At 43.2% G+C, this 57,195-nt stretch carries 58 protein-coding genes (2 of these 58 running past the window's edge); 28 read left to right on the top strand and 30 right to left on the bottom strand.

Features of this window, described 5'->3' with window-relative positions; translation table 11 throughout:
• From VKA52_RS11855 to VKA52_RS11875, 5 genes are all read right to left on the bottom strand, one after another.
• Positions 1–85 carry the 5' portion of a sensor histidine kinase gene (locus tag VKA52_RS11855; RefSeq protein WP_326315793.1) on the bottom strand. Its footprint begins 956 nt before the window's first position, so the window shows 85 of its 1,041 coding nt (coding positions 1–85); the start codon lies at positions 83–85; its stop codon lies beyond the left edge, outside the window.
• The gene (gene liaF / locus VKA52_RS11860; RefSeq protein ID WP_160910763.1) at positions 82–801 is read right to left on the bottom strand and encodes a cell wall-active antibiotics response protein LiaF; all 720 of its coding nucleotides are present in this window, start codon (positions 799–801) and stop codon (positions 82–84) included. Before liaF ends, VKA52_RS11855 begins: the two co-directional genes overlap by 4 nt.
• A 67-nt stretch (positions 802–868) precedes the next feature.
• On the bottom strand, positions 869–1,510 hold the full coding sequence (locus VKA52_RS11865) for a PspA/IM30 family protein (RefSeq protein ID WP_326315794.1): 642 nt from the start codon (positions 1,508–1,510) through the stop codon (positions 869–871).
• 22 nt (positions 1,511–1,532) lie between these two features.
• The gene (locus tag VKA52_RS11870) at positions 1,533–1,880 is read right to left on the bottom strand and encodes a lmo0954 family membrane protein (RefSeq protein ID WP_160910761.1); all 348 of its coding nucleotides are present in this window, start codon (positions 1,878–1,880) and stop codon (positions 1,533–1,535) included.
• Positions 1,881–2,063: 183 nt separating this feature from the next.
• Positions 2,064–3,164: a M24 family metallopeptidase gene (locus tag VKA52_RS11875; RefSeq protein WP_326315795.1), complete on the bottom strand. Its 1,101-nt coding sequence runs from the start codon at positions 3,162–3,164 to the stop codon at positions 2,064–2,066.
• Positions 3,165–3,346: 182 nt separating this feature from the next.
• Between VKA52_RS11875 and VKA52_RS11880 the strand changes: the two genes are divergently transcribed.
• Complete coding sequence (locus VKA52_RS11880) at positions 3,347–3,748, top strand: hypothetical protein (RefSeq protein WP_326315796.1); 402 nt, start codon at positions 3,347–3,349, stop codon at positions 3,746–3,748.
• Positions 3,749–3,782: 34 nt separating this feature from the next.
• Here VKA52_RS11880 and VKA52_RS11885 read toward each other — a convergent pair whose 3' ends face one another.
• Entirely contained in the window at positions 3,783–4,370 is a 588-nt protein-coding gene (locus VKA52_RS11885) for a biotin transporter BioY (RefSeq protein ID WP_326315797.1), read from the bottom strand.
• A gap of 134 nt (positions 4,371–4,504) precedes the next feature.
• Positions 4,505–5,002: a carboxymuconolactone decarboxylase family protein gene (locus tag VKA52_RS11890; RefSeq protein ID WP_326315798.1), complete on the bottom strand. Its 498-nt coding sequence runs from the start codon at positions 5,000–5,002 to the stop codon at positions 4,505–4,507.
• Between the two features lie 111 nt (positions 5,003–5,113).
• Here VKA52_RS11890 and VKA52_RS11895 point away from each other — a divergent pair, with 111 nt between their 5' ends.
• Entirely contained in the window at positions 5,114–6,562 is a 1,449-nt protein-coding gene (locus tag VKA52_RS11895) for an Eco57I restriction-modification methylase domain-containing protein (protein WP_326315799.1), read from the top strand.
• A 54-nt stretch (positions 6,563–6,616) separates the two neighbouring features.
• On the opposite strand, the gene VKA52_RS11900 is transcribed toward VKA52_RS11895, so the two are convergent.
• Positions 6,617–8,896, bottom strand: a complete 2,280-nt coding sequence (locus tag VKA52_RS11900) for an ATP-dependent DNA helicase (protein WP_326315800.1) — start codon at positions 8,894–8,896, stop codon at positions 6,617–6,619.
• Positions 8,897–9,068: 172 nt separating this feature from the next.
• Here VKA52_RS11900 and VKA52_RS11905 point away from each other — a divergent pair, with 172 nt between their 5' ends.
• The 3 genes from VKA52_RS11905 (at position 9,069) to cysK (ending at position 11,647) form a co-directional block, all read left to right on the top strand.
• Entirely contained in the window at positions 9,069–9,986 is a 918-nt protein-coding gene (locus tag VKA52_RS11905) for an SGNH/GDSL hydrolase family protein (RefSeq protein WP_160910754.1), read from the top strand.
• Positions 9,987–10,003: 17 nt separating this feature from the next.
• Complete coding sequence (locus VKA52_RS11910) at positions 10,004–10,639, top strand: YpmS family protein (protein WP_160910753.1); 636 nt, start codon at positions 10,004–10,006, stop codon at positions 10,637–10,639.
• Between the two features lie 78 nt (positions 10,640–10,717).
• Complete coding sequence (gene cysK, locus VKA52_RS11915; protein ID WP_160910752.1) at positions 10,718–11,647, top strand: cysteine synthase A; 930 nt, start codon at positions 10,718–10,720, stop codon at positions 11,645–11,647.
• A 632-nt stretch (positions 11,648–12,279) separates the two neighbouring features.
• Here cysK and VKA52_RS11920 read toward each other — a convergent pair.
• Positions 12,280–12,891: a trimeric intracellular cation channel family protein gene (locus VKA52_RS11920; protein WP_326315801.1), complete on the bottom strand. Its 612-nt coding sequence runs from the start codon at positions 12,889–12,891 to the stop codon at positions 12,280–12,282.
• Between the two features lie 236 nt (positions 12,892–13,127).
• On the opposite strand from VKA52_RS11920, the gene VKA52_RS11925 reads away from it, so the two are divergent.
• The 4 genes from VKA52_RS11925 (at position 13,128) to VKA52_RS11940 (ending at position 15,630) form a co-directional block, all read left to right on the top strand.
• Complete coding sequence (locus VKA52_RS11925; RefSeq protein ID WP_326315802.1) at positions 13,128–13,664, top strand: helix-turn-helix domain-containing protein; 537 nt, start codon at positions 13,128–13,130, stop codon at positions 13,662–13,664.
• 11 nt (positions 13,665–13,675) lie between these two features.
• Positions 13,676–13,822, top strand: a complete 147-nt coding sequence (gene sda / locus VKA52_RS11930; protein ID WP_202412330.1) for a sporulation histidine kinase inhibitor Sda — start codon at positions 13,676–13,678, stop codon at positions 13,820–13,822.
• 69 nt (positions 13,823–13,891) lie between these two features.
• On the top strand, positions 13,892–14,596 hold the full coding sequence (locus VKA52_RS11935) for a YqjF family protein (protein ID WP_160910749.1): 705 nt from the start codon (positions 13,892–13,894) through the stop codon (positions 14,594–14,596).
• Positions 14,597–14,676: 80 nt separating this feature from the next.
• Positions 14,677–15,630, top strand: a complete 954-nt coding sequence (locus VKA52_RS11940) for a ring-cleaving dioxygenase (RefSeq protein ID WP_326315803.1) — start codon at positions 14,677–14,679, stop codon at positions 15,628–15,630.
• A 47-nt stretch (positions 15,631–15,677) separates the two neighbouring features.
• Here VKA52_RS11940 and VKA52_RS11945 read toward each other — a convergent pair whose 3' ends face one another.
• A complete protein-coding gene (locus VKA52_RS11945) occupies positions 15,678–17,627 on the bottom strand; it encodes an aconitate hydratase (RefSeq protein WP_160910747.1) in 1,950 nt (649 codons plus the stop codon).
• Positions 17,628–17,947: 320 nt separating this feature from the next.
• Between VKA52_RS11945 and VKA52_RS11950 the strand changes: the two genes are divergently transcribed.
• Positions 17,948–19,228 (top strand): helix-turn-helix transcriptional regulator, encoded by a 1,281-nt coding sequence (locus tag VKA52_RS11950; RefSeq protein ID WP_326315804.1) that lies wholly within the window; start codon positions 17,948–17,950, stop codon positions 19,226–19,228.
• Positions 19,225–19,347, top strand: coding sequence for a hypothetical protein (locus VKA52_RS11955; protein WP_326315805.1), 123 nt, complete (start codon positions 19,225–19,227; stop codon positions 19,345–19,347). The genes VKA52_RS11950 and VKA52_RS11955 overlap by 4 nt, the downstream gene beginning before the upstream one ends.
• 179 nt (positions 19,348–19,526) lie before the next feature.
• Here the strand turns inward: VKA52_RS11955 and VKA52_RS11960 are convergent, their stop codons facing one another.
• From VKA52_RS11960 to VKA52_RS11985, 6 genes are all read right to left on the bottom strand, one after another.
• A complete protein-coding gene (locus VKA52_RS11960; RefSeq protein ID WP_326315806.1) occupies positions 19,527–20,933 on the bottom strand; it encodes an MBL fold metallo-hydrolase in 1,407 nt (468 codons plus the stop codon).
• Positions 20,934–21,105: 172 nt separating this feature from the next.
• Positions 21,106–21,624: a DUF6933 domain-containing protein gene (locus tag VKA52_RS11965; protein WP_326315807.1), complete on the bottom strand. Its 519-nt coding sequence runs from the start codon at positions 21,622–21,624 to the stop codon at positions 21,106–21,108.
• Between the two features lie 84 nt (positions 21,625–21,708).
• Positions 21,709–22,422 (bottom strand): trehalose operon repressor, encoded by a 714-nt coding sequence (gene treR / locus VKA52_RS11970; protein ID WP_326315808.1) that lies wholly within the window; start codon positions 22,420–22,422, stop codon positions 21,709–21,711.
• A 15-nt stretch (positions 22,423–22,437) separates the two neighbouring features.
• Entirely contained in the window at positions 22,438–24,123 is a 1,686-nt protein-coding gene (treC, locus tag VKA52_RS11975) for an alpha,alpha-phosphotrehalase (RefSeq protein WP_326315809.1), read from the bottom strand.
• A gap of 24 nt (positions 24,124–24,147) precedes the next feature.
• A complete protein-coding gene (gene treP / locus VKA52_RS11980) occupies positions 24,148–25,557 on the bottom strand; it encodes a PTS system trehalose-specific EIIBC component (RefSeq protein ID WP_160910742.1) in 1,410 nt (469 codons plus the stop codon).
• A 24-nt stretch (positions 25,558–25,581) separates the two neighbouring features.
• Positions 25,582–26,070 (bottom strand): PTS sugar transporter subunit IIA, encoded by a 489-nt coding sequence (locus tag VKA52_RS11985; RefSeq protein WP_326315810.1) that lies wholly within the window; start codon positions 26,068–26,070, stop codon positions 25,582–25,584.
• A gap of 295 nt (positions 26,071–26,365) precedes the next feature.
• On the opposite strand from VKA52_RS11985, the gene VKA52_RS11990 reads away from it, so the two are divergent.
• From VKA52_RS11990 to trhO, 4 genes are all read left to right on the top strand, one after another.
• Positions 26,366–27,553 carry an MFS transporter gene (locus tag VKA52_RS11990; protein ID WP_326315811.1) on the top strand — a complete coding sequence of 396 codons (1,188 nt, stop codon included), beginning with the start codon at positions 26,366–26,368 and terminating at the stop codon, positions 27,551–27,553.
• Positions 27,554–27,612: 59 nt separating this feature from the next.
• Positions 27,613–28,161 carry a cysteine hydrolase family protein gene (locus VKA52_RS11995; protein ID WP_160910739.1) on the top strand — a complete coding sequence of 183 codons (549 nt, stop codon included), beginning with the start codon at positions 27,613–27,615 and terminating at the stop codon, positions 28,159–28,161.
• 189 nt (positions 28,162–28,350) lie between these two features.
• Positions 28,351–29,712 (top strand): MFS transporter, encoded by a 1,362-nt coding sequence (locus VKA52_RS12000; RefSeq protein WP_160910738.1) that lies wholly within the window; start codon positions 28,351–28,353, stop codon positions 29,710–29,712.
• Between the two features lie 86 nt (positions 29,713–29,798).
• Complete coding sequence (trhO, locus tag VKA52_RS12005; protein ID WP_160910737.1) at positions 29,799–30,740, top strand: oxygen-dependent tRNA uridine(34) hydroxylase TrhO; 942 nt, start codon at positions 29,799–29,801, stop codon at positions 30,738–30,740.
• Positions 30,741–30,918: 178 nt separating this feature from the next.
• Here the strand turns inward: trhO and thiD are convergent, their stop codons facing one another.
• Positions 30,919–31,722, bottom strand: coding sequence for a bifunctional hydroxymethylpyrimidine kinase/phosphomethylpyrimidine kinase (gene thiD, locus VKA52_RS12010; protein ID WP_326315812.1), 804 nt, complete (start codon positions 31,720–31,722; stop codon positions 30,919–30,921).
• A 108-nt stretch (positions 31,723–31,830) separates the two neighbouring features.
• On the opposite strand from thiD, the gene VKA52_RS12015 reads away from it, so the two are divergent.
• The 4 genes from VKA52_RS12015 (at position 31,831) to VKA52_RS12030 (ending at position 35,272) form a co-directional block, all read left to right on the top strand.
• Positions 31,831–32,142 carry an MGMT family protein gene (locus VKA52_RS12015; RefSeq protein ID WP_160910735.1) on the top strand — a complete coding sequence of 104 codons (312 nt, stop codon included), beginning with the start codon at positions 31,831–31,833 and terminating at the stop codon, positions 32,140–32,142.
• Between the two features lie 41 nt (positions 32,143–32,183).
• Entirely contained in the window at positions 32,184–33,134 is a 951-nt protein-coding gene (locus VKA52_RS12020; RefSeq protein WP_326315813.1) for a PD-(D/E)XK nuclease family protein, read from the top strand.
• Between the two features lie 81 nt (positions 33,135–33,215).
• On the top strand, positions 33,216–33,851 hold the full coding sequence (locus VKA52_RS12025; RefSeq protein ID WP_326315814.1) for an SDR family oxidoreductase: 636 nt from the start codon (positions 33,216–33,218) through the stop codon (positions 33,849–33,851).
• Positions 33,852–34,000: 149 nt separating this feature from the next.
• Complete coding sequence (locus VKA52_RS12030) at positions 34,001–35,272, top strand: tetratricopeptide repeat protein (RefSeq protein ID WP_326315815.1); 1,272 nt, start codon at positions 34,001–34,003, stop codon at positions 35,270–35,272.
• 33 nt (positions 35,273–35,305) lie between these two features.
• On the opposite strand, the gene VKA52_RS12035 is transcribed toward VKA52_RS12030, so the two are convergent.
• Positions 35,306–36,181 (bottom strand): 5'-3' exonuclease, encoded by an 876-nt coding sequence (locus tag VKA52_RS12035; protein ID WP_326315816.1) that lies wholly within the window; start codon positions 36,179–36,181, stop codon positions 35,306–35,308.
• 196 nt (positions 36,182–36,377) lie between these two features.
• Here VKA52_RS12035 and adh point away from each other — a divergent pair, with 196 nt between their 5' ends.
• Together adh and VKA52_RS12045 are read left to right on the top strand one after the other, a co-directional pair.
• The gene (gene adh, locus VKA52_RS12040; protein ID WP_326315817.1) at positions 36,378–37,898 is read left to right on the top strand and encodes an aldehyde dehydrogenase; all 1,521 of its coding nucleotides are present in this window, start codon (positions 36,378–36,380) and stop codon (positions 37,896–37,898) included.
• A 52-nt stretch (positions 37,899–37,950) separates the two neighbouring features.
• Positions 37,951–38,319, top strand: coding sequence for a DUF779 domain-containing protein (locus tag VKA52_RS12045; protein ID WP_326315818.1), 369 nt, complete (start codon positions 37,951–37,953; stop codon positions 38,317–38,319).
• Positions 38,320–38,474: 155 nt separating this feature from the next.
• On the opposite strand, the gene VKA52_RS12050 is transcribed toward VKA52_RS12045, so the two are convergent.
• Positions 38,475–39,236 (bottom strand): GNAT family N-acetyltransferase, encoded by a 762-nt coding sequence (locus VKA52_RS12050; protein ID WP_160910728.1) that lies wholly within the window; start codon positions 39,234–39,236, stop codon positions 38,475–38,477.
• Positions 39,237–39,337: 101 nt separating this feature from the next.
• Between VKA52_RS12050 and VKA52_RS12055 the strand changes: the two genes are divergently transcribed.
• The gene (locus VKA52_RS12055) at positions 39,338–40,345 is read left to right on the top strand and encodes an NADP-dependent oxidoreductase (protein ID WP_160910727.1); all 1,008 of its coding nucleotides are present in this window, start codon (positions 39,338–39,340) and stop codon (positions 40,343–40,345) included.
• A 72-nt stretch (positions 40,346–40,417) separates the two neighbouring features.
• Here the strand turns inward: VKA52_RS12055 and VKA52_RS12060 are convergent, their stop codons facing one another.
• Positions 40,418–41,242 (bottom strand): STAS domain-containing protein, encoded by an 825-nt coding sequence (locus VKA52_RS12060; RefSeq protein ID WP_326315819.1) that lies wholly within the window; start codon positions 41,240–41,242, stop codon positions 40,418–40,420.
• 111 nt (positions 41,243–41,353) lie between these two features.
• Between VKA52_RS12060 and VKA52_RS12065 the strand changes: the two genes are divergently transcribed.
• Complete coding sequence (locus tag VKA52_RS12065; RefSeq protein ID WP_326315820.1) at positions 41,354–41,515, top strand: hypothetical protein; 162 nt, start codon at positions 41,354–41,356, stop codon at positions 41,513–41,515.
• A 273-nt stretch (positions 41,516–41,788) separates the two neighbouring features.
• Here the strand turns inward: VKA52_RS12065 and VKA52_RS12070 are convergent, their stop codons facing one another.
• From VKA52_RS12070 to VKA52_RS12080, 3 genes are read right to left on the bottom strand one after another with little or no spacing between them, the layout of a single operon-like run.
• Positions 41,789–42,160, bottom strand: coding sequence for a thiol-disulfide oxidoreductase DCC family protein (locus VKA52_RS12070; RefSeq protein ID WP_160910724.1), 372 nt, complete (start codon positions 42,158–42,160; stop codon positions 41,789–41,791).
• Positions 42,161–42,180: 20 nt separating this feature from the next.
• Positions 42,181–43,926 (bottom strand): aminodeoxychorismate synthase component I, encoded by a 1,746-nt coding sequence (gene pabB, locus VKA52_RS12075; RefSeq protein ID WP_326315821.1) that lies wholly within the window; start codon positions 43,924–43,926, stop codon positions 42,181–42,183.
• A complete protein-coding gene (locus tag VKA52_RS12080) occupies positions 43,923–44,528 on the bottom strand; it encodes an anthranilate synthase component II (RefSeq protein WP_326315822.1) in 606 nt (201 codons plus the stop codon). Before VKA52_RS12080 ends, pabB begins: the two co-directional genes overlap by 4 nt.
• 179 nt (positions 44,529–44,707) lie before the next feature.
• On the opposite strand from VKA52_RS12080, the gene VKA52_RS12085 reads away from it, so the two are divergent.
• From VKA52_RS12085 to VKA52_RS12095, 3 genes are all read left to right on the top strand, one after another.
• Positions 44,708–46,063 carry a sensor histidine kinase gene (locus VKA52_RS12085; protein WP_326315823.1) on the top strand — a complete coding sequence of 452 codons (1,356 nt, stop codon included), beginning with the start codon at positions 44,708–44,710 and terminating at the stop codon, positions 46,061–46,063.
• Positions 46,041–46,661 carry a response regulator gene (locus VKA52_RS12090; protein WP_160910720.1) on the top strand — a complete coding sequence of 207 codons (621 nt, stop codon included), beginning with the start codon at positions 46,041–46,043 and terminating at the stop codon, positions 46,659–46,661. Before VKA52_RS12085 ends, VKA52_RS12090 begins: the two co-directional genes overlap by 23 nt.
• 61 nt (positions 46,662–46,722) lie before the next feature.
• Positions 46,723–47,445, top strand: coding sequence for a Bax inhibitor-1/YccA family protein (locus tag VKA52_RS12095; protein WP_326315824.1), 723 nt, complete (start codon positions 46,723–46,725; stop codon positions 47,443–47,445).
• A gap of 100 nt (positions 47,446–47,545) precedes the next feature.
• Here the strand turns inward: VKA52_RS12095 and VKA52_RS12100 are convergent, their stop codons facing one another.
• The 3 genes from VKA52_RS12100 to VKA52_RS12110 form a co-directional block, all read right to left on the bottom strand.
• On the bottom strand, positions 47,546–48,838 hold the full coding sequence (locus tag VKA52_RS12100) for an alpha/beta hydrolase family protein (RefSeq protein WP_326315825.1): 1,293 nt from the start codon (positions 48,836–48,838) through the stop codon (positions 47,546–47,548).
• Positions 48,839–48,975: 137 nt separating this feature from the next.
• A complete protein-coding gene (locus VKA52_RS12105; protein ID WP_160910717.1) occupies positions 48,976–50,148 on the bottom strand; it encodes an MFS transporter in 1,173 nt (390 codons plus the stop codon).
• Positions 50,149–50,310: 162 nt separating this feature from the next.
• Positions 50,311–51,351, bottom strand: coding sequence for an ATP synthase beta subunit C-terminal domain-containing protein (locus VKA52_RS12110; protein ID WP_326315826.1), 1,041 nt, complete (start codon positions 51,349–51,351; stop codon positions 50,311–50,313).
• 151 nt (positions 51,352–51,502) lie between these two features.
• Between VKA52_RS12110 and VKA52_RS12115 the strand changes: the two genes are divergently transcribed.
• Complete coding sequence (locus tag VKA52_RS12115; RefSeq protein WP_326315827.1) at positions 51,503–52,255, top strand: alpha/beta hydrolase family protein; 753 nt, start codon at positions 51,503–51,505, stop codon at positions 52,253–52,255.
• A gap of 93 nt (positions 52,256–52,348) precedes the next feature.
• Here the strand turns inward: VKA52_RS12115 and VKA52_RS12120 are convergent, their stop codons facing one another.
• Both VKA52_RS12120 and VKA52_RS12125 read right to left on the bottom strand, forming a co-directional pair.
• On the bottom strand, positions 52,349–53,740 hold the full coding sequence (locus VKA52_RS12120; protein ID WP_326315828.1) for an amidase: 1,392 nt from the start codon (positions 53,738–53,740) through the stop codon (positions 52,349–52,351).
• Positions 53,741–53,754: 14 nt separating this feature from the next.
• A complete protein-coding gene (locus tag VKA52_RS12125; RefSeq protein ID WP_326315829.1) occupies positions 53,755–55,032 on the bottom strand; it encodes a sensor domain-containing diguanylate cyclase in 1,278 nt (425 codons plus the stop codon).
• A 253-nt stretch (positions 55,033–55,285) separates the two neighbouring features.
• Between VKA52_RS12125 and VKA52_RS12130 the strand changes: the two genes are divergently transcribed.
• Positions 55,286–55,894: a hypothetical protein gene (locus VKA52_RS12130; protein ID WP_326315830.1), complete on the top strand. Its 609-nt coding sequence runs from the start codon at positions 55,286–55,288 to the stop codon at positions 55,892–55,894.
• A gap of 99 nt (positions 55,895–55,993) precedes the next feature.
• Here VKA52_RS12130 and VKA52_RS12135 read toward each other — a convergent pair whose 3' ends face one another.
• Positions 55,994–56,698, bottom strand: coding sequence for a CAP domain-containing protein (locus tag VKA52_RS12135; RefSeq protein ID WP_326315831.1), 705 nt, complete (start codon positions 56,696–56,698; stop codon positions 55,994–55,996).
• Positions 56,699–56,778: 80 nt separating this feature from the next.
• Positions 56,779–57,195: the 3' end of a DEAD/DEAH box helicase gene (locus VKA52_RS12140; RefSeq protein ID WP_326315832.1), read on the bottom strand. It continues 729 nt past the right edge of the window; only the last 417 of its 1,146 coding nucleotides appear in the window; the start codon falls outside the window, past its right edge — the gene reads right to left on this strand; its stop codon occupies positions 56,779–56,781.

Below are 57,195 nucleotides of genomic sequence, written 5' to 3' on the forward strand. Positions count from 1 at the left end.
CATAGAACGTAATGGCCAACAACAGAATGGTGAATCCCATAAAAGTCAGCGTACCTGACAACAATTGTCTCTGCCATACATTCATACGCGCTTCACCTCAAGCTCTCCGGACACCATGGACGTGATAATTTTCACGCGTGGCTTTTGTTTTCGGTATCCTTCGGTTTGATAGGAGAGAACCTGGTTGAGCACGTTCGATTTCTTATATTGGAAGATAGAAGCACGTCCAATGAGAGCACTATGATGAATGCTTACCTCTACTTCATAAGGGATGTAAACGGTGAGATTACCAATCCACTGGCGTATAGAAATGACGGCCTCATCGTGAGGAAGAACCGTTTGGCTCAAATCCACGATTCTGTCTCCGAACCCCCCATGAATGTTGATATCCTTCCATTCATAAGAAGTTTTCGGTGTAGCATCATCTCCAAAAAACTTCTGTCTTAGCAATGGTTCCTGATCAGGCATTTCCTGGTGGTAATCAATGATCTCAGGTTGGATGTGTTCCGGCTTTTCTCTTGATTTGAAGTAATCTCTTAAGAACATGAGAATGAGTGCTATGACGAGGAACCTCACAGCAATCATACTTAATACGGTGAAGATTAAACTGATTAATCCAATCCAGAAAAGGATTTTCCTCCATAGTGGACGATAGTTTTTCCACCCGATATAAATAAGGACTCCGGAGAATACGAGAGAAAACACAAGTCCCCCGTTGAAGAAGACGATTTCTACAACGAGGAGGATCACCCCAATGATTAAAATCGTGTTGATCGTATCAGTCGAAAGCTTTTTAAGCATAAAGGTCATCCCCCTCTCTTGAATCGATAAAGACGCAGAAATCTGCGCCTTTATCATACCATGTTTTCTATTTAGCGGGTACTTCCTCCCGCTTCTCCATTTCTTTTTCCAGGTGGGCCATTTTGCTGTCAAACGTATTATGGTAATAGGCACTGTTCACTTTGTACTCAAGATCCTCGATGTAGCGGTCAATTGCTGAAAATCTGGAATAAGGCTTGTCCGCTGTGTCCTCCATCACACGATTCATGCGGTGATGAGCACGAGCGGTATTTTCACGCCCCATCAATTCCATCCGCTTCAAATGCATGTCCTTCAATTTATGTTTCATTTCTTCATATTTGCGTTCAAGTGCCTCCAGCTGTTCGATGCTGTCTCTTCTCGATGCTTGAAGGCGTTCGGCTCTCGCCTCATATTCCTGCTGCTCTTTGAGGGCGAATTCATACATGTTGGACTCCCCTGCTTTTTCGGCAACTTCAGCCTGGCGCCTGCGCTTGTCTGCCATATCCTGTGCCTTTTGGAACTCACGGGAAAACTCATCTTTCAATCGGTACTGCCGTTCCACAAGCTGTCTAACCTTCTCCGTTTCTTTTTCACTTTCACGCAAATACTGATTCAACATCGCGATCGGATTCTTTTGTTCTTTTTGATCTAACGCCTCATGTAAGTCTGCGGTAATGGAATCTTTCAATCTTGTAAATAAATTAGCCATAAGTGTGTATCTCTCCTTTAGTTTATTTGTTCATTTCTGCCCATTGACGTTCGAAGTTTGTAAAAGGATCGTCGGACTTGGTAGAATGTACCGATCCGCTTTTGCTTGTCCAATTCTTATAGATCCAGTAAAGGGCAAAAGCAGCAGCGACACCAATGACGGCATAGACATTTGAGACGGCTATACTGAGGATGATCAATCCAACAACCACCCATCCGATTTTTCCGGCCGTAGAGTCACTTTTCATGAACTGTTTGAACACTACGTACAACAGCCAGACACTTACACCCAGGAGGATCATCGGTCCTAAATTGACAAGCAATACAGTAAGAGCGACTAATCCAGCCAGGAACAGTAAAAATTTCTTCATCGTTTTTTCCCTCCTTGCTGTTTTCTTGTCTTTATCATATCGAGAATAAAAGGGTGGCGTAATGAGCCAGAGATATATTTTCAACTAAGACCAGAGGCGTATGTGAAGGATACAGTGGAGACACAACACTTGCTTGAGGCTATGAGATACAGAAAAGGCCGCCCAAATAAGGCGGCCTTCCTTTTAGTCTATAATACGCAGTTCTTTCGGGGTTTTCGTCAATGTTACGTATCCGTCTTCTGTAACGAGCACATCATCTTCCAAGCGGACACCGCCCACTTCAGGGTCATAGATTCCAGGCTCTATCGTGTACGTCATCCCCTTTTTCAAGACGCCATCATTCAAATGGCTCATGGAAGGAAATTCGTGTACGTTGATTCCAAGACCGTGACCGATGCGGTGTGGGAACTTGTCTCCGTATCCTGCATCTGTGATGACGTCACGTGCGACTTGATCAAGATCACCGATCCGCGTTCCCGGCTTACTGATGGCAAGCGAAGCGTCCAGGGCTTCCTTTACTTTATTGTAAATCGCCTTTTGTTCTTCACTCACCGAACGGTAAGCAAACGTGCGGGTAATATCGGATGTATATCCTTTCCATACAACGCCAAGGTCAAATAAAACAAAGTCTCCCGGCTTCAAGCAGCGGTCACCAGGGTTTCCATGAGGTTGACCGGATTTTTCACCGAACAGGACCATTGTGGAGAAGGACATTTCCGCAACGCCTTTTTTCTTCAGTTCATATTCAATCTTAGCGAGAACTTCCATTTCGGTAATTCCCTCTTCCAGGGCTTCCACTCCCACACTCACACCGAAATCTGCAAGCTCGGCCGCTTCTTTCATAATGCTGACTTCGTTGTCGTCTTTGACGACACGCATGTTGTTCAATCGCCCTTCGATGTCCTCTACTTTCACATCTTCAAAGAGTTCGAAAAAGGATTCACTACGTCCATAAGAAAGGACTTGTTTCTCTATCCCTACCGTCTTCACATTCGCGATGCCCTTTTCTTTCATACTGTCCGCCATCATCTGCCACGGGTTTTCGTGATCGGCATAACCAATCACTTCCTTCGTCCACCCAGCATCACGGATTTGACCTTTTTCCATCCCTGGCAGGACAGCAATAGGATCCGCTTCAGGAAAAACGAGCAATCCTAAAAGCCTTTCATGAGGATCGGTATGAAATCCGGTTAAATAAAAAAAGTTCTCTGTTGAATTAATAAACGCTGCATCCACGTTTGTATCTTTTAGGTATTGAGAAAATTGTTCCAATCGTTGTTCCAACATTCATCACTCCTCTTTGCTTCTTTTTTCATCATAGCTCAAACGATCGAGCAATCCAAATCACACAAAAGTCCGAAAACGGGAGTGAACGTTTAGCGACACTTTTACCTTTTCCATTCTCATTATGAGGAGCATTCGATATAATGGCGAAAGGTGATGAAAAAATTAGGAGGTGAACGATTATGGACCGTACTCGTTTTTTTGTGCGGGTAGCTGCGATTTACGCATTGATCGGCGCATTTATGGGTTCCCATATGGCCGGCGGAGGAGGACTGCAATTGAGCGCGATTCACGCTCACATCCTCGTTGTTGGATGGCTTTCTCTTTTCGCTTTCGGTGTTTATTATAGAGTGTTCTCCATACCCAAAGATTCTAAGCTGGCGACCGCGCACGTATGGACATCTTTCTTCGGTGTGTTCGGCTTAACCGTGGGTATGTGGCTGTATTATACCCAGCCGCTTCCGGGTTTGAATACATTTAACACAATCTTCTTCATCGTCGGAGGGACCGTTCTTCTTGTCGCTTTCGTCCTATTTGCGATTATGACTTTCGTTCATGGAAGACAAATTTCCGAAAACGCATAAAAAGAGATCCGCTGCTCATAGCGGATCTCTTTTCTTATGCAGCTTGTCTTAGCGGTGTACGCTGCAGCAATGTTTTCTCTAATCGTATCGCAAAATATGCGGCTACAATAGCTAAAGCTATATCTTTAATTAAAAATGGTACCATGCTTGACCAAGCCACAACGAATCCAATGCCTTCCCCTCCAACCCAAAAGTTCAGAGCGAAATAAAAAAGATTGACACCGATAAAATAATTCAACACAATGCCGACAAGAGCTGCGGTGATATAGGTCGGCAGGTTTCGGTTAGACTCCGCGATCTTGCCAACAAAAAAGGCTAAGATTACGTATGAAACAATAAACCCAAAAGTCGGGGATACCAAAACCGAAATCCCCCCAGAAAATCCAGCAAAAATCGGTGCACCTGCCAGCCCTAAAAGAGCGTAAACAAGAACTGAGAATGAACCTAATCTGCTACCCAGAACAAGTCCTGCCAGGATGGCAAAGAATGTTTGAAGGGTAAGCGGTACGCCCATGACCTGTAAAAATGGCATGAAGGCGGTGATATTGGCTCCGATTGCCATGAGAGCAACGAATAAGCTTCCCAAAGTAATGTCGTAAGCCGAGAAACGAGATGACTTCATTACGGTGTCCCCCTACATATAAAATCTCTTTGACTACTATTAAGATACGAAAATTCACCCCATAATGTCAACTTCGTTTTTTGGAAGTTAACAAAAAAAGGAGCGCCATCATAAGCGGCACTCCTTTTTGAGGTTTATAACCCCAACCCCATTGAGAGTTGGTTCGTATAACTTGTATAAGCAACGATCTGATTCAAGGCTGCTATTTTTTGGGCATCATAACCATGCTCTTTCAGCCGTTCCACGTCTTCCTTCGTCACTTTTACTGGTTGATCAATTAAATGCTCCGCATACATAAGCACTACTTTCCATTCTTCATTCATGTCAGATTCCATGTAATTGCTGAGCCAATCCAGTACATCCTCTTTATCTACCAGATCTTCAAGTAATTTGGAGTGACTATCCGTACAGTATTTACACCCATTTTTCATCGATACGAACGTGATGACCGCTTCTCTTAAATCGTCAGGTATATTGGTCTCTTTTATAGCTTTTTGTAATGGAAGAAAAGCTTCATACAACTTTTCGTCATTCGCAAGCAGACGATCGAACAAAGGGGCTGGATGGGGAGCGTGACTTTGAACATTTAGTTCTTTCATTTCTTTTTGTTTGACAGGTTTTATCCATGGCATCTTCACACCACTCCTTATAATTCTTTTTAACTAGTACATAATAACCCATTATATGGTGACTTTTTCCTATAATTGTAGTAGTATAGACTCAAAAAGTAGGAGGGGGAGTATATGTTTTCTCCTCAAAGGAAGATGGGGCAATATACGACCCCGCAAGAAACCGTGCAATATATGACTCAGAAGCTTCTATCAGAACTACCCAAAAAGAGCGGATTGAAGATTCTCGACCCAGCCACCGGAGACGGTATTTTCATCCATACATTGTTGGAAGAAGGATTCTCAGCAAAAAACCTCTATGCCTTGGATATCGACCGGAACATAAAGTCACCACACCCTGACGTTCATTTTTACTATGAAGATTTTTTAAAGGTTAATCAAAATGAACAATATGACGCAATCATAGGTAACCCTCCCTATAAATCTAAACGCCAAAGCCCTTACTTTTCCGAAAACCGAGAAAGAATTCAACGCGAGTTTGGTAAAATCGGCATTCATAACTTATACTCCCTCTTCATTCACAAAAGCATACAATGTCTAAAGCCAGGCGGAGTGATGACAATGATTGTACAAGACTCCTTTCTCACCAACATCTACTACAAAAACTTTCGTGAATTCCTACTTAAAGAAACCGAAATTAAAGAAATCGTGCTTGCTCCCAGACGCCTTTTTCATAAAGGGAAAGCTGATGTACGTACAGCTATCATTACGCTTAAGAAAAGAAACAGCGAAAGACCCGCCTCCGAACAAATGAGGTTGATCGATCGCTTAAAAGTCCAGGACTACGACCATCCACCAGAGGACACGGTCCAGTTTCTATCACAGCAAACATTTTGGCAGATGCCCTCATATAACTTTGCGATCAATGTCCCTGAAGATATCCTGAGGCATTTCGAGGCTTCTTATGAGCCGCTGGGAAGTGTCCTTAAAGGGGGGACAGGCATATCTACCGGCGATGATCAATCTTTCTTGCGAACATTCGAGGAGGGGCCTGTTCCTCCTGACTGGATCCCTTTTTATAAGAATGGCGGGAGAAAAGATGCTTGGTACTATGAACCAAAATACTACATCCATCAGGATTGGCCGGCCTATGTAGAGAGAGAGGGGAACTTCACGGTACGGAACCGGGCCTATTTCTATAAAAGAGGGATTACCTGCTCTTCCATGGGAGTCGACTTCTCAGCTGCCTTACTTCCGGAGGGTTCCTTGTTCGGTGTGAACGCTAACCTTTTTCCAGAACATGAGGGAGATTTATACTATTTTCTCGGGCTGTTAAATAGTAAGTTGATCAAATACATGGTAAGAAAAGTCCTCAACCGCACCAATATGATCACGTCAGGCTACATCAAGAAGATCCCCTACATAGAACCTGATCCTTTCCAAAAGCAGGTAATGATTGAAACAGCGCGGAGTATCGTTGAAAAGAAGAAAGAAGATCCCTCTTTCCCTACCAACGATTGGCAGACTATCGTTGACCAAACCGTGTATGACATTTATGGGATATCGAGTTCCAGTCGTTCAAAAGTCCATGATTTCTGCCATGATATTATGGAGAAGATTTGACTCTTCTCCACCTCCCCTCTCATTTTCCGGCACAATATTTCCTGGGAAATCAAATCATTTAAGAATTCGATAATTTCCCCAATCATCAGGAAGAAGCTGCAAATATTTCCTCGAAAGAAAGCGGTCATCGACAAGTTGGATCGATCCGTGATCTTCTTCTGAACGGATCAACCGTCCACCTGCCTGCAACACCTTGTTCATACCCGGATAAACATAGGCGTAATCATAACCGTTTCTTCCTTTTTGATTAAAGTAATCTTTGATCAATTCCTTTTCAAAACTTCTAGGAGCAAGCCCTATACCTACCACCGCTACACCGTTCAAACGATCTCCACGGAGATCTACACCTTCTGAGAATATTCCTCCCAGCACAGCGAAACCGACGAGTCTCCCACCTTCCTCGAATTGAGCAAGAAAATCTTCTCTTCTTTCTTCATCCATTCCCCGCTCCTGCATGACCGCATCCACAGAAGAGACGTTCTTGAATTCACGATAGACCATTTCCATATAGTGATAGGAGGGGAAAAAGAAAAGGTGATTCCCTTCATGAAGTTCGACCTGATCATTAAGGCGTTTAGTCAGTTCACCAACCGTCTTCTCCCTGCTCTTATACCTCGTAGACAAAGGAGTGATCATTACCTCAATTTGCGAAGAGTCGTAAGGGGAAGGTAAATGTAAGATATAATCGTCTTTGGTTCCCCCAAGCATCTCTTTATAATAAGCAAACGGGGAAAGAGTCGCTGAAAAAAACACTCCTGACCTGAACGTTTTCGTCGTTTCACGCAGGACATGTGATGGATCGAGACAAAACAGCTTCAATACGAAATCTCCCTCTCTCGTACTCTCCCCCAACAAACGATAGTGTTCATCCACATATTCGAGTATTTTCAAAAACCTCTGAGACTGAAAATATACATCCACCAGCCGTTCAGATCTTTCCCCTTCCGTATTCTCTTGCAAAAGCGATTCTGCCTCTGACAGGAAGCGTTCTATGTTTTCTTCCAACTCTCCCGGCACCTGCTCCAGTTGGATGAATTCCTTCGTTGGAGAATAAAAACGCTCTAAATCTTTTCCAATCGCCTCAGCCACTTTAACTAAAAGATCTTCTCCCCCCTCCCATTCAGCCGCAACGCTTTCATAGGATTGCTTGGCAATGGAGGCCGAATACATCTCGCGAGCACGCTCGACAAGGTTATGGCTTTCATCCACGAGCAGCGCTGTTTTTTTCTTTCGATCAGGCATCAGCCGCTTCAATGAAACCCGAGGGTCGAAGATGTAATTGTAGTCACCGATGATCACATCAGACACATCAGTAAGGTCCAGTGAAAATTCAAAAGGGCAAACTTTATGTTTCCTTGCATAGGATTCAATAACCGCACGTGTCATTTGTGTTTCGTGGAGGAGAATATCGACAATGGCCCCATTAATCCTGTCATAGTAACCGTCAGCAAATTCGCAGTAGTCCGGCTGGCATATCGTTTCTTCCTGAAAACAGATTTTATCTTTTGCTGTCAATGTAACCGATCGGAGCTTCAGTCCTGTCTCCCCCATCTTCAGTAAAGCTTCTTCTGCCGTCGCTCTTGTTATTGTCTTTGCCGTTAAATAATAAATTCTCTCCAAACCATCCAACTGTAAGGCTTTAATAGCTGGAAAAAGTGTGGATATCGTCTTTCCAATCCCTGTCGGAGCTTGAGCAAACAGATTTCTCTTTTCCTCCATTGTGCGGTAAACACTTCCTGCCAATTTTCGCTGACCGTCACGATAACTAGGAAATGGAAAGTTCAAATCAGGGACTGTCTTTTCTTTTTGCTCTCGTATGTGAAGAAGAATCCGCGCATATGATGCGTATTCTCTTACTGTTTCTTCCATGAATTGATGCAATTCCTCGTATGTAAACGTACGTAGGATCTGCTTTTTGTCTTTTGTTCTTTTCTGCACATACGTCAACTGCACCTGGATATTGGGAAGCTTTTCTTGTGCTGCATAGATAAAGGCATATCCTTTGGCTTGAGCCCAATAAAGGGGATAAGTGGTATCATCAATTTCATCAAGATCCCTTGAAGTGGATTTGATTTCATCAATCACCGGGCCTTCTTCCGTGTCCAATAATCCATCGCACCGCCCTTGAACCTTAAGGTTTACACCTTCTTGATCAAACTCATATTCCAGGAATACTTCGGATTCGTCCTTTTCTTTATATTTCTTCTGAACTTCTTGATGGATGGCCGTTCCTTCTACAAGCGCTGTATTCGTTTGAAAACGTTCGTCAATACTCCCCGTCCTGTACACATAGGAGACAAGGTCTCGAACGGAAATCGTCATTTGTGTGTCCATCGATTCCCCTCCTGCTTAGCGGTTTTATTTTCTTACCCTCATCTTCTTACACTCTTTTCCGTATGTCTATTGTATAGGACCATGATATAATTGTGGTTAAAACTTTTCATTTCCCATTAGATGGGAAGCACATATAATAGAAGTGAGATTACCCTTCAGGAGGGATTCAGCCTTGAAAAAATGGAGATGGATGGCAGCCGTCGCACTCTCCTTCTTGATCGCCTTTTTTATCATAGCAGCTTTTATATATACCCCGGAAGAAGAACCGTCGACTGAATCGAAAGACTCACAGAACACCGCGGAAACCATCCCCGCTCAAGAAGAACAACGAGAAGCCGAAGAAGATGAACAGGAAAGTGAAGCAGAAGAAGGGAAACTTAGTGAAGGATTACGTGAGGTCTTTACTAGTGTGATTGAAAGTGCCCGGGATGTTTTTATTAAAGATGACCTGGACATCGTAGCAATTGGTGACTCTTTGACACAAGGGGTTGGAGACTCCACGGAAAACGGTGGATATATTGGAATTCTTGAAGAAACATTCAATGCCAACCCGAATACAGAAACCCTGAATATAACAAACTACGGAAAACGTGGAAATCGGACAGACCAGATGCTGGAACGGATGGAAGACGAAGAAATTGCCAATTCCCTGCGAGAAGCGGACTTGATTCTGATTACCATAGGGGCGAACGATGTTATGAAAGTGGTGAAGAATAACTTTACAAACTTGAATTATCAGGACTTTGTTGAGGAACAAGATGGGTATGAAAACCGGATGCGCGACATATTCAGTCGGATCCAGGAATTGAACCCAGATGCACCGGTGTACCTGGTGGGGCTCTATAACCCTTTCAACCAATACTTCACGAACATTCCTGAACTTGGGAAAATTATGGGAGATTGGAATGAGATCAGTCGTCGAGTAACTGACGATTACGAACAAGCCACCTTCATCCCTATCCGGGACCTGTTTGAAGGAAACGAAGAAGAACTCCTTTGGGAAGAAGACCTTTTCCATCCGAACGAAAGAGGTTATAAGAAGATGGCTGAGCGCGTGTTACAATACATTAGAGAAGACATCGAACAATAACAGGTGGAATGTATAAGATGAAACGACTATTGTTGAATAATAAATGGAGAACATCCTTTTGGCTTTTGGCTTTAATTAATATGGGGATTGTCATTTGGCTTGTCGCTTTAGTTTTCTTACCAAGCTCTTATACCATCGTAAATGTGGATCAGGAGAAAGAAAGCCCGGATGCAGAGTTCACCATCGTTTCTACAAAAGAAAATATGGAGCAGCTCGCCAATGAATACCTCTCAGAACTCTCAACCCAGACAGTTTTCGACTATTCGATCTCCTTAGATCGAAACGTTACGTTATCAGGGAACATCAAGGCCTTCGATCAGGTCATCCCGATTAATGTTGAGCTGCATCCTGAAGTGCAGAAAAATGGAGACCTCATTCTAAGACAAGAGAAAATCTCCTTAGGGAAACTCCCTCTCCCAAATAAAAAGGTATTGGAATTTGTGAAAGACAACTACAACTTACCAGAATGGGTCATAGTAAATCCAAATGAAGAAAATATTTATGTTGCTGTCACTCAAATGGACACGGCAAGTAACTTTAATGTGAAGGTCGACCGCTTCAATTTAAATTCCAATCAACTGGCTTTTAAAATTGCCGTACCAAGCAATACTTTCCAATTCGCTCAACGAGTTGTGAACGATCATATGCAGTAATAAGCAAAGCAGATGAATGCACACCTCCTACTATGATAAAATTGGACTATCATTCCCAACGATAAGGAAGTGACAAATATGCGTGTCGTTAACAATATAGCCGATCTCATCGGAGATACACCCTTAGTGAAGCTGAATCGTATTGCTCCTGAAGGCGGAGCCGATATTTATATGAAGCTGGAAAAATACAATCCAAGTGGAAGTGTCAAAGACCGCGCTGCTTTCAATATGATGGAACAGGCTGAGAAGGATGGACACCTTAAAAAAGGGGCAACGATCATTGAACCGACCAGCGGAAATACAGGCATCGGAATTGCAATGAACGCTGCTGCAAGAGGCTACAAAGCCATTCTTGTCATGCCGGATACGATGACTCAAGAACGGATTAACTTATTGAAAGCCTACGGGGCGGAGATCGTTCTCACACCTGGGGATGAAAAAATGCCAGGAGCTATCGCAAAAGCGAAAGAACTGGTTAACGAAATTGAAGGAAGCTTTATGCCTATGCAGTTTGAAAACATGGCTAACCCAGACGCCCACCGTCATACAACGGCTGCAGAAATTATAGAAGCTATGGAGGAACTCGGTAAACCTCTATCCGCTTTCGTATCTACTGCTGGGACAGGCGGTACCATAACAGGTACAGGGGAAGAGCTGAAAAAGCGTTACGAGGATTTGACCATCCATGTAGCAGAACCCGCGGGTTCCCCTGTACTTTCCGGTGGAAAGCCAGGGAAGCATAAGCTTGTAGGGACAAGCCCAGGTTTCGTTCCTTCCATCTTGAATCAGGAAGTGTATGACGAGATTTTCCAAGTGACAGATGAAGATGCCTATGAAATCACTCGCAGGCTTGCTCGTGAAGAGGGCTTGCTCCTAGGCACTTCCTGTGGAGCCGCCTGCTGGGCTGCCATTCAGGTCGCCAAAAAGAAAAAGCCGGGAGAAGTAATCGTATGTATCGCTCCCGACACCGGGGAACGTTATCTCTCAGGAGACTTATTCCGCTACTAAAACAAAGCACTCAGAGTTCCCAAACTCTGAGTGCTTTTTTATATCCTTCTTTCACTATAGCTCTCTTTTCTTGAAGACTCAGTTTCAAGACTTCTGTTGAGTGGATGGGGGCTACGGGGAATAGCTCGCTTTCCGCAGGAGTCTCGCCATTCCCCTCCGCCCCTTTGCCGCATAAGTATCTCGAAACCACTTCCAGGAAAGTGAAGCAACATGTATTCCCCAATCGCATTTGGAATGATAAAGCCTGTTATACAGCGCTTTACCACTATAGATTCAGGGTTTGTGAAAGACACTCATACTGATAAAAGCGGTTCGTTTCTCAATTTTATCGTATGGGGTGGCTGGGAAGCTGCGAGACTCCCGTGGGAGAAAGGAGATCGGCGAGATCCCGCAGGACGTAGTCCGAGGAAGCTCACCATTCCCCCACAGGAAAGTGTTCAAATGCGGAATCGCCCTGGTAGACACGACTGGCCTTTGCTGTTCTGCTTATGACGCGAGTGTCTGGACGATGGAGCTGGACGAGTAGCTTCCCAGCCACCCCTGACTCCCATTATGGCAAACGCCCCCCGAAAACATCTCGAAACTGAATCTTACACAATCCTGCCATTTCACTTAGGATATACTTCAATGCTTTACAGGCGGTATAGGTCTCTGAAACGTAAATGCCAGCCAAGATGGAAGGAGGCGACACGGCAGATGATGACGAGAAGGAAAATCATATAAGTTTGCCAGGCGCTTCCAATATCAATCCACCCCAGCCCTATAAGGAGCCCTGCCATCAATGCCCAAACGGCGTAAATTTCCTGGTGCATGACCATAGGACGCCGCTGAGCAAGGACATCCCTTGTCACCCCTCCCCCGACACCAGTCAGGATAGCAGCGAATATAATTCCTCCAAGAGGAAAATCATTTTCTATTGCAAAAGACGCACCTTGAAGAGCAAAAGCAGACAAGCCGACGGCATCGGGGTATATGTTCCACCGGTCCCAGGTCATGACCCACGTCTTAGGGAAGAAGTAAACAATGGCAATTGTACCGAGAGCTACATAAAAAAGGTAACCTTGTTCCCATACGTGGACGACAGGTACATCCAAGGCAATATTCCTGATGATCCCTCCAGCAAATGGTGTCGCAATACCAAGAATAAAGGTTCCAAAAATATCATACCTCTCATTTAAAGCTACAATCGCTCCACTAAAAGCAAAGGCTGAAACGGCTAGTATGTTCAATATTTCCCAAGTCATTGACTGCCTCCTCCCGATGTTCTTTTTCTGTGTGAATGTTATGTTTATCGCGGACTGATTGATTATAACAAATTCTTACTAGGTAATAGGATTTTTTTTATATTTTTGATAGAATGCCAGGGCAAAAAAGAGAATAGGTGAGGATCTGTTCCATGGCTGTGTTGCAATCTGCCACAAGGAATATCGCTAAGAAAATCGAACTAGTTATATGAAAAAGAAATCGGGATGTGAAAAAAATGAGGAGATGGCTAATCCAATTAAGAAAAGAACAACAATTAACTCAACAGGAAGTCGCATCAGGAGCGCATATTGATCGTGCCTATTATGCTCAAATTGAAAATGGCACGCGCAATCCCAGCATGACAGTCGCTTCTCGTATTGCTTACCATCTACATATTAACCCTTCACTTTTCTTTTCTGAGCAGTTGAGTGACCCCTTCGAAACAGCACTCACAGGGTCCCCGATTACGATTGCTCATTGCGATTTAGAACATCGCTATACTTGGCTTTTTAATAACCATTCTAACTTTATGCTGAAAAAAGTTATTGGGAAAAGGTTGGATGAAATCTTTAAGGATGAAACCTCAACTAAACTATTAGACATAAAGAAAACAGTGGTTTTAGAAAAGAAACCAGTAAGAAAAGTGGTATCATTCAAGCTTTCCGATGGAGCGATTGACTATGATATTTTTTGTAAACCGATCTATGATTCCAATAATAATGTCATAGGAACAGCAAGTGTTTCAATGGAAGGACAGAAACCGTTCCTGTAAGGGGAAAAAACATGATTATCGAAAAGCTCTCTTCATTACTGCTGAAAGATTCACTTCAAAAAGCCTTAGAATTAAAACTGGAAGAGGAGTTTATCTGCTTGTTAAAAGAAGAAATTACTAAGAGAGAGAAACTAAAAAAACTTAACAACAACATATAGAATGACTTCTTCCCCATCACCACATAGAGATGTATGATTCAATGGTAAACCATGACAGAGGTGATACACATGGAACGAAATCATTGGATTATGCATCAAGAGTGGAATGATCTGATTTTCATGCATTGGCCTGTACCTGCAGAAGTATTACGCCCTTTCATTCCGACTGCTTTTACAATCGACGAATACGACAATTCTGCCTGGATTGCCATCGTTCCCTTCCGCATGCAAAATATCCGCTTTCGCGCCCTCCCCTCTCTCCCATTCGGAAATCAACTTCTTGAATTAAATGTCCGTACATACGTGACGTTCAATGGAGAACCAGGAGTTTATTTCATCACTCTGGATGCCGATCATCCGCTTGGAGTATTTATAGCGCGCACGCTGTTTGGACTGCCTTATGTTCATGCAAAAATGAGACTGGACCAAACAGAGACGGGATATCAATTCAGCAGCAGACGCATTCATGGAGGATATCCTGAATCTCATTTTCACGCAAGCTTTCATACGGTATCAGAACCGATCCACGCGCAACCTGGCTCTCTTTTATATTGGTTAACAGAAAGATATGCCTTGTGGGTGATGAAAGGCCATTCTAAGGTTTACAAAGGCCCTATTCTCCATAAAAATTGGAGGCTGCAAAAGGCGGAAGCAGATATTCAAATCAATCAACTGGTAGATTTCCTTCCCCCTTCTGTTATAGAAGCCAAGCCGATTACTTATTTCTCAAAATCCCTGGAAACAAGAATATTCCCTTTTGAAAGAAAAGCGTAAAACAGAAGCTTTGACAGTTTTATGTAATGATTATATAATTATCTTGAATTCAAGATAATTGAACATAAGGAGGAATGACCATGCAACTGAAGGGCATTCATCACGTTTCAGCGATAACCGCCAATGCAAAAAACAATTATGATTTTTATACGAATATTATGGGCATGCGCTTAGTCAAAAAGACAGTAAACCAAGATTCACCATCAATGTACCATCTTTTCTATGCGGATGAGAAAGGGAGCCCGGGCACAGACTTAACTTTTTTCGAAATTCATCGAGCAGGTCACACGTATCCTGGAACACGAAGCATCTCCACTACATCACTTCGTGTAAAAAATGATGAAGCTCTAGAGTATTGGAAGGAACGCTTTGAAGAATATTCCGTTGAACAAGAGGATATAAAAGAAAGACTTGGCCGAAAGACCCTCTCTTTCCGAGACCCTGAAGGACAACGATTGATTCTCATATCTGATGAGAACAATAGCGGAGTGGAAGCCGGCCATCCATGGGAACATTCTTCCGTACCTCAGGAATACGGTGTTATCGGACTTGGACCCATTCATCTTACTGTGAACGAAGCAGCTAAAACAGAAAAAGTCCTTACTGACATCCTGGGTTTTCGAAAAAAAGGATCCTATGAACAATGGGTGGTTTATGAAACCGGTGAAGGAGGAACAGGTGCAGAAGTTCATGTGCAAGAAAAGCCTGATGGACAGCCCGAAAAACCCGGTCGCGGAAGCGTTCACCATGTAGCGTTCCGTGTAAATGATGAAGACGAACTACAGAAATGGCAGGAGGTCATCCAAGCCGCAGGTTATCCTAACTCAGGACTTGTGGATCGCTATTATTTCAAATCCCTTTATTTCCGGGAAGCCAATCACATCCTTTTTGAACTGGCTACAGATGGACCTGGATTCGCTACAGATGAGGAAGAAGATCATCTTGGAGAGAGTCTCTCTCTTCCCCCTTTCCTGGAACACAAGCGTCAGGAAATTGAAGAAAGCCTGACTCCACTGGACACATCACAATCATAAATAGATATATTAAAAACTCCGGCGGGATAAACCCAGCCGGAGTTTTCTTATGATTCTAATCTATTTTTCACCCAGTTGATTAAACCGCCCATTTGCATGATTTCAATCTGCCGATCAGACAGGGCATGCTCAAGCTTGAGAGTTTTATCTTTTCCTTTCACTTCAACTTCCACTTGAGAAGACTGCTTGATCTTATCCCTCAGACCTTTGAACACAAGGACGTCTCCTTGCTCTAAGTCATTGAGGTCGGAAGGATCAGTAAAGGTCAATGGCAATACTCCAAAGTTGGCAAGATTCTGCCAGTGGATACGTGCAAAGTCTTCGACAATAGCAACTTTCAAACCAAGATATTTAGGTGCAAGAGCCGCATGCTCACGACTGGATCCCTGCCCGTAGTTTGCACCGGCGACAACAGCGTGACCACCGTCCTCTCTTGATTCCATTGCTCGATCATAGTACGTTTCATCAACTATTTCGAACGTGAATTTACTGATTTCCGGTAAGTTGCTTCGATAAGGAAGCACCCGTGCACCACCTGCTAGAATTTCATCGGTGGAGATATCGTTCCCCATCTTCAATAAGATCGGTAGTTCCATGTCATCAGGGAGTTCACCCATCTCTGGGATGGAAGCTACATTCGGACCTTTGACTAATTCTACATCCTTCGCTTCCTCAAAAGGTAAAGGTTCATCAAGTAATCGTGTGTCCACCGTTGGTTTTTCCAAATCCTTCACCTTTGGAAAATCGAAGCCTGACTTTCTTGGGTCCGTAATTTTCCCTGTCAGAGCTGAAACGGCAGCCGTTTCAGGACTGGATAAAAATACACTATCCTCTTTTGTCCCTGATCGTCCCGGGAAGTTCCTTGGGGTGGTACGTAAACTGTTCCTGCCCGTCGCTGGTGCCTGCCCCATTCCTATACAACCGTTACAACCGGCCTGGTGCAATCGTCCTCCTGCTTGAAGGAAATTAGCAATATGACCTTCCTGAGACAAGTCGATGAGCATTTGACGTGAAGTAGGATTCAAGTCAAAAGATACCCCATCTGCAATGTGCCGTCCTTCTACAATTTTCGAAGCAATCGCAAAATCCCGATACCCAGGGTTCGCTGACGAACCGATATATGATTGGTAAATCGGTTCTCCTTCTACTTCCTCTACAGGAACAACATTACCCGGGCTGGATGGCTTGGCAACCATTGGCCCCAATGCAGACAGATCGAGCTCATCATGAACATCATACGTCGCATCATCATCTGCAACTAGTTCCATCCACTCATCTTCTCGTCCTTGAAGCTTCATAAAACGCTTCGTTTCTTCGTCTGATGGAAAAACCGTGCCCGTGGCTCCAAGCTCAGCTCCCATGTTTGCAATCACATGACGATCCATGGCTGTCAAGTTTTTCAAACCAGGACCATAATATTCAAAGACATGGTTGACGCCACCTTTCACCCCATGTCTTTTCAGCATTTCTAAAATGGCATCTTTTGCACTGACCCAGTCCGGGAGCTCTCCTGTTACTTTCACTCCCCAAACTTTCGGCATTTTCACGTAAAAAGGTTCACCCGCAATAGCCATAGCTACATCAATTCCGCCAGCACCCATAGCAAGCATTCCCATGCAGCCATTCGCGCATGTATGACTGTCCGAACCTAGTAATGTCTTCCCCGGCTTCGCTAATCGCTGCATATGAACAGGGTGACTCACACCATTTCCCGGCCTGCTGAAATGCAGTCCGAATCGCTTCGCGGCACTCTCAAGGAACAGGTGATCATCCGGATTCTTACTATCTTCCTGGATTAAGTTATGATCCACATATTGCGCGGAAGCTTCCGTTTTCGCCCGATCAATCCCCATCGCTTCCAGTTCGAGCATAACCATAGTACCGGTCGCATCCTGTGTAAGCGTTTGATCAATTTTCAATCCAATTTCCGATCCAGGGTTCATCTCCCCCTCTACCAAGTGATCCTTAATTAACTTTTGTGTGACATTATATCCCACATTTATTCCTCCTTCTCACTTGTAGTTGATGACGGTCCTGATGAAACTTTTTATAAATTTCCTATACCTTTTATACCCTTATTGTTGTATGATTACTCATAGGTTCCAAAAAGTTCCTTTATAAAAATCCATAACAGCCATTAAATGGTAATCTATGAAAGTCCCCCTTCCAAAGTCCCCTTAAAGCCACAAAATTTTCCCGACTTGGGAAACTAGTGAATTTTGTTGAAAATCCCAGAACGAACATGTATTCTAAATATAGATTTGAAAGAGCAAACACTCTGAAAAATCAACAGTTGATCAACTAGGTGTGAGAAAAAATGGAATATGGTAAAGTGCTTCGATTTCATCGCGTGAAGCAGGGTCTAACACAGAACCAGCTCGCAGATGGAATAATCTCGCCGGCGTATTTGTCTAAGATTGAGAACGATCAAACCGTTCCCGCGTTCGAGGTACTTGAACACCTCTACGAACGTTTAGGACTCGATTTCCACGACAATTCTTATCACCATCCTTCCAAGGAAAAGTTGAAGGAATGGTATGAGATGATCGTCTTCAAGCGGATCGAAGAGGCCAGGGAATTAAAAGAAAAACTCAAACAACAAAAAGATACGCTGAATAATCATCATTTGTATATATTTTTCGAGCTGTTTCGCATTCGCCATCTGCTGTTAGAAAACGAGGTGGAGGAGGCTTACGAAGTATGGAAAAATATTCGTCAGCATGAGGATACATTTGATGAGGAGATGGAGTATTATTTCCATTTAAGTTCAGGCCTGGTCAGTTATTACCGTGGAGACTATGAAGATTCCTATCTAAAGTTGATGGAAGCTAAGAATTACAGCGCATCAATTGATTTAGAAGGTTGGGAAGAAAGTGATTTATACTATCTTCTATCACTCAGTGCAAGCCAATCGAATAATATATCAGCATCAATTTTCAATGCTGATCAAGCCCTAGCAATCTATCAACAGCAATATAACTTAATAAAAAGTGCTGACTGTCACATTCTATTAGGAATTAATTATGGTAGATTAAAAAATTATGGAAAAGCACTTGAAAACTATCATTTAGTTAGTAAAATAGCGACTCAAACCCAAGACTACTATCAGTTAGGTTTGGTTTATCACAATATCGGAGTTATTGAATCAAGACGCGGAAACTATCAAGCAGCACTTATGAATTATAAAAAAAGCCTTTCATATAAATCTGATATGGGGTCAGTTCATGAAATCTTCGAGACAATTTATTGTTTGGTATTAGAAACATACAAATTAGATCGTTACGAAGATTGTAATACATGGATTAAAAAGGGTTTATCCTATTTAGAGTCTTCACCAAAGGATACAATGACTGCGTATATCCACCTAAACATCTATACCATGTTAATAAACAAGGATGAAGGTGCGGCTCAATATTTAGAAAGTGTTGCAATTCCTCATTTTCTAGAAAAAAAACAACATCGTTTTGTTATTAGGTACTGCTTAATAGTATCTGAGCTTTTAGAATCTGAGAGAAGTTATAAAAAGTCATCAAAATATTTAAGGTTAGCAATTGATTTATTAAATAAATACTCTAACTTAGGAGGAATGTTACTATGAAGAAATTAATTGGTATAATTGCTATACTAACTGCTATTTTATCTTTTGCAGCAGGTGTTGATTACGTTGATACTGCTGAGGAATCACATCCTCGCCCACTAGTTGTGGATCAAATTTAAATTTTGTAACATTGTTTTTTAGTTTTAAGTTTTTTAATTTTGTGTGTTAATTCAATTTTTATATAATTAACACCTCCCCTAATCCTATACCTATACAAACTTTTGCCTCTATCTTTATGGTAGAGGTCTTTTTTTGCCTAAAAAACCTGCCCTTCATGTCTGGGCAGGTTTTGGCGTAATTAGGCGTTCACTTTTTCTTTATGCTCTTTCCAGGCTGAGAACCCGCCTTTCAAGTTCAACACATCCTTATATCCATAAGCCTGTAATAAACTTGCGGCGATCGCTGATCTCATGCCGGACTGACAATGGACAATCGGTGTTTTATCGGAAGGCACATCTTCCATACTTTCTTTTAGCTTCCCAAGCATGATGTGCTGGGCTTCTTCGATATGGTCATCGTCCCATTCGCTGTCATTTCTTACATCGATGATGACATAATCTTCGTGTCCTCTGAATTTATTTTCGAGCTCTTCTGGTGTAATGCTTGTGTACGTTTCTAAACCACCATAACCATTGATTTCTGCTTCCTCTACATAACCAACAAGGTCATCCAACCCGATTGATTCTAAGGATCGCTTAATTCCCGGGATGGATTCTTTAGATGCGATCACTACGATCTTTTGATCATATTCAATTAACCAACCTGCCCAATTGGTAAAGGATCGATTAAATGGAATGTTGATGGTTCCTTTTAGATGACCATTTGAAAATTCAGAGGATGGTCTTGTATCCACCACCATATATTCATCAGACATGTATCGGCCCATATCTGAAATTGAAATTTCCGTTACCTCTCTTCCCTTTTGAAGAGACGGACCTTCTTTGTTTAGTTTTTTCATCATAGCGAAATATTTCGGTGGTTCAGGTTGACCATCCAGTAATTCTTCGGTAAATGCTTTTTCATCGGTGTGTTTTAACGCCCAGTTGTTTTCTTTTTCATAGCCTATCGTGGAAGAAGGGACGGCTCCTAATGACTTTCCGCAGGCACTACCTGCCCCGTGTCCCGGCCATACTTGTACGTAATCAGGAAGTTCTTTGAAGCGTTGAACGGACTGATACATTTCCGCCGCTCCCTTACTGGCCGTTCCTTCTGCCCCAGCCGCTTTTTCAAGTAAATCCGGACGCCCTACATCACCAACGAAGACAAAGTCCCCTGTAAAGATTCCCATAGGTACAGAGGAACCTCCCCCTTCATCCGTCAATAAGAAAGAAAGACTTTCAGGGGTGTGTCCAGGGGTGTGGATCACATCGAGTCTAACATTCCCTACATAAATTTCATCGCCATCTTTTACAAGTGTGTGGTTGATTTCGTTCAGGTACTGATACTTCCAATCATCATCACCTTCATCGGAAAGGTACAACCTTAATTCCTTTTCATTTGCCAGTTCTCTTGCACCTGAGAGGAAATCTGCGTGAATATGAGTTTCAGCAGCTGCAGACAGATGGAACCCTTCTTTTTCAGCCGTTTCATAATAAGGAGATAGGTTCCGGGCTGGATCGATGATCATGGCCTCCCCTGTCTTTTGACATCCAATCATGTAAGACATTTGTGCTAACTCTTCATCAAAAAAAGATTTAAAAAACATTTGATAACCCTCCATTTTATGAAATCCTTGTTATGTAATATACCCTCATGTGTATAAAAGAAACATACCCCCTCCCTATTATTATCCACATAAGATATAAAATCCTCCTTACACGAAACGCATGTAAAATATATGAATGAAAGTTTTTGAAAAAAGCAGCAGCGCCTGAGCACTACTGCTTTTCGAAGTAACGAATAAATTCTTTATAAGGAGTAATTTGATCCAAATTAGAAAATACAAGTTCTTTATTATTAAATTCATTGATTTCAGCAGCATCTATATCTTCATAAGCTTTACCTGCTACCTTATCCTCTGAGAAGAATTTAATCTCATTCAACATGCCGAGAACTTTCCGGCTTGTGGTTTTTGTATAAACGATTTCATCAGTTGCATCCAGCATTTGGTCGGCAATTTTTTTCTCTATCCCTAACAGTTGAAACAATTGCTTTAGTGAGCCTTTAATGACATTGTCGAGATGTTCAAATTGCTGCTTTCTCAACCCGAACAACGTCAAATTCAGGCCTGTTGCATTGTTCATAAGCAAGAGACATTTTCTTCGATTAATCGTGACGATGTTTGCATGCCATTGGTATATCTCGGGTACCTCCGTATATTCTTCTACCTTTTCAATCGGTTGACCGATTTCGTTTTGTAATTTTTTTGTTGCTCCAATTACGAACAATTTACCCACCTCGTCCTTACTATTCGATTATTTTCATTTTAACGTGTAACGATAAAAAAACAAAGAGGGACCACCACCTGGTCCCCCTTTCCCTTATACCTTTGTTCTCCGTGCAAAATCGACGAATTGAAATTTATCTGGTCTGTGTCTGGATTCTGTAAATTGAAGGGCCGTCGTATCTCCTAAATAGACATAACTGCGGATGACCACAACTTGATCATGCCCATTCAAATCCAGAAATTCTTCATCTTCAGCCGTTACCGGTTCGACGACGATTTCCTTCTTCGCAAAGCTGATATCAAGACCCAATTCATTTTCTATATAATGATAGAGCGATGTTTGAGCAATTTCTTTGGTAAGGTCATGCACAAGATCCTGTCTCAGAAAGTCTCGATCTAATATGATACGCTCGCCGCCAATTTCCCTTGAACGAACCACTTTCCAAAGATGAGAACCTTCCCTGCAATTAAGCTGCCGGCAAACTTCATCCTCTTTTACAAGAGTAAGCTCATGCACATGCGTTTGGAAACTTTGCCCCAATCGCTCAGAGAGCTCCTTAAAACTCGTCAAACCGGATACAGGGAACTCGAATTTATCACGGTCAAGAACAACAGACCCTTTTCCTCGTACTTTCTGAATATAACCATTTTGGGAAAGTAGGTTTAAAGCTTTCCGAATCGTCTCCCTGGATGTCTCGAATCGTGCACACAGGTCATGTTCAGAAGGGAGAGTGTCCCCTGCTCTGTAATCGCCTTTGTGAATATCTTTGACCAGTTTATGATAAATTTCAACGTATTTATTCTTCATGTTGCGCCCCCTCACCTATTGATCGGTAAGATGATAAACGACCGACTCGTATGGGCGAAGGTTGATTTCTTGGTCATCCACTATAGAATCATCATAGTTGCTTAAAAGGATGTCCGCCTTACTAGAGAACTGGACGTCCTCTGGTAATGTGAATATCGTTTCTTTGCCATAGAAGTTATTCACAACAAGCAAATATTCTCCATTCCATTCACGAAGATAAGCAAATACGTGATCGTGGTCTGGTGTCAACAAACGGTAATCACCGTGGGTGATGATGTCGTGAGACTTACGTAATTCAATCAATTTCTGATAATGATTAAAGATGGAATCTTCTTTGTTCATCACCACTTCTGCATTGATTTCTTTATAGTTGTCTGCTACATCAATCCAAGGGGTTCCTTCAGTAAAGCCGGCATTTTCTTCCCCATTCCATTGTACAGGAGTACGAGAGTTATCACGAGACTTCTGTTTTAATATCTCGATAATTTCCTCTTCACTGAACCCTTTTGCTTTGAATTCTTCATACATATTGAGGGATTCGACATCCCGGTAACGTTCAATGCTTTCGAACTTAGGGTTCGTCATCCCAAATTCTTCTCCTTGATAAATGTATGGAGTCCCCTGCATCATATGGATGGTAGTAGCAAGCATTTTACCGGATTTCTCCGGATAGTTCTCATCATCCCCGAATCGTGACAATACACGAGGCTGGTCGTGGTTGCACCAGAATAAAGCGTTCCAGCCATTTCCTTTATTCATTTCGCGCTGCCATTTCGAAAGGATCTGCTTTAACTCATGGAAATTAAAATCAGCGACTGTCCATTTTTCACCGTTTGGATAATCCACTTTAAGATGGTGGAAGTTGAACGTCATACTCAGTTCATCGCGCTCAGGAGCTGTGTACTTTATACAATGTTCAATGCTCGTCGAGGACATTTCACCGACAGTCATAAGATCATAAGGTTTAAAAACTTCACGATTCATTTCCTGCATGAATTCATGCACGCGTGGTCCATCTGTATAGTACTTACGCCCGTCTCCAGGTGCCACACTCCCATCGTCATTCGGGAACTCCTGATTTTTGGAAATCAGATTAATGACATCGAGACGGAAGCCATCCACACCTTTTTCACCCCAGAAACGCATCATTTCATAGATATCTTCACGCATCTGTTCGTTTTCCCAGTTTAAATCGGCTTGAGTGACGTCGAACAAGTGCAAGTAATACTGCCCTGTTTGTTCATCGTACTTCCACGCATTGCCCCCGAATTTAGACTGCCAATTCGTCGGCTCTTCCCCATTCACTGGGTCACGCCAGATATAATAATCACGATAAGGATTGTCTTTGGACTTTCTAGCCTCCTGGAACCATTGGTGTTCCGTAGACGTGTGATTGACAACGATGTCCATGATGAGCTTCATGCCACGGTTATGCGTTTCTTCAAGAAGCTTTTCGAAGTCCTGCATCGTCCCGTATTCATCATGGATATCGTAGTAGTCACTAATGTCATATCCATTATCGTTTTGAGGAGATTTATACATCGGGGTCAGCCAAAGGACATCGACCCCGAGTTTATGCAAGTAATCCAATTTCTGTATAATTCCCTGAATATCACCGACACCGTTTCCTGTCGTGTCATTAAAGCTTTTCGGATAAATTTGATAAACGACAGCTTTTTTCCACCAAGGTTGTTCAATCATTGTAGCACCACCGTTTTGAAATTTTTATACGTCTTTTTTACGCTTCGCATATAGATACGTTCCTACAAGCGGAAGGACAATGACAATCACCATACCGATCGTAAAGTCAAGCCAGTACTCCGCAACAATGGAGAAGATCCCCGGTACACCACCGACTCCAATGGAACTTGCCAATACACCTTGTGCAGAGATATAGAGACCTGCAAGGGCGGAAGAGCTGATCGCTATAATGAATGGATACTTAAAGCGCAGGTTCACCCCGAATAAGGCTGGTTCTGTAATCCCTAACCATGCAGAAATACCGGAAGAAACACTCAAACCTTTAAGTTTATCATCTTTAGAAGCTAACCAGATGGCGAATGCGGCGGAACCTTGAGCAATGTTGGATAGAGCAAGCATCGGCCACAAGAATGTTGTTCCTGTGCTCCCGACCAGCTGAATATCAACAGCAAGGAATGTATGGTGCATCCCAGTGATGACGAGCACACCATATAAACCACCGTAAATAAGACCGCCTAACCAAGCGAAAGTATCAAAAGTAGCAACAAGGCCATCTGTGATCCAGTTACCAATCGCAAATGTGATTGGTCCAATGATGATGAACGTCAAGAAACCTGTCACTAACAAGGAAATCGGACCGACAAACAATAGTTGTATGTTATCAGGGATACGGTTACGTAAAAACAGTTCAATTTTCGTCAATAAATAAGAAGCAACAAGGACAGGAAGTACTTGGCCCTGGTAACCGATTTTTTCAACGGTTAACCCGAATAAGTCCCAGGTTGGTACAGACCCTTCAGCTACGGCATCACCGTAAGACCAGGCGTTCAATAGGTCAGGGTGTACAAGCACGAGTCCTATGACAATACCTAATATCGGACTACCCCCGAACTTCTTAACCGCTGACCAACCAATGAGTCCGGGTAAGAACACGAAGGCGGTATTGGCTATAATAATGATCATGTTCGCTATTCCCGACCACTGTGGATACACATCAATGATGGACTGTTTGTCCCAGAAGATTCCTTCCGCTGTCAAAATATTATTGATACCAAGCAGCAGACCAGCGGTTACGATCGCTGGCAGAATCGGAATGAAAATATCAGCTAGCGTTTTAATTGCTCTTTGAAGAGGGTTCATGTTTCCTTTGGAAGCCTCTTTCACTTCTTCTTTAGAAGATTCACCGACACCAGCAAGAGCTACGAACTCTTTATAAACTTTATCAACAGTCCCTTGTCCAACAACGATTTGAAACTGACCATTGGTTGAAAAAGATCCTTTCACAGCATCAATATTGTTCAGTTTTTCCTGATCCACTATACCTTCATCATGTAACGCCAAACGCAGACGTGTGACACAGTGGGTAGCAGCAGACAAGTTTTCCTTTCCGCCGATGGCTTCTAAAATCTGCTCCGCCTGTTTTTTATGATCCATATTCTTTACCTCCCGGCGTGTGTTTTATTTTTTCTTCACAATCAGTAATGGGGTAGAACCAGCGTCCAAGTCGACATCGTCAGCCACTTCCACATCAAAGACGTCGCTGTTCGTGACAATAATTGGTGTTACTGTACTTTTTGCCTTTTCTTTTACTAGATCCAAGTCGAAGGAAATCAGTTTATCTCCTACTTTCACCTTGTCCCCTTGGGAGACAAAAGCTTCGAAGCCTTCTCCATCCATAGCTACGGTTTCAAGACCAATGTGAATCAGAATTTCCGCACCACTTTTCGTTTCCAAACCTACCGCATGCTTCGTTGGGAACAGTTGAACAATCGTTCCTTCTACAGGGCTGAGAACTTCGCCGTCCTTTGGTTCCACGGCAATCCCTTCCCCCATCATTTTCTGGGAGAACACCGGGTCCGGTACTTCCTCCAAAGCTACTTTCTTTCCAGTTAGTGGTGAAGCCACTCTTAAATCTGTCTCTTTATTTCCAAACAACTTCTTAAACATAAATTTCTCCTCCTCAAGCGCTTACATGAAAGCACGCAAAACTTGTATATACATCAGTTACTTTTGATTATAATTTGTATATACAAGTTTTGCAACCGTTAACAACGAGGCTATATAATTGGAATTCCCTTCCTTAACAATAAAAAACTTATAAATGTGAAAAATTGTTGGAATGAAGTCATTTACGGTTCCCCTATTAATAAAACTGTGTTATATATTTAGGGTGTCGAAATAAATAGGAAGAAGGGATATTATCCTTACCAACGAATCTCAGGCCAAACGAAACCTGTGGATCATGTGGTTTGCCAATTTCTTTATCGCCGGAAGTATTACGATGGTTCTGCCGTTTTTATCCTTATATATAGAAGAACTCGGAAATTATACAGAGTCTTATGTCCAGACGTGGTCTGGCTGGGTTTTCGGCATCACGTTCGTATCTGCTTTTCTATGTTCGCCCATCTGGGGGAAAATTGGAGATAAATATGGAAGAAAGAATATTTTGATCATCTCTGCTACCGGTCTCGCGCTCTCCGTTTTTCTTATGGGGTTCGTCACCTCGGTGTGGCAGCTCTTTCTTCTACGATTATTCATGGGAATCTTCACAGGATTTATCCCCATGTCCCAGGCATTAATTTCTACCCAGACGCCTAAAAACATAGCCGGTCAAGTGCTCGGTTCTTTGCAAACCGGCAGCATTACCGGAAGTTTAATGGGGCCGATGCTGGGAGGATGGATTGCAGATTCTATTGGCTATGCGACCACTTTTCAATATGTATCTATTACAATCGTCCTGTCTGCGCTCATTGTCTTCTTTGGCATTCATGAACAACGAATAAAAAAAGAAGGGGACCATGAAAAAACAAGCTATCAATCCAAAGAGGTGCTTGCACATATCTTTAAACATCCTGTCTTATTAATGGTCATGATTGTTTCATTGTTTGTGCAAATCGCCCACTTCAGTATTCAACCCATTCTTTCGTTATTCGTCGGTGATTTACATGGGCCGGAAAATTTAGCCCTTTTCTCAGGAATCGCCTTCTCAGCTGCAGGGCTCGGGAACTTGATGATGGCGAAGCAATGGGGGAAAATCGCTGACCGACTCGGCTATGTGAAGATTCTCGTTTTCCTTTTGTTCATGGCAGGAATCGTCTACCTTCCTGCCGCCTTCGTTACGAACATTTGGCAGCTGGTTGTTCTTCGCTTTTTACTAGGTGTATCCATTGGGGGCATTATCCCTGTCCGGACCGCCTATATCCGTCAAGAGGCTCCGGTCGCTATGCAAGGCGAGGTACTGGGTTACAATACGAGCATACGTTTTCTGGGGAATATCATCGGTCCAGCTATGGGCGGAATGATTGCAGGGGCTTATGGCTTCTCTATGGTATTTTTCGTTACAAGTGCCCTCCTTGTTATCTCTGGATCCCTATTGTTCATGGCTGTAAATAAAAACGTGACGTCCACGAAGCATATTCCCGGCTATTAATGGCGCGTTTCTGCTTTGCATCTGTTAAGATAAGTGTAAAGACACCGGGAGGGAATAGAATGAAACGTGCTTTAATCATCATTGATTATACGAACGACTTCGTAAAAAATGATGGGGCTTTGACCTGTGGACCACCTGCTCAAGCTCTGGAAAAGGACATTCACTATGTAACGGAAACATTCATAAATGAGGAAGACCTTGTCGTGTTCGGGGTGGACGTTCACGAAGAAGGAGATCCCTACCATCCCGAGACAGAGCTTTTTCCTCCCCATAACATCAGGGGAACGAAAGGACGGGAGTTGTACGGATCTCTGAAACAAATTTATGAAGAGAATAAGCATAAGCCTAACGTCCTTTACATGGATAAGACCCGTTACAGTGCTTTCGCAGGCACAGACTTGGACTTGAAACTTAGAGAACGCGGGGTTACTGACCTTCACCTTGTCGGAGTTTGTACCGATATCTGTGTCCTCCATACAGCCATCGATGCTTATAATCTTGGTTACTCCATCCATGTCCACAAGAATGGAGTCGCAAGCTTTAATGAAGCGGGCCACAAATGGGCTCTTTCACACTTCGAGTCCTCCCTGGGAGCGAACATCTTATAACTGCCTATGTCCTGACTGAATATCTACCAGGAAGTTGTCCAATTTCATACAATGATTTCAAAGGCCACAAATAAACTCCCGTTGATACGATCAACGGGAGTTCTTATGCTTGTCATTTTTCTCTCTAGTAAACTTGTGGTATAGTATTTCGAGTGTCTAATGAAATCACAGAAAGGAAGAAGAGACGATATGCCACTCACTTCTCGTCCTTCACAGGAACATTTTCGTACGGTATTCATTTTATCTGCAACGATTTTAATTGTTGTCATGAACACAACGATGTTCAACATCGCTTTACCAAATATATTAAGAGATTTTTCGCTTGCACCTTCTGAAGGCGCCTGGATCGTATCCGGCTATTCGATTGTCTTAGCGATTTTCACGATTACTTTTACACGCTTGTCTGACTACATGCCGATCCGGACATTATTAACTATAGGAATCTGCATTTTCAGCCTATCTTCCATCATCGGATTTTTAGCGGATAGTTATTTCTGGTTATTGCTTGCACGTCTATGTCAGGCGGCCGGCGCGGCAGCAATCCCCGGTTTATCTATGGTCTTCGCCGGCAGATACATTCCGATGGAAAGACGCGGAAGTGCCTATGCACTGATTGCTTCAGCCACCTCCTTAGGCTTTGGGCTTGGACCTGTTATCGGCGGAGTTATTACCGATTACCTTAGCTGGAACTACTTGTTCATTGTGACCATCATGGTTTTTATCGTCATCCCGATCCTGTACAAGTTTATGCCTGTTGAAAAAGCGGAGAAAGGGCGTTTTGATGTCATTGGGGCTCTGTTATCCGGCATCAGCGCCACCATGTTTTTGCTTTACATTTCATCATTGACTTCCTACTACTTGCTGGCCGGCCTCCTGTCTGCTTCGCTCCTATGGTGGAGAGTCAATCGGACAAGCGCTCCTTTCATACAACCTGAACTTGTAAAAAACAGCCATTATCGAAGAATTGTCTTTACAAGCTATATTGGCTTTACTTTGCATTTCGCTGTTCTGTTTTTAATGCCGATCATGTTAGAACAAGTGTATGGACGCGGCGCGGCCGCCATCGGATTTATCATTTTCCCTGGCGCTATGTTGTCAGCCGCAGCCGCGATTTACGTAGGACGCCTGATTGATGCCTATGGCAACATTAAAATTCTATTCTTATCTCAAGCTTTACTAATGATCTCAGCTTTTATCTTCTTTTTCCTGGCTGGAAAGAGTCCGTATATGATTATGATTGCTTATATGTTTACAAGTTTCGGGTTCTCAAGTTTATCTTCGAGTTCGACCAATGAAGTTTCACGAATACTGCCTAATGAGCAGATCGGTGCCGGAATTGGCCTCAAACAACAGATGCAATTCATCGGAAGTGCGACTGGTTCTGTTCTTGCAGGTATATTATTAGAGTTTAGTTCACAACCTTATACCGCCGGGAACTTTATCCTGCCGTTCGGTTCACTGATCGTTTTAATGACGGCTTCCATCCTGGTCTTATGGCTTTATTCATACAAGATCAGACGTGTGGAATTTGTTCAAAAAAATGACATTTGAAATCCGGATATAAATCGAATAAGATGGAGTATGGACATTTCTGTTATTTACTACTATATAGATATAAATATTAGGAGGAATCACTTATGAGCTCAAAAGATTACCGAGTTCTGCTGTATTATAAGTATGTCGACCTTCCTGACTATGAAGAATATTGCCAAAATCACCTGGAATTCTGTAAAAACCTTGGTTTGAAGGGACGAATCATCGTTTCTCACGAAGGGATGAACGGAACGGTTTCAGGTACTGTTGAACAAGTAGAAGAATATATGGATTATGTACGCTCTGATGAGCGTTTTGCAGATATCCACTTCAAAATTGATGAGCATGAAGGACACGCATTCAAGAAAATGCATTGCCGCGTGAAGCCTGAGCTTGTTAACTGGAGCATCGAAGAAGATGATATTGATCCGAAAACGTTCGGTGGTAAACATTTGAAACCAAAAGAATTTAATGAAATGCTGAAAGATGAAGATACCATCATTATTGACGGCCGTAATGAATATGAATACCGCATCGGTCATTTCCGTAATGCGATTCAGCCGGATGTCAACCACTCCCGTGAGTTCCCTGAATGGGTGGCTGAAAATGCCGATCAGTGGAAGGATAAGAAAGTCCTCACCTATTGCACAGGCGGAATCCGCTGTGAGAAACTGACAGGGATTCTTAAGAAAAATGGAGTCGAAGATGTCTATCAGCTTGAAGGTGGAATTACCACTTATGGCAAAGATCCAGAAGTCAAAGGTGAGCTCTTCGATGGAAAAATGTATGTATTTGACGAGCGTATCTCTGTTCCGATCAACCAAGTGGAAGAAAAGGTCATTGCCAAGTGCGAACATTGTGGGAAAGCAGAAGATCGTATGATCAACTGTAGTAACCCAGTATGTAACCGTCAGTATGTATGCTGTAAAGAGTGTGAAGAAGAGCAACATGCCGCATGTACAGCAGAATGTAAAGAACACCCAGAAAACCGCTGGGACGTTGTCCGCAAGAAGCAAATCGATAAATACGACCGTGTGAACGGTTAACACTTATCCCCTCTCTCACCATCCGTGAAGAGGGGATTTCTTATATCATACCTATGTTCTCTTTTATTCACAGGGAAAGTGGAGCAGTATGAATTTCCCAAACCACTATTCCGGATAGAAAAATCTTGCTATAGAGCGCATTATGACTATAGATCAGAAATTGGGAAAGGCATATACTTTAATCACTGATCATTCTATGAGCAGCGTGGTAAGTGGAGCCTATGCCACGGTCGAAGGATATAGCGTGGCGGATGGCACTGGTTACGAATGACTTTGCCCGTCTGACCGCGTCTTCGACAGAATACCCATTGGCAAGTTCTGCAGCGATGGCGGCAGAATACGTACAACCCGCCCCGCTCGTATGAATCGTATCTATTCTCTCGGTTTCAAGTTCTGTGATACTTGATCCGTCATAAAGCATGTCGACCGCCGGGTATCCCTTTAAACTGCCTCCTTTCACAAGCACATATTCCGCTCCAAGGGAGTACAGGTCCCTGGCCACTACCTTCATATCTTCAGGAGTTTCAGGAACCTCACAACGAAGCATCCTGGCTGCTTCATGTAAATTTGGGGTTACGACTTTTGCCAGCGGGACAAGTTCTTTTGTCAGGGTTTCAATCGCCTCATCTTTTAATAACTGTGAACCCATTTTTCCAACCATGACAGGGTCGACCACTACATTCGTAACTTCAGATGCTCTAATAAGACCGGCCACTTTTTTTATAATATCCTCAGTGAACAGCATGCCCGTTTTAAGAGCATCAACTCCTACATGTTCAAATGATGCATAGATTTGGGCTTCTATGGCATCAATTGGCTGCGTGAAAATCCCTCGTTCTGTTTGTTTATTATTCGCTACAATGGCCGTAACAGCACTCATGCCATAAACATTGAACTCTTGGAACGTTTTAAGATCTGCTTGAATTCCTGCACTCCCTTGTGCAGCAGAACCAGCAATTGTTAATACTTTTGATATGCTCATCCTAGTCGTCTCCTCTCTGTCATCTATAGAAATTGTATCAGTAATAGAGGATGGCTTCTAATCACAAAACCCTGCGATCTTGTAAAATTTAAGTAAGGAGGCCGATTTATGCAACCATTCACTGAACGCATTCTTCAAATCATCCATAGTATTCCAAAAGGTCGCGTCATGTCATACGGTCAAATTGCAGCTTGTGCTGGGAACCCCCGGGCGGCAAGACAAGTAGCCAGGGCGCTTCACAGTATGAGTGAAAAACATGACCTCCCCTGGCATCGTGTAGTCAATGCAAAAGGCCAAATTGCTGTGAAGGACCCTTCCAGGCAACGAGAACTTTTAGAAAACGAGGGTGTTATTGTGATTCATGATAAAATATCAATGAAAGATTACCAACACGATGACCCCCTCTGTTTTGAAGAATAGAGATTAGAAATGGAACATTAAATCTATGAAACTAACGAAGGATGTTACTCATGTTTGAAGTGAAACCCTACCCGGAACTATCCTGGTCTTTGTCCAGACATAAAACAATGTTAACCTGCTCAAGGAAATATGCATACGACTATTATGTATCCCATAATGGATGGCTCCGTTCAGCTGATACGTTAGCCAAACAAGCGTACCGATTGAAAAAAATGACCAACCTTGAAATGCATTTCGGAAGCGTAGTCCACGATTTAATTTATCAAACCATCCAACGCGTATTAAAAAACGAGTCGGTTATGACTGAACAAGAGTTCACGGATGAAGTACGCCATCATTTAAACCGTGGATTCATCGAATCAACGAAGAAAGAACATTTATGGATGAACCGCCCGAAGCACTATACGATGCTTCACGAAATTTATTACAGTCAGACAGACACTCTCCCGGAAGCAAAAGTACGCAAAATAACGGACCGCCTCCAAAAAACGGTCGGCAATTTTTATTCCAGTAAAACTTTCAATGATGTACGTAACAAAGAACAGATGAAGTTTATGGAATCTGAGACCTTCCGCTTCCTAAAGACGGACGAAGCGAAAGTTTTTATTGTGATGGACCTCGTCTATAAAGACCTCGACAATGATCAATGGATTATTGTCGACTGGAAAACAGGAAAATCATCCGATGAGGACAGAAACCAACTTGCCCTATACGCCCTTTATCTACAGCATAAGCACGGAATAGAGTCTCTTGATGATATCATCATTCGAAACGAATATCTGGTTGATGGCACACATGTCGAACATCAGTTAATAGATCAGGACCTTATCAATGTTCAACACCTCTACCAGATCAGTATGGAACAGATGAAACTTTATTTAGAAGATACGGAAAAAAACAAACCCCTTCCTGTAGAGCAATTCCCGATGCAGGATGATCCAAGGGTCTGTGCGCGCTGTAACTACCAGGAGCTTTGTTTCCCTCCTTCCTAGCAGGTCCGTATGTTTATCAGGTACGGAAACCGGCTAAATAAGTACTGTAATCTTAATTCCCAGAAGGAGTCGTGATTATAGATGAAAGTACTCGTAGCAGGAGCTAACGGAAATACAGGACGACTACTTATCAAAAATTTAAAAGCCGATGGTCATGAGCCGTACGGCATGATTCGTAAAGAAGGACAAAAAGCGAACGTTGAGAAATTAGGCGGCACCCCGGTACTTGCTGATCTAACCAAAGATGTCGGTTATGCGGTCAAAGGTATGGACGCAGTCATGTTCGCTGCCGGATCAGGCTCCAGCACAGGTGCTGAGCAAACAGAAGCCGTTGATCGTGATGGAGCCATCAACCTTGCTAAAGCTACTGAAAACCTTGGCATAAAGAAATTCATTATGTTGAGCGGCATGGGTGCTGGTGATCCAGAACGAGGACCTGAAGAATTAAAGCATTACCTTGAAATGAAAGGTGAAGCGGATGATTATCTGAAGTCGACCGAGCTTGATTATACGATTGTACGTCCTGGTGGTTTAACGGACGACGAAGGGACAAGCAAAATCCAGGTCGGTGAAACGGTTGAAAGAGGCACAATTCCTCGCGAAGACGTGGCTAAGGCAATGATTGCTGCTCTTCAAGAACCAAACGCTTATCATAAAACATTCGAAATGATATCAGGGGATACTCAAATCGAAGAAGCCCTGAAGACATTATCTTGAACCATCAGCTCAACCACTTCGTGTGGTTGAGCTTTTTACATACACCCCCTTTCTATTCCTATAAAAACCTTAAAAGGGAATCATATACATTGAACAAACCGATATTTTGATATAATGTAAGTAATTGGCGCTTTAAAGGAGTAGTGAATATGAAAGGTTCCTTAATTAAACAACACCGCAAATTTAAGAGTATGACCTTAGAAGAACTTGCATCAGGAATTTGCTCTGTTTCTTATTTGAGTAAAATTGAACATGATACCATTAACGCCAGTGACGAAATATACCGTCTGCTAGGAGAACGGTTGAATATCAAGTTGACGGATATTAACCAGGAATTCGATGAATCTATTCACCAGCAACTGTTGGAATGGCATGAAATTATTCAACGCCGGGACCTCCAATTAATGGAAGAATACTTACAAAAATGTACAGATGCATTAGAAACCAACCAAAATACAGAACTCAATCATTTATATACAATCGTTAAAGCCCGACACACCATGAAGTTGAATGAAGGACCTCTCTCCGATGAAGACTTCAAGGAGATTGATGATTTATATCCATATACGAAGGATGAATATAAATTTTTCTACCATAAAACGGTCGGAATCCATTTTCTATTGAAAAACAACCAACTAAAAAAAGCCCTTCATCATTTCCACAAAACAGAAGAGCTTTTAAAAAAACTTCCCTTCACCGACAGTGAAACCTACTTTCACTTAGCTCTTACTTATTCGCAGTCAAGAGCAGCGGTCGAGTCGAATTATTATGCTCAATCGGCGTTAGAAGGATATATTAAAGATTTTGACTATAGCAGAATTGTAGACACATACATGATTATTGCATTAAATTATAGAGCATTAGAAATCTATCCGATAGCTGAAGAGTATTTCTTGAAGTTGAAAAAGATTTCCAAGTACCACTTGACCTCTATAGATGAGATAAACGTTTATCACAATTTAGGTTATGTTTATGCTAACCAAGAAAGATATTCCGAAGCACTTGAATTACTAGAGCGCGCCCACAAGATCTCACTAGAAAATAATGATGGGTACTACTATGTGAATACCACTCGTCTTCTTGCTTCAACTAATTATTATGCAGGCCATATAGAAGAAGCATGGAGATACATTGAAATAGGCGAAAGAAAATCCAAAGAGTATGACAATCAAACTTATAAATATAAATTTTTCATACTCAAAAACACTATGATGGAAAAAACACACGAAGATACCTTTTTAGACAAGCTTGAAAATGAAATTATCCCTTACTTTAGAGAAAATAACCAATACGGAGATTACAAAAATTATTGCGAAATGTTAGGCAACCTGTATTATGAAAAGCGTATGTACAAAAAAGCAGCCATCTACTTTAAAGAGGTAAACAACTATCGCAAAACCCAAAAAAAGGATTTATTATAAAGGAAGGTCGGAGGAATAATGCCTCCGACCTTTTTACATTCGTACGATATTTTTTTCCCAATTTTTAAATTCAAGTTCATCAAATTTTGCGCTCATCTTTTGATCATCAATATAAAATAGAGCCTCTTCTAACGAACAATCTACATCTGCTTCACAATGGATGGCAGCAAGCCTTCTGGATAGATGCAGCATATCCAGGCTGTCCTCAATTTTCGTGCGCTGCCCCTTCGTCAGTTCTTCCATATTTTCAAGAATTCCCTCGATGGAGCCGTATTTAAGGAGTAGCTTAAGAGCGGTTTTCTCTCCGATTCCTTTCACACCAGGGTAGTTATCACTAGAATCTCCCATGAGGGCTTTCAAATCAATCATCTGTTGTGGCGTAATCCCTTTTTCTTCTGTAAAGGTCTCCTCCTGGTACTCCGCATAATTGCCATATCCTTTCTTTAATAAAACGACATGCACGTTCGGCTGTAACAGTTGAAGAAGGTCCTGGTCCCCTGTTAGAAGGAAGACTTGGGAATGCTCACTGTACGCCCGACTCAGCGTCCCCATGCAATCATCCGCTTCATACCCCACTTGCCCAACGTTAGGAATATCTAGGGCCTCCACCACTTCTTTAGCTAAATCAAATTGAGGGATCAATTCTTCCGGAGGAGCACCCCGGTTGGCTTTATAGTCTGGAAAAAGATCATTACGGAACGTCTTACTCCCCATATCCCAACAGCAAATCACGTGCGTGGGCTGGTAGGTTTCTATAGCCGTAAACATGTGTTTCATCATGCCATAGACCCCATTAGTGGGAATACCTTTACTATTGATCATATAATAATTGCTCATCGCTGTGGCGTAAAACGCACGGAAAAGCAGCGCCATGCCATCAACGAGCATCACTCGATTAGTTGTTGTCATTAGTTAATAACTCCTTTTGCCTATGAATAGTTACATTATAACAATCTTTGTCCTTTGTTCGTACTAGAAATTTTCACATATTTATCTGTAAATTGACAATATTCTGTACAAGTGATAATTTAAAAAGTAAGCGCGCCTACTTACATATCCTTTTTTGTAAGCGGTTGCAAAAGAAAATTACTAGGAGGATGTTTTTATGGTATATGCTTTTCCTAATACGGAAGGATCTAACGTTCAGTTCAAGGAACGCTATAACAACTTCATTGGCGGAGAATGGACAGCACCAGTCAAAGGCCAATATTTCGATAATGTAACTCCCGTAACGGGGCAGACTTTTTGTCAGGTTGCACGCTCGACGGAGGAAGATATTGAGCTTGCCCTTGATGCCGCCCATAAAGCGAAAGACGCCTGGGGAAAAACATCCGTGGCGGAACGTTCTTTGGTCCTCAACCGCATTGCAGACCGCATGGAGGAGAACCTCGAGAATCTTGCCATTGCGGAAACGTGGGAAAACGGGAAAGCTGTCCGTGAAACTCTGAATGCTGACCTTCCGCTTGCTGTTGATCACTTCCGCTATTTCGCTTCAGTGATCCGTTCTCAAGAGGGATCGATTGGTGAAATTGATAACGATACAATTGCTTACCACTTTAACGAGCCCCTGGGAGTGGTCGGTCAAATCATTCCATGGAACTTCCCGCTGTTGATGGCGACATGGAAGATAGCTCCTGCGCTCGCAGCTGGGAATGCGATTGTTCTGAAGCCCGCAGAACAGACACCTGCATCCATCATGTACTTGCTGGAATTAATCGAAGACTTGCTTCCTGCAGGGGTGTTGAATGTCGTGAACGGTTTTGGATTAGAAGCTGGGAAGCCGTTAGCACAAAGTCCTCGTATCAGTAAAATCGCTTTTACTGGAGAAACGACTACTGGACGGATGATCATGCAATATGCGTCTCAAAATATCATCCCTGTTACGCTTGAGCTTGGTGGCAAATCACCGAACATTATATTTGAGGATGTCATGCGTGAAGATGATGATTTCTTAGATAAAACCATTGAAGGAATGGTTATGTTTGCTCTAAACCAGGGTGAAGTATGTACATGCCCTTCTCGCGCCCTCATCCAGGAATCAATCTATGACGAGTTCATGGAACGTGCGATTAAACGCATCAAAGAAATCAAGACGGGTAACCCACTTGACCCTGAAGTGATGATGGGTGCTCAAGCTTCCTCCGAACAATTGGAGAAAATCTTATCTTACCTTGAAGTCGGTAAAGAAGAAGGAGCTGAGTGCCTTACTGGAGGAGCGCGTAATCAAATGGAAGGCGACTTCAAAGATGGGTATTACGTGCAGCCGACGGTATTCAAAGGCGATAACAGCATGAGGATTTTCCAGGAAGAAATCTTTGGTCCTGTGTTATCTGTAACAACGTTCAAAGATAAAGAAGAAGCGATGAAGATCGCTAATGATACCCTTTATGGATTAGGCGCCGGAGTTTGGACACGTGATATGAATACAGCCTACCGCTTCGGGCGCGGAATCGAAGCCGGACGCGTTTGGACCAATTGTTATCACACCTACCCTGCTCATGCAGCCTTCGGCGGATACAAAATGTCCGGGGTTGGCCGCGAGAACCATAAGATGATGCTGAGCCATTATCAACAAACGAAAAATATGCTCGTCAGCTACAGCCCGCAGAAACTTGGATTCTTTTAATATGAGAAGCTAAAAACTCCTTGATTTCGGCAATATGAAAGGAGCTGAAAAGATGGTTGAACGTGTAGAAGCGACGGACGCTGCTCTTGATCTCATTGAAATGCTGAAGGAAAAGCACGGTCCTCTTCTTTTCCACCAATCAGGCGGGTGCTGTGATGGGAGCTCTCCGATGTGCTACGAGGAGGGTGACCTTATGATCGGCAGTCAAGATGTGCTACTTGGAAAAATCGGCGAAACCCCTTTTTACATCAATAAAAAGCAATATGATTATTGGAAACATACACAGCTGATTATTGATGTCGTTGACGGCCGCGGAGGAATGTTTTCACTTGAAGGAGTCGAAGGAAAAAGATTTCTCACCCGCTCCCGCGCATTTACCGAGGAGGAGTACGAAGAATTAAAAGCAAGTATTGATTCCTAACTAAAAAACGCCCAGGCCTGTGCCTGGGCGTTTTCTTTTTTTGCATGACCCTTAGCGAGGAGTTGGTTCATATCTGCCTATTTTAACTAAGAACAATATACCCCGTGACTGACATCCTGTCTTGTTTGTCGAGCTCCTCCACCTTCCCCTTACTATCAAATAAGCTTTGGTGATTGATACGGGTCCTGTGAATATTTATAGATCCCCACTTTTTCCGTCATGGCACAACCGCATTTCTCGAACACTTTCAACATTGGTTTGTTATGGATACTTGTGGCTCCAATACTATAGGTTGCTTTAAAATAATTTTTCAGTAAGTACAATCCCTCTTCATACAAAGCCGTGCTTTTGTTTTTACCTCTTTCTTCCGGAACCAAACCAAAGTAAAAAATTCTCCCTTCGTTTTTCGTCCCCGGTTCAATGTGCGGCATGATCACTCCTATAGGGGTCCCATTTTCATAAACAGTCAAGCAGGAATCCACATAGCCTGGACCTAATTCTTTTTTGACGCTTTTCATTTGTTCGTCCATGTTCAGGGACTGGGGAGCGTTCAAGGATCCTTCCATTGACCGGCGCCACGTCTCCTTAAAAACACCCTCCTCGCCCTGCTTTAGCGAAATGAGTTCAAAGGGTTGTGCTTCTCTTTTCCCCCTATCCTCCCCGAACAAGCGACAACGTACAAAATAAACATCGTCGTGATGCTTGAAACCGAGGTCTTTTATGTATTCGGTCGTCTCTTCTTTAAAGGTAGAAGGAACAAGGATTGTCCGATTTTTCACTCCAGCAAACTTAGAATCTTTTAAAAAAATGAGAGACAATGACTGAAGCTCTTCATCTGTAAGATGGCGGGTGTCTTCAATAGTCACGAAATTTTCTCCCTCCACGAATTTCACCTTTTCATAAAGCCTTTCCATCATACTTCCACCTCCTTTGTTCTATCGTACCTTACATCCACAAACATATCATTTCCCAATAAAGGATGAGACCCGTTATGATACAAGAAAGGAGAGTGATAAAAATGAACAAAGAAATTCAATTAGTCAAACGTCCAGAAGCCGCTCCTACACATGAGCATATTAAAATGGCAGAAACCGAGCGCCCCGTTCCATCTCAGGGGGAAGTACTCGTCAAATTGCTTTATGTTTCCGTGGATCCTTACATGAGAGGCAGAATGAGCGCCGCTAAATCGTATATCGCTCCCTTCCAATTGAACGAACCTATGGAAGGCGGAATCGTTGGGGAAGTTGTGGAATCGAAAGCAGATGCTTTACAAGAAGGTGACATTGTCACAGGCATGCTGCCGTGGAAAGAGTATGCAGCAGCTCCCGCAGACACGCTCAGAAAAGTTGATCCAAGCCTTGGCCCCGTCACTACATCTTTAGGAATCCTCGGCATGCCAGGATTGACAGCATATTTCGGCCTGATGGATATTGGACAGCCTAAAGAAGGCGAAACATTAGTCGTTTCCGGAGCTGCCGGTGCAGTCGGCTCCGCTGTTGTCCAAATCGGTAAGATCTCAGGCTGTCATGTGGTCGGCATTGCCGGTTCAGATGAAAAATTATCGTATTTGAAAAATGAACTTGGTGTTGACGAAGTCATCAACTACAAAACTGAAAATGTTCCTGCCCGCCTGGAAGAAACTTGTCCAAATGGCGTAGACGTCTACTTTGATAATGTCGGAGGCGACATTTCAGACGCGGTCTATCCATTGCTGAACAAATTCGCGCGCATCGCTCAGTGCGGAGCCATTGCATCCTACAACGTTCCAAACGATCAAGGACCAAGGATGCAGATGCATTTAATTAAATCCAGCGCACTTATTAAAGGATTCACAGTAGGGGATTATCAGGATCGATTCCAGGAAGGATTCTCCCATTTAGCTCAATGGCTTCAGGAAGGCCGTTTGAAATATGAGGAAACAATCACCGAAGGTTTTGAAAACATCCCGGATGCATTCTTTGGGTTATTTGAAGGAGCGAACCTTGGCAAACAGCTTGTCAAAGTTGCTGAACCTTCCCAAAAATAATCACAGGTAAAAAATCATACTAAAAAAGGACGGGGAAATAAGAATTCCCCGTCCTTTTGTATTTCTATGATGTTACTCTTCACCATGATGAATGTAAATGCCGATCTCTTCTAAAGCCTGGTGCAATCCAGCCTTCGTATGGACTTGAGTGAAATCTACACCCATGTCTACCAGGGATTTGGCTGTTTCCGGCCTCAATCCTGTGAGGGTCGCGTGAACACCAACCAGCTCAAGGGCATGAACAACCTGATAAATGTAATGAGCGATGACCGTGTCAATTACTGGGACACCAGATACATCAATAAAAATATAATCCAATTCGTATTCAGAACTCTTATTTAAGGAGGTTTCCATGATTTGTTGAGCCCGATTGGTATCCACTTCTCCAATCAATGGAAGTACAGCCACTCCCTTTGTAATGGGTACAACAGGGACAGACAATTCAGCCATCCGCAGTTCTTTTCTTTCCCACTCCCTGCGAATGTTTCTGGAGTACGTCTGACTAAAGTGTTTCGTAATTTCATCTAATACTTCATTAATGGTTTTACAGATATGCACGACCGTAGAAGAAGCGAATTCATCGTTGGACAATTCATCAGAAAATATACCCCAGATAGCTCGACGAACAAAGTTCATCGTTCGAAGAGATTGATCCAGCTCGACTTCCGCCTCTACCTTCTGTTCCCCTTCACGATTGGCCCACATTTCAATGTGCTCCATCGAAGAAACACCGTCACCGGTAATCACTTCACCAATATAGGAGAATAGCTCCTCCCAATTCGCTGTCCGAATGGTAGCCTCTCCGAATTCCTCTGTTTTCAACTCACGTACTGTATTAGCTAATTGAATCGAGTTTTTCGAGATTTTTTCACCGATATATGTAATTTCTTCTCTCATCCTGGATACCCCTCAAGTCAAATTATTATCCAATAATAATGTAACACAGAACACTAGATAAAACGAACATCCTCCGGTATGATAAAGGAAGTTTACGCATAGGAGGTCACTATGAATAAAATATCGTTGGTCCTATTTCTGATTTTATGTTTATTGTTTCTTTCTCATGGTATTTATCAAGGCTTTGCGAACGACCAGTGGACATCCCTGACCTTCGCCATCATCGTCATCGCTCTTGGTTCCTACAGCATGCTAAGAAAAAAACGGAAATAACCCTTCCCCAGGAAAGCTTTCTGACGACTCGGCTTCGAGATGTCCGTTAGGTATGTTGGGGCTGCGGGGGATGACTCGCTTTCCGCGGGAGCGCGGTGACCCTCCTCAGACTGCGTCCTGCGGGGTCTCACCAAGCACTTTTTTCCCGCAGGAGTCTCACCACTCCCCAGCCACCCCGGACGCTCAACCGGAGCAACGAACCCCGGAAAGTCTCGAAACTGAGTCTTCCAGAATCCTGCCACCGGAATAAAGACCCACACTGAGGAGGGGCTTTTATGCGTATCTGGGAAGGTCGTAGCGGCCGAACCATTGGTGTCTGTGATCAGAAAACCAGCGGTATAACGGAGATCCTACCCTGTCAACGCCCGGGAAGGAGAGAAGAATGCCGATAACAGTAAATAAAGGCAGAGAAAGCAGCAGTTTACGAATGGTTTCAAACCCTTCTTTTACCTCTCCTTCTTTTGTCAGCATATGAATTTCATCCAGCGTATTGCGTCCCTCCAGGTAAGGGTATTTGCCTGTCCCCTCTGTTTCCTGAACAGCCACCCATTTAATTTGATGAAGCCAGTCAAATGTTCGGAACGTTTTCTTCACATAAAAACAAAACGGACACTGGGCATCATAAAAAACGATATGTTTCTTCATAAACAAGACACTCCTTCACATTATTGAACGTTCTCCTGTAATTCAACTCTTACCCAGCCTCTTACGGCGTTAATCATCCATACTTCATCGAACTTGTGGATATCCTCTTTATAGAGAACCTTTTCTTTCAGTTTTCCAAACCTTAATAAATCTTTCCTATACGTCCCAGCCAATAATCCACAATGAACGGGCGGGGTATAGTAGTGCCCGTCAATGTTTACGACGAGATTGGCTATTGTGAACTCCGTCAATTCACCTCTTCGATTCCAGAGCAGCGTCGATTCCGCTTCGGGGGATTGATGACGCTGATAAACATCCCGATGAGTGGTTTTATGAAAGAGAAAAGGATCCTCTTCGTTCACAGGATCTTCAGATAAGATGCCGCTTACACAAGAGGCGGGTGTCGATAAATCATACACTTCAATATCAGCTTTCCCTTCTTCGTCAACGAGCATGCGAGTTTTATAGAGACCTTCGGGATAAGCATTGGTTACTTGAGAGCATGTTTTTTCTAAATCACTTCTTTTGATGGGAAAAGCGAAATAAGAAGCCGATGCCATGATTCGATCCAGGTGATCGTCTATTAAATCAATCGATCCATTTTCAATTTTCATCGTCTCTAAAAGTTGAAATTTTGGTCGATCCTCTGTCAGGAGTCGCGCCTTGGTCTTCAACTCCTCATATTCCCCTTCCGAAGTTGAATCCCATGTAATACCTCCGCCTGTGCCATAAACGGCTTTTTCCTGCTTTTGATCCACCATGACTGTACGAATAGGAACATTGAAAATGGCCTCTTTATCCGGAGTCATATAACCGATGGCCCCGCAATACACTTCACGTGGAGAGTCTTCTAATCGTTGAATGTATTCCATGGTTCTCACTTTAGGAGCTCCTGTAATTGAACCACACGGAAACAAGGATTGAAACAATTGATACATGGTGTAATTTTCAGGCAACCGGCCTTCCACAGTCGAAGTCATCTGGTGAACCGTTGGATAGGTTTCCACTTCGAATAGGTGGGGGACATGGACACTCCCGGGTACGGCGATTCTACCTAAATCATTTCTCAACAAATCAACAATCATAAGGTTCTCTGAGCGTTCCTTTTCTGATGTCTGAAGATGCCGGCGCTTGGACTCATCCTCTATGCCATCTCGCCCTCTTGCTGCCGTACCTTTCATTGGCTTTGTTTTCAATTGCTGGTTATCGACCCTGAAAAACAATTCCGGGGAAGCAGATAAAATCCGCCGTTCTCCCATATTCAAGTAGGCACTATAGGAAGACTGCTGATTCCTGACAAGCCTTCTGTAGAAAGTGTAATCATCACCAGAGAAAGAGGCTGCCATTCTGGTCGTAAAATTCACCTGATACGTATCGCCCCTTTCAATCCCGGCTTTGACTTCTTCTATTCCTTTCTGATAAGAAGCATAATCTCCACGCAAATCCCAGTCCGACACCTGAAAAGGATCAGAGTCTGAAAACTTCCCCGCTGTTTGATAACCATCGAACACTCCGAACCAAACCAGCGGCCATTCGGGACGAGAGTGAACGCGAAAGGCTTGATCAAAAGCAGGGGCTGCCTCGTAGGATACATAACCTGCTACATAGAGCCCCTCCTCAAGCCTCTTTTCCACTCGATCGAAGATTGTTTTCACCTCGTTCAAATCATCGGTCATGAGAATCTCCAGCGGCTGCTGAAATATTTTAGGGGACGGTTCCCCTTGCGCATTTGCGAATTCAAACTGTAAAAATGGTGAGGTTGTCATACGCCTACCCCCTCCTTTCTACTTGCCCTGTAGCGAACTGCCCGGTCATAAAAGTTACGAAGCAGATCATACCCGTGCTCTGTCAAAATGGATTCCGGATGGAATTGGATCCCTTCCATCATCTTATACCGGTGGCGGACACCCATCAGAACGCCATCTTCAGAGAGAGCGGTGACTTCAAGATCTTCCGGCAATGAAGCTAAATCTGCCTGTAGAGAGTGATAACGGGTGACTCGGAAAGATCCAGGGAGCTTGTGAAACATGGTCCGGCCATCATTCGTAATCGTCGTTACTTTCCCGTGCATCGGCTGCCTTCCGTTGACGACCCTTCCACCAAAATATTCAACCATCAACTGATGGCCTAGGCATATACCTAATAGTGGAATATATCCACCAAAGTGGTGCAGGACATCCTTGCATATCCCTGATTCTTCCGGCCTCCCGGGTCCTGGAGAAATCACGATAAGGCTCGGTTCGAGGGAACGAATCTCTTCCATTTGCCACTCATCGTTTCTTTTCACGATCACTTCCGGATCCATCTGTTTAAAATATTGAGCTAGATTATATGTGAATGAATCATAGTTATCAATGATTAAAATCATAGTTGCGGACACCTTTCATCCTTAAATATATGTCTATTATACTACCGCTTGCTGCGTTTTCCATAGAAGATAAGAATGGAAACTCATCACTTTGTAGTGCTTCAAAGGAAAAAAGCATCGAAAATATCAGTCTCATATATTAGAATATATAGAAAGATCTCGTCGTTAGGGTGACTGCCATGAAATCAGAATTGCTTCAGTCGAAGAGTATATGGATTAAAATCGTTCTCATATTGATCGGCATGACTATGCCGCTCTGGCTGAGTGTGGAGAGGTCCGGCCTTGCAGCTGTCATCGAGAGGCTTCAAGCTGCCCCCTCAGGTGCCACATTAATGATGGCTGCGTTCGGACTGGTCATGTTAAATACAGTTCGAGCCCTCCCTCATTACATTGGTGCTCTGCTGCTCGGAGATGAGCTCGGGGTAAAGTTGAACCGGCCCTGGTTGAAGGTTGCTGTCCCACTGATCATCATCCCATTGGTTTACGCCTTGATTAATGGGTACAACTCCATCAACTACCATTTCGGAGGTCCTGCGATTTTTCTTTTATTATCGATCGCTGTCCTTCACTTTTTAGGAAATGGGCAATTACGCCCTGTATTCAAAGCTTTCATTCTCGCCCAATTGCTATTCGGGTTCCAATGGCTGGATACGGTCCTTTTCCTAAGCGCTTTCGGATTTGGCGGCGGACAAATTTCCATGGAAGTGAAAAGTATGGCTGCGGAGCTGGGGTTCGGAAGTACGTTAAGCTTTTACAGCCTCGTCTTTTTTGCGGTATTTATCGTAAATGCCACATTCCTCGCGGTGTACTTAACTGTTGCTGAACAAAAAGCAAAAATGAGACAGGACTTGGACATTGCCCGGCTCGACATGGTGGAATCACGTTCTGGAAGAGAGGCCCTACACCTCGTTCACGACTTGAAAACTCCATTATCCTTGATGGAGGGGCTGAACAGCCTCATCCAAATGAAAACGAAGGACGACGAAATCCTTCAGTACACCAATAAAATTTCCTCGTCCATTCAAGCAACCAGCGATATGGTATCTGAAATCTTGTATCACGAGAAGAAAAATTGGTGTACCTTAAAAACATTCATCGAATATGTACGCGCGAATAAATTATCAGATTCAGCCACCATTTATGCATTTGATTTAAGCGCTGATGAAAATATTGAAATCTATATTAATAAAATCAGAATGACACGAGCGCTGGTCAATTTGATTGATAATGCCAGCGATGCTGTTGAAGGAAAAAAAGACGCCAAAGTGACCATCGCTACCAAAGTAGAACAATCAGGCATTCTTATTGGTGTGAAAGACAATGGCCATGGCATCAGCCAATCCAATATCAATAAAATTTGGAATGCAGGATACAGTACGAAGTCCCATCCTGGTGTAGGACTGACATTCGTCAAAAACGTCGTCAATGAACACGGCGCGGAGCTATCCATTGAAAGCGAGCAAGGAGTCGGAACGACATTCTGGATCCATTTACCGAAGGAGAGAGTGCGAGATGAAAATACTGATTATGGATAATGATGAATCTTTACGTTACATGCTGACAGAGTTTTGTAAACATGCCGGGTGGGAATCAGACACGGCAGTGAACGGTCGCGAAGGGACCGATATGTTTTTAAAAGGAACTTACGATGTCATCCTTGTCGATTATCATATGCCGGAGATGGATGGACTCCAGACCGTCAGGGAAATCCGCAAACACAATACGGTCGTCCCCATTCTCGTGCTCACGGTAGATGAACGGCAGGAAGTGGCTGATCGCTTCCTGGAAGAAGGCGCCACCGACTTTGCCTTGAAACCAGTGAAGGCTCCTGATCTCATTTCCAGAATCAAGCTTCATGCACAGATTGCCAACATGAAAAACAAGCAGGAAGATGATGATGATGTGTTCACCGCTAAAGGAATCAGCAAAGGTACATTAGGTTCCATCTCCAGCTACTTGCAGGAAAATCGTGACGCCTATCCCGTAGACGTTATCTCAAAAGACATCGGCCTTGCCTACCCGACCGTGTACCGCTACCTCATGCATTTACTAGAAGAAGGCAAAGTCAAACAAGTGGTGAGTCACCAGAAAATCGGACGACCGAAAAAGCTTTACAAATGGTATGCCCATTAAGTGTCTCTCGTGTTCACGAAGGGTATACCTTAAAGGAGATGCATAAAGAAGGAGTGGTACGATGAGATCGGGAAACCCCGTTTTAAAAGACGATACATTTCAACGTTCTGCAGCAACTGGAAAGACGATGACTCTGGGTGGGACAACAGCAAAAATATCCCTCCTCTTTTTATTTTTACTAGGAACTGCGGCATACACATGGTACCAGTACTCATTGGGAGTCGATGTGACCCTCATGATGATCATTGGGGCTATTGGAGGTCTTATTTTCGCTTTGATCACCGCCTTTTTCCCTAAAGCTGCACCCGTCACTGCCCCTATATACGCAGCACTGGAAGGCTTTTTCATCGGTGGTATTTCGGCCTTCGTCGAGGGAGCTTATTCCGGGATTGTCATTCAGGCTGTCAGCCTGACGCTAGCCGTGATGGGAGCTTTGTTGATTCTCTATGCAACAAGAGTCATTAAAGTCACAAGGAACTTCCGACTGATGGTTGTTTCAGCTACGTTAGGCATCTTCCTTGTGTATCTGGTAAATTTCATCTTGAACTTTTTCGGCATGACTGTTCCCTATCTCCATTCCAGTGGTCCTGTAGGGATCGGCATCAGCCTTTTCATCGTGGCCATTGCCGCCTTGAACCTCGTTCTTGATTTTGATTTCATTGAGAAAGGCGTCAACCGAGGTGCGCCCAAGCACATGGAATGGTACGGAGCATTCGGCTTGATTGTAACTCTTGTCTGGTTATACATTGAAATTCTCCGCCTTCTCCAAAAACTCAGACGCTAAACGAACTAAAAAGAGAGGGATTTCCTTTGTCAGGAAATCCCTCTCTTTTCTTTCTATTCAAGTTTCCTTATTACTAGAATAATTGTCCCTTGATGAGCACCTAATGAAAACCGTGCTGGTTCAGGAAATCGACGATACCCTCGACAAGTCCATCCGCAAGAGGCAGGTCAGGGTTCGTATAAGTCGCTATGTTTTCATCCCTATTCTCAGGAGCTTCTTTGAGCACATGATTCATCCCTTCCACAAGCATCAGTTCCGCCTCCGGCTCTGCCTCTTTCAAAAGCTGTGCTTCTGACTCCGGCACCTGTATGTCATGCGTTCCATTTACAATTAACGTCGGGACATCAAGCTCACTTAACTGCTCGGAAGGGTCGTAAGCCATCCATGAAAGAAGAAAGGATTGAACATCCGGAGCAAACACACCTTGGAGAGACTGGCTGACGTCAGGAACCGTCTTACCTTCCCGCATCTGTCCAAGAATCGTTTGACTTTCTTCAAACAAATCTGCCGGTAAACTGTCACCGAGCTGCTTTTCTAAAACATAATCAATGGTTTGGCCGGCACCTGCTAAGGAAATGAATGCTTCTGTCGTTTCAGCACCTGCAGCCATCATTCCGACAAGGGACCCTTGACTGTGGCCAATCACTGCTATATCCGTAAAACGGTCATCATCCTCTAATGTTTCCAGCCATTGCTTGGCATCATCAATAAAGATTTCAAATCGCATCTCACTTTGATCCGTGACAGCATTTATATTTTTGCCTGCGCCTCGTTTATCGTATCTTAGGGAAGCAATCCCTTTGTCTGCTAAAGACTCTGCCAAAAGCTTGAGACTGTTGTTGTTTCCCGCACCTCCCTGAGAGTTCCCATTTCGATCGGTAGGTCCTGAGCCTGGGATAATTAATGCGACGGGATAGGGACCTTTTTTCTCAGGGAGCAACAACTCACCATATAATTGGCCTGTCGATGTTTCAATAGATAAGAAATCTCCCTCGTCATCCCCCTTATCCTCTTTCACGCCTTTTCTCAGTGAAAATGGGAACGTTTGTCCATTCTGTGTAAAAGTACCGCTCAATTGCTCTCCTTCCAGTTTTCCATCAAATTGAACAGACTGCCCAGGAAGAGGCATCTGGAAAGAGACACTTTCTTCATTGGCAACGATCTCGGTTAACGAAAAATCCGTAACATTTTGAGCAGGAATGGCGATTGTCCCTGTCCATTCTTCTCCAGACTGAAAATCGACCAGAATGTTCAAAGGTTGATTGGGGATTTGAATTTCACCCTCCCAGTGACCTTCCAACTCTTTATATTCTTTTCCTTCGGTTTCCTCATTCTTCTCGTTACAACCTGTAATAATAAAAAGTACGATTGCCAGCAAAAATAGCTTTTTCATCGTCACCCTCCCTCATATCTACCATTTTACAAGAGATGAAGGAAATTTATAACAAGATGTTAGGAAACCATTTCATTTGCGTTAGATCATCGCAGCTCACAAAAACACTCCGTCAAAAAAAGACGGAGTGCTTACATTTATGCTTGAGCTTGCGTTGACTTCTTACTATTGAGGAAGAATGTTGTGATAAACATAAGAGCAAGGAATACAATAACGATACTGAAACCACCGGCCATTCCGAAAACTTCAGAAGCTAGTCCGACGATGTAACCAGCAATACCGCCACCAATTCCTGCCGCGATATAAATGAGTCCAAGGGCTGAACCACCTGTTTTAGACAGCTGGGTACCAAAGGCTGTGGCAGTAGGGAACAATGTGGAGAAGAACAACCCTGCCCCTGCGAACAGGTAAGGGAAATTCTCAGCGACTAAGAAACTGGCCCCTACCATTAACAAAGCCCCGGCAGAAAATGTAATTAAGATGATGCGCTCATTGATCCAATTGGTCAAATAGGCCACACCTAGACGTCCTGCCATGAAGAAGATAGAGAAGACAGACAGGATGGTGGCTACCATGTCCTCTTTATTAGCCGTTGACATTCCGCCAAGATCCAGCGACTTCAAGTACGTCGGGAAGAAATTCATGAACGAGACTTCTGCCGATACTTGGAAGACGAGAAAGATCATGAGAAAAACAAACTGAGCGTCTTTCAGCATAGGAATGAATGCTTTTAAATCCATTTTTTCTGCTTTACCGGATGGAAAAGCTACGCTAGTAATATAGATGATTACAGCTAGTAAACTGACGGCAATCCCTATATAAAAATAACGCCAGGAGGCAAATTGGAACATGTAGTTTAGAAATTGTGGAAATAGCACCATTCCTAACCCATACACTCCCATCGCAAGGTTGAACATCTGATTTTGTTTTTTCGGATAAGCGGCGGGAACGATCGCGTTGGAAGCGACACCGAGCGCTCCTAATCCGAACCCTACGATCATATAGAAACCTAAGAAGAACATGATATTAGGCGCAAGTCCCGTACCCAGAAATCCAAGACCCATAATGATGGAACCGATGATGGTCATCGTCCGCAAGCCTTTCTTATCGGTGTAGTAACCGATAACGGCACTGGCAAGCGTAAAGCCAAGTTGGAAAATGAGAACTACAAGACCGAATTGGCTCATATCCAACCCCAGGTCCTTCTCTACTTGATCCAGTACAATCCCCTTTGTATTGGTTACACCACCCGAAATGAATTGGGTAAACATAAGAATAATTAATGCATGTATACTTTTTCCCTTTGTCATGTGGGGTACCTCCTGAAAATGATTTGAAACGGAACATTTTCAGGAAATTCCCCGCTGAATCCAGGTTAAAACTGTATTTTTTCATGTAAACGTTTTTTTATGAAAAATTTTTTCTACCTGTTGTTTAACCTAAAGAAACTGGCAGATCACCCCCATTTGAGGTCAGTCCAGGGTGCCGATCATGCCGAATTCTTCAACCTTTCTGTGGTCGTAGCTCCCATCTGTAATTTTCCTTACGTCTATTAGCATTGTTTTCATTGGAACATGAGTGCCTTTCATACCTGTAAAGGCTTCGGCTACAAAAAATGGTTGAGTTAAATAGGACTCCAATTTCTCTCCCCGCTTGAACAGCAGCGTGTCCGCCTCTGACAAGGGGTCCATCCCACTCGCCCGGACGATAGACTTCAGCTCACGATAACGGCGCAACAGCTTTTGTGCTCTTTGTTGGGTTAAAAGATGCTCCTGATCCAGGTTTGCCCCCTCTAAAACGGAAGATGTGGAATAGATCGGATGGATAGCCGGATACATATGTCGTGCAGATAAATCCATATCAAACTGCCATAAAGTCTCAAGAGGTCCATATGGCAAATCTTCGTCCACAGCTTCTCCTTTCAAATCGACGAGAAATGTAGTGACAGAAGCCTCCCCTGCCCATTTTTCCTGCAGCTGATAGATACTCCCATTCTGCACATGCGAACGATCCGATACAAAAATGACTTCTTGCGTTTTCGATGCTTCAACAACAGCCTTTTCCGCTTCGTCTATGGTGAGGTGTATGGAATCTACATCACCTGTAATGTCCGAAACCTCCGGATGATCTCCTTCCGGCTGAAGCATGACGATGAGGTATCCTTCTTTTTTCAAACGATAAAAGATTTCCGCTAAAACGACCAGCTGTCCCATCCCCGGTCTTGCTATCAGGCCGGCTGTTCCACCTTTAGCCAATGGAGCAAACAAGTCGATCGTCTTAATTCCTGTTTCAATCATTTCGAATTTCTCCCCTCTGATAATCAGTTCATCTACACTGCATTCCGCCAAGCTCGCCAAAGCGACTAACGTTCGTACTTCCGTTCTTCCGAGCGCAATCTTACCAGTACAAAGATTCGAAACTGTTGCAGGTCGTAAACCGACCGATCTTGCTGCTTTCGTTAAGTTCGGCACACGCCTTCTTAAAAGTGCGACATTCAAGTGAATAGATTCCATCATCACCCTCCTTATTACCTTATATAGTAATCTTAATTACTTTCAAAAGCAACATTTTTACTTTAAAAAGAAATTTAAATTACGTTTAGATTTTAAAACCTTCACCCTCCATATTATGGTAGGCTAGTAGAATAAGCTTAGGGGGAAGGCAATGGAAAGGATTACTTTTCGTAATATACAAGGATTGAAGATAAGAGGCGTCCTTCAGAAAGGGACAAATGACAAACTGATCATCATGTGCCACGGATTTCGTTCCAATCGCTCATCGCACGGTCGATTCGATCGATTTGCAGAATGCTTCCAAAACCTCGGGTACAATGTGATGCGATTCGATTTCGGGGGGTGTGGGGAAAGTGAAAACCGACCATTAAGCCTTGAAGATGAAGTGAACGACCTTATAGCTGCCATGAATCATGCTGTTTCCAAAGGGTTTACTCAGATTGCTCTTTACGGACAGAGTTTAGGAGCACGCGTCTGCCTCGAAAGCTATCAACCCAATTACATTAAGACCATGATCCTTACAGGAGCAGGGACCGGCCCTGTTACATACGATTGGACAGAAGAATTCACTTCCGCTCAATTAAAGGAACTAAAAGAAACCGGTTATCTGAAACAACCCGTACAAGACCCTTACCGTAAAGAAATTGTGATATCAAAACAAATGTTAGTAGACTTTGAACAACTAGATCAGGAGAAGTTGCTGTCCTCCATCCAATGCCCTGTCTTGATTGTCCATGGTGATCAAGGAGAAGAAGAGATATTACTGCCTTTAACTGAAAAAGGAATGAAATGGCTCCCGCCTTCCTCACAATTGACTGTCATTAAGGGCGCACCCCACAGCTTTGAGGGATACCTGAACCACGTAGAAAAAACAAGCATAGACTGGCTCCACAAACACTTCTAAGTAACGTTCCTGATTGCGGAAGACTCCCACATTGTTTAAAAAGGGATTTAGATAAAGAACCCGTAGACCCCTCCCGGGGACTACGGGTTCTCTTTAGACGATCTCGTTATATTTGTGCCACCATGGTCGTGCTTCTTCGAGCTGGGCGGCTAACTTTAACAGTGTACGTTCATCCCCAAACCTCCCAGTGAAGTGAGAACCAATTGGGATATTCTCTTCATTCCAGTAAAGAGGAACACTCATGGCAGGCTGGCCAGTTACGTTCGCCACTGGGGATAAGTGGGCATATTGAGCAGATACAGCCAATATCTCATCAATTGTTTTTTCTTCTCCGTTATAGCATCCTAAAGGTAAAGCAGACTTAGAATTAACCGGGTGCAACAGCACATCATACTGATCAAAGAACGAGTGAAATTTCACACTCTCCGTCGCCAAAAACATGCGTGCCTGCTCGTATTCCATTGCGGTGTAGCCTTCCGCTTTTTTTATCAATGTCGAAAGCATTTTCTCCAAATGCTGATCATCAGGGTTGACCCCATTCATTTTTGCTGCCCCTTTAACAGCTAAAGCGCCACCGACGACCCATACTGTAACAAACGCATCCATGAAACGATGGAGATCAAAATCGGGATAGGCGACTTCTACCTCATGCCCGAGCGATTCACAGAGGTCCGCCGTATGACGAATGGCTTGTTGAACATCTTGCTGGATAGGCATCATTTCTCCAAAGTCTGCCATATACGCAATTTTCAATGACCCGAGATCTTCGTGAGAAATCCGCTCATAAGGCTTCCCTTTGGCCGGGGTTGCAAAGAGATCTCCTTTTTGTGGTCCTTCCAGCAGGTCAAGGAGTGCAGCGCTGTCTCTTACTGATTTTGTTACCCCGTGACTGACGGAAAGGCTGTTCAGATGCATAGAAAAAGGCGTCCTCCCCCTCGTCGGTTTCAACCCGAACAAACCACAGTTGGAAGCAGGGATGCGGATCGATCCCCCTCCGTCACTGGCATGTGCAAAAGGGACCATACCGGATGCAACAGCTGCAGCTGCCCCTCCACTTGAACCTCCAGGTGAATATTTATTGTTCCATGGATTTTTCGTGAATCCCAGGTGAACAGACTCCGTAGCAGGCGTGAAGCCGAATTCAGGTGTATTACTTTTCCCAATAAAGGTAAGACCGCCCCTTCTGAAGCGTCTCACTATTTCATCATCCCCATTGGCTTCAAAACCTTTCATTATTTTTGACCCGTAGGATAACGGCTGTCCTTGGACAGCATTTAAATCTTTGATAAGAAAAGGAAGGCCCCGAAAATATCCGTCTTTATTAACAGGTTCATCTATGTAGTGAACCACAGCATTCAATTCAGGGTTCTTACGTTCCATGACTGATTTATAGTGATGAATCACATCTGATATGTTCAATTCTTTACTTTCTATTTTCTCTTTTAATGCGACGGCATCGAACTGATGAAGCTCTTGGATTTCCATGACTGATTCTCCTTTCATGAACCATGAGTATAAACCGATACACAACTTCTTCCATTTTCTTTCGCTTTGTAGAGCGCCCGGTCAGCGTTTGTGAGAAGTTCTCCCTCATCTACCCCGTGTTCAGGATAAATAGACACTCCAATCGACACACTGATTTCAATCTCACATCCCTGCAAGTGGATCGGGCGGAGTACACGATCCAGCATTCGATCGGCTACTTGACGCGGGTGGTTGATGTCAGCTAACCCTGATAAAAGAATAACAAATTCATCGCCACCCAGGCGAGAAAGCGTGTCCGTTTTTCGTAACCCACGGCTGAGCCGTTTCGTGAAGATGACAAGCAGTTCGTCACCGATTTGATGTCCATAGCGATCATTGATCTGTTTGAAATTATCCAAATCAAAGAATAGTAAGGCAAAGATCGAATCTCGGTGGTCCACCCGTTTCAGCTCATCCTCCAACTTTTCAAAAAAATACCGCCGGTTCGGGATTTTTGTCAGCTGGTCATGATAAGCCATTTCCTCTAGTTGATGCTGCTGCTTTCTTCGTTCCGATATGTTACGGCAAATCGTCTGGACCGCCTTGACTTGGTGGTATTCGACAAGACCTCCATGCAGCTCAACATCAATGATCGATCCATCCACTCTCTTAACTTGACGTTCAATCGGTCCTTTTACAAATCCCCCTGACAATAAAGTATTCAGGCGGTGACGTACATCTTCAAGGGATTCATTGTAGAGGAAATTCTTTATATCCTGACCAAGTAATTCTATAGCTTTGTCCGCCCCAAGCAAGTCTATTCCTGCTCGGTTCACATAAATGATACGGTCTTCTTTATCATGGAGAAATATCGAGTCCGGCGATGCTTCGACTACCGATTCATAACGACTCTCACTCTCTATGCGTTGACGTTCTTTCTCTTCAATCAGTTCCAATGTTTGGGCATACCCCGACTTTATGTATAGAAGATAAGCATCCTCCACCTTTATCGATTGTATCCCGTATGAGATTTGAAATGGGTTTGGAGGACGGTCAGAGCTCTCAACGATCGTTTCAGGGAATTTATCCGCCTTTTCCATCGTCTCCGCGATATGTTTCCACTCAGCCTCACAATAAAGGTCATGTAATGCATCTCCCTGAAGATCCCCATACACCCGCTGCATCGTTGCATTGATATAGGTGAAGATCATCCTCCCTTTTACATTTTGTATAATAGCTACGGCATCACTTAAATGCTGAAATAAATTTTTAAATATCGATGGTTTTCGAATCAAGGACTGGATGGCATTCATATGTAAGCACTTCTTTCCTGTTGATAATAATGGGAAAAGAACGAAAAACTAATGTTATAACTTAAAAATTATAACACTAGTTCATCTTTGCCTTCCATTTATATACAGACTTTTTCCATTTTTCTTAATTATTCACCATGTCCTGATCAGCGAATAATACTTTAACATTCTTAAATGGAATTATTTTTCCACATAGGTTTATTTGAAAATGGGGAGGGTAAATAAATCGAAAGCTTTCAGGAGATGAATTCCAATGAAGGTCTATAAAAATTCCATCCTCACACTTCTTCTTTATTCGCTGTTTATTATTACTGCTCTGGCCATCCACCACCTTTTATCATCCACTCCTTTTCAATATGTCAGGAGTACCATCTGCTTTGGACTAGCCCCTGCTTTCATTCTCTATGCTAATCACAAACAACTTTGGTTCCGTTCCAGTCTTCGCTGGATAATTAAATTAAGCCGCCGTCCCCTTTTAAGTTCAACCTTCTTCGTGATGAGTGTACTCGTAAGCTTCGATTTAACCTTTCACTTTCCTCTCCACGAGTATGTTCACCTGTTTCTTTTAGGATTCGGGTCTTTTATTTACTGGGCCCCTCTACTGTTGCAATGTTCCTTCATCAAGCTCCAAAATTACATGAGACGTTTTTTATATTTAATGCTGACCTCTATATTATTTGTGCTCTATCATGAAGCCTCTTTCTACTTCCGTGAAGGTACGGATACGGAGGCCTTTTTGTACACGGGTGTAATGATCATGATCATCCAGTTGTTTTCCTTGATCATAGAGTGGGCTGAGTCCGAGAGAGATACAGACCCCGTTAATGTCAAAGGGTATTTCAAATCCGTCTCCAAAAACTAATGAACTCCTACATCCTTCCGGCATCCCGGTATTTTAAAATCCTGCCCTACACATTTAAAAAAAGCCGGATTCCTGTGCGTAGGAATCCGGCTTCATTAATTAACGAGGGGTCATGAATAGTTGTGTCCAGTATCTTTTATATGGTCCTTCACCTTCCATGTATCCTACACCAATATGGGTGAAGTCTTCATGGAGGATGTTGGCTCTATGGCCATCACTGTTCATCCACCCCTCTACAACTTCTTCGGGTGACCGCTGGCCAGCGGCTATGTTTTCACCTGCTGCCCGATAACGGAAGTCGAATTCGTCCATCATATCAAAGGGCGAGCCGTAGGTTGGTGAAGTATGGCTGAAATAGCGTTTGTCAGCCATGTCCTGTGACTTTACGTTGGCTAACGCGCTTAAACGATTATGGGTTTGTAATGGCTCAAGTCCCCGCTCTTCCCGCTCTTTATTGACGAGAGCCACAACCTCCTGTTCGAACTCTTTCAATTCATAGCCGGAGAGTGAATCCTCTGACACCCGCTCAGTCGTGCGATCGGAGGATTCTTGCTCTTCTGGAGGTGCATCCGGGTATTTCCATTCCACATCTTCAAGGAACTTAAAGAACGACTGGACATCTACTGCAAAATTCTGAAACTCATTTTTTATATCTGTATTCTCTACTAAGCCCTGCACATGTTGCGATACCCTCTCATAGGAAGCTCGAGGACCTTCTTTCCAAAAATCCTGGGCAGAAACTGGTGTCGCAATGACGATGATGACAAACAAGGCCACAAGAAAGAGAAAGAACTTTTTAATCATGGCGATTCTCTCCTCACTTCAGGCTAGAAGTACTCTCTCCCAGTATTCCATGGCATCGCTTCAAAGGCAAACGGCAATATTTAACGCTTGGCGATTCTTAATTTCCCTTTATAAATCTCCGCTTTATGGAGGGATAGCTCTAAATCACGCGCAAACTTCTTCAAGCGTTTCTCTTCTACAGGATTTACAAGGGAAACAACGGTTCCTTCTTGAGAGCCGATTCGTCCGGTTCGACCTGCACGGTGGATATAGGATGTCATATCTTTAGGAACATCAAGGTTGATGATATGGTTAATTTCAATAATATCCAGTCCTCTGGCAGCCACATCTGTAGCAAGTAGTAAAGGATATTCCCCTTTTCGGAATTCCTTAATCGCCTTCGCCCGTTGTTCTTTTTTCGCATCACTGTGTAACAACCCGATATCCAGGTGTTTATATGTTAGTTTCTCAGCCATGACGTTCAGCTTGGCAATATCCTGCATGAAGGCAAGACCTTT

Source organism: Halobacillus sp. HZG1 (assembly GCF_035818575.1).
GTDB classification, from domain to species: domain Bacteria; phylum Bacillota; class Bacilli; order Bacillales; family Halobacillaceae; genus Halobacillus; species Halobacillus litoralis.

Bases quoted from the DNA above. Each gene is read 5' to 3' on its own strand.
- VKA52_RS11935 (WP_160910749.1), top strand. From the start codon at position 13,892: ATGGAACGAAATCATTGGATTATGCATCAAGAGTGGAATGATCTGATT.
- VKA52_RS12095 (WP_326315824.1), top strand. From the start codon at position 46,723: ATGAGATCGGGAAACCCCGTTTTAAAAGACGATACATTTCAACGTTCT.
- VKA52_RS12060 (WP_326315819.1), bottom strand. From the start codon at position 41,242: ATGAGAGAAGAAATTACATATATCGGTGAAAAAATCTCGAAAAACTCG.
- VKA52_RS12080 (WP_326315822.1), bottom strand. From the start codon at position 44,528: ATGATTTTAATCATTGATAACTATGATTCATTCACATATAATCTAGCT.
- VKA52_RS11960 (WP_326315806.1), bottom strand. From the start codon at position 20,933: ATGTTTTTTAAATCTTTTTTTGATGAAGAGTTAGCACAAATGTCTTAC.
- VKA52_RS12000 (WP_160910738.1), top strand. From the start codon at position 28,351: ATGCCACTCACTTCTCGTCCTTCACAGGAACATTTTCGTACGGTATTC.
- liaF (WP_160910763.1), bottom strand. From the start codon at position 801: ATGCTTAAAAAGCTTTCGACTGATACGATCAACACGATTTTAATCATT.
- treC (WP_326315809.1), bottom strand. From the start codon at position 24,123: ATGATTGAACAACCTTGGTGGAAAAAAGCTGTCGTTTATCAAATTTAT.
- cysK (WP_160910752.1), top strand. From the start codon at position 10,718: ATGCGTGTCGTTAACAATATAGCCGATCTCATCGGAGATACACCCTTA.
- VKA52_RS11890 (WP_326315798.1), bottom strand. From the start codon at position 5,002: ATGCCATGGATAAAACCTGTCAAACAAAAAGAAATGAAAGAACTAAAT.
- VKA52_RS12130 (WP_326315830.1), top strand. From the start codon at position 55,286: ATGAAGGTCTATAAAAATTCCATCCTCACACTTCTTCTTTATTCGCTG.
- VKA52_RS12035 (WP_326315816.1), bottom strand. From the start codon at position 36,181: ATGACAACAACTAATCGAGTGATGCTCGTTGATGGCATGGCGCTGCTT.
- trhO (WP_160910737.1), top strand. From the start codon at position 29,799: ATGAGCTCAAAAGATTACCGAGTTCTGCTGTATTATAAGTATGTCGAC.
- VKA52_RS12125 (WP_326315829.1), bottom strand. From the start codon at position 55,032: ATGAATGCCATCCAGTCCTTGATTCGAAAACCATCGATATTTAAAAAT.
- adh (WP_326315817.1), top strand. From the start codon at position 36,378: ATGGTATATGCTTTTCCTAATACGGAAGGATCTAACGTTCAGTTCAAG.
- VKA52_RS12050 (WP_160910728.1), bottom strand. From the start codon at position 39,236: ATGATGGAAAGGCTTTATGAAAAGGTGAAATTCGTGGAGGGAGAAAAT.
- VKA52_RS12025 (WP_326315814.1), top strand. From the start codon at position 33,216: ATGAAAGTACTCGTAGCAGGAGCTAACGGAAATACAGGACGACTACTT.
- VKA52_RS12065 (WP_326315820.1), top strand. From the start codon at position 41,354: ATGAATAAAATATCGTTGGTCCTATTTCTGATTTTATGTTTATTGTTT.
- VKA52_RS12105 (WP_160910717.1), bottom strand. From the start codon at position 50,148: ATGACAAAGGGAAAAAGTATACATGCATTAATTATTCTTATGTTTACC.
- treR (WP_326315808.1), bottom strand. From the start codon at position 22,422: ATGAAGAATAAATACGTTGAAATTTATCATAAACTGGTCAAAGATATT.
- VKA52_RS12020 (WP_326315813.1), top strand. From the start codon at position 32,184: ATGTTACTCATGTTTGAAGTGAAACCCTACCCGGAACTATCCTGGTCT.
- VKA52_RS12070 (WP_160910724.1), bottom strand. From the start codon at position 42,160: ATGAAGAAACATATCGTTTTTTATGATGCCCAGTGTCCGTTTTGTTTT.
- VKA52_RS11920 (WP_326315801.1), bottom strand. From the start codon at position 12,891: ATGACTTGGGAAATATTGAACATACTAGCCGTTTCAGCCTTTGCTTTT.
- VKA52_RS12120 (WP_326315828.1), bottom strand. From the start codon at position 53,740: ATGGAAATCCAAGAGCTTCATCAGTTCGATGCCGTCGCATTAAAAGAG.
- VKA52_RS11940 (WP_326315803.1), top strand. From the start codon at position 14,677: ATGCAACTGAAGGGCATTCATCACGTTTCAGCGATAACCGCCAATGCA.
- VKA52_RS11910 (WP_160910753.1), top strand. From the start codon at position 10,004: ATGAAACGACTATTGTTGAATAATAAATGGAGAACATCCTTTTGGCTT.
- VKA52_RS12115 (WP_326315827.1), top strand. From the start codon at position 51,503: ATGGAAAGGATTACTTTTCGTAATATACAAGGATTGAAGATAAGAGGC.
- VKA52_RS12110 (WP_326315826.1), bottom strand. From the start codon at position 51,351: ATGGAATCTATTCACTTGAATGTCGCACTTTTAAGAAGGCGTGTGCCG.
- sda (WP_202412330.1), top strand. From the start codon at position 13,676: ATGATTATCGAAAAGCTCTCTTCATTACTGCTGAAAGATTCACTTCAA.
- pabB (WP_326315821.1), bottom strand. From the start codon at position 43,926: ATGACAACCTCACCATTTTTACAGTTTGAATTCGCAAATGCGCAAGGG.
- VKA52_RS12135 (WP_326315831.1), bottom strand. From the start codon at position 56,698: ATGATTAAAAAGTTCTTTCTCTTTCTTGTGGCCTTGTTTGTCATCATC.
- VKA52_RS11950 (WP_326315804.1), top strand. From the start codon at position 17,948: ATGGAATATGGTAAAGTGCTTCGATTTCATCGCGTGAAGCAGGGTCTA.
- thiD (WP_326315812.1), bottom strand. From the start codon at position 31,722: ATGAGCATATCAAAAGTATTAACAATTGCTGGTTCTGCTGCACAAGGG.
- VKA52_RS12085 (WP_326315823.1), top strand. From the start codon at position 44,708: ATGAAATCAGAATTGCTTCAGTCGAAGAGTATATGGATTAAAATCGTT.
- VKA52_RS12100 (WP_326315825.1), bottom strand. From the start codon at position 48,838: ATGAAAAAGCTATTTTTGCTGGCAATCGTACTTTTTATTATTACAGGT.
- VKA52_RS11880 (WP_326315796.1), top strand. From the start codon at position 3,347: ATGGACCGTACTCGTTTTTTTGTGCGGGTAGCTGCGATTTACGCATTG.
- VKA52_RS11885 (WP_326315797.1), bottom strand. From the start codon at position 4,370: ATGAAGTCATCTCGTTTCTCGGCTTACGACATTACTTTGGGAAGCTTA.
- treP (WP_160910742.1), bottom strand. From the start codon at position 25,557: ATGGATCATAAAAAACAGGCGGAGCAGATTTTAGAAGCCATCGGCGGA.
- VKA52_RS11985 (WP_326315810.1), bottom strand. From the start codon at position 26,070: ATGTTTAAGAAGTTGTTTGGAAATAAAGAGACAGATTTAAGAGTGGCT.
- VKA52_RS12055 (WP_160910727.1), top strand. From the start codon at position 39,338: ATGAACAAAGAAATTCAATTAGTCAAACGTCCAGAAGCCGCTCCTACA.
- VKA52_RS11865 (WP_326315794.1), bottom strand. From the start codon at position 1,510: ATGGCTAATTTATTTACAAGATTGAAAGATTCCATTACCGCAGACTTA.
- VKA52_RS11895 (WP_326315799.1), top strand. From the start codon at position 5,114: ATGTTTTCTCCTCAAAGGAAGATGGGGCAATATACGACCCCGCAAGAA.
- VKA52_RS12090 (WP_160910720.1), top strand. From the start codon at position 46,041: ATGAAAATACTGATTATGGATAATGATGAATCTTTACGTTACATGCTG.
- VKA52_RS11900 (WP_326315800.1), bottom strand. From the start codon at position 8,896: ATGGACACACAAATGACGATTTCCGTTCGAGACCTTGTCTCCTATGTG.
- VKA52_RS11925 (WP_326315802.1), top strand. From the start codon at position 13,128: ATGAGGAGATGGCTAATCCAATTAAGAAAAGAACAACAATTAACTCAA.
- VKA52_RS11990 (WP_326315811.1), top strand. From the start codon at position 26,366: ATGTGGTTTGCCAATTTCTTTATCGCCGGAAGTATTACGATGGTTCTG.
- VKA52_RS12015 (WP_160910735.1), top strand. From the start codon at position 31,831: ATGCAACCATTCACTGAACGCATTCTTCAAATCATCCATAGTATTCCA.
- VKA52_RS12045 (WP_326315818.1), top strand. From the start codon at position 37,951: ATGGTTGAACGTGTAGAAGCGACGGACGCTGCTCTTGATCTCATTGAA.
- VKA52_RS11995 (WP_160910739.1), top strand. From the start codon at position 27,613: ATGAAACGTGCTTTAATCATCATTGATTATACGAACGACTTCGTAAAA.
- VKA52_RS11955 (WP_326315805.1), top strand. From the start codon at position 19,225: ATGAAGAAATTAATTGGTATAATTGCTATACTAACTGCTATTTTATCT.
- VKA52_RS11870 (WP_160910761.1), bottom strand. From the start codon at position 1,880: ATGAAGAAATTTTTACTGTTCCTGGCTGGATTAGTCGCTCTTACTGTA.
- VKA52_RS12030 (WP_326315815.1), top strand. From the start codon at position 34,001: ATGAAAGGTTCCTTAATTAAACAACACCGCAAATTTAAGAGTATGACC.